Annotated in this window: 48 protein-coding genes and 1 tRNA gene (2 of these 49 running past the window's edge); 25 read left to right on the top strand and 24 right to left on the bottom strand. The window is 64.0% G+C overall.

The genetic code is table 11. The features are described from left to right. Positions 1-773, bottom strand: the 5' portion of a protein-coding gene (locus tag L9B60_RS28410; protein WP_249674392.1) for a fatty acid desaturase. 166 nt of this gene lie to the left of the window's left edge; 773 of the gene's 939 nt are visible here — the first part of the coding sequence; its start codon is at positions 771-773; the stop codon falls past the left edge of the window. Between the two features lie 195 nt (positions 774-968). Continuing rightward, the gene (locus L9B60_RS28405) at positions 969-1205 is read right to left on the bottom strand and encodes a hypothetical protein (protein ID WP_249674390.1); all 237 of its coding nucleotides are present in this window, start codon (positions 1203-1205) and stop codon (positions 969-971) included. A gap of 121 nt (positions 1206-1326) precedes the next feature. Between L9B60_RS28405 and L9B60_RS28400 the strand changes: the two genes are divergently transcribed. Beyond that, positions 1327-1821: a GNAT family N-acetyltransferase gene (locus L9B60_RS28400; protein WP_249674388.1), complete on the top strand. Its 495-nt coding sequence runs from the start codon at positions 1327-1329 to the stop codon at positions 1819-1821. A gap of 1 nt (position 1822) precedes the next feature. Here L9B60_RS28400 and L9B60_RS28395 read toward each other — a convergent pair whose 3' ends face one another. Together L9B60_RS28395 and L9B60_RS28390 are read right to left on the bottom strand one after the other, a co-directional pair. Next, on the bottom strand, positions 1823-2317 hold the full coding sequence (locus L9B60_RS28395; protein ID WP_249680197.1) for a DsbA family protein: 495 nt from the start codon (positions 2315-2317) through the stop codon (positions 1823-1825). A gap of 82 nt (positions 2318-2399) precedes the next feature. Beyond that, entirely contained in the window at positions 2400-2924 is a 525-nt protein-coding gene (locus tag L9B60_RS28390) for a GlcG/HbpS family heme-binding protein (protein ID WP_249674386.1), read from the bottom strand. Positions 2925-3026: 102 nt separating this feature from the next. Between L9B60_RS28390 and L9B60_RS28385 the strand changes: the two genes are divergently transcribed. Beyond that, positions 3027-3920: a LysR family transcriptional regulator gene (locus L9B60_RS28385; protein ID WP_249674385.1), complete on the top strand. Its 894-nt coding sequence runs from the start codon at positions 3027-3029 to the stop codon at positions 3918-3920. 17 nt (positions 3921-3937) lie between these two features. Here the strand turns inward: L9B60_RS28385 and L9B60_RS28380 are convergent, their stop codons facing one another. The 3 genes from L9B60_RS28380 to L9B60_RS28370 are packed head-to-tail and all read right to left on the bottom strand — an operon-like array spanning position 3938 to position 7096. Beyond that, positions 3938-5197 carry an NAD(P)/FAD-dependent oxidoreductase gene (locus L9B60_RS28380; RefSeq protein ID WP_249674383.1) on the bottom strand — a complete coding sequence of 420 codons (1260 nt, stop codon included), beginning with the start codon at positions 5195-5197 and terminating at the stop codon, positions 3938-3940. Then, positions 5191-6138 (bottom strand): dihydrodipicolinate synthase family protein, encoded by a 948-nt coding sequence (locus L9B60_RS28375; protein WP_249674381.1) that lies wholly within the window; start codon positions 6136-6138, stop codon positions 5191-5193. The genes L9B60_RS28380 and L9B60_RS28375 overlap by 7 nt, the downstream gene beginning before the upstream one ends. A gap of 31 nt (positions 6139-6169) precedes the next feature. Continuing rightward, a complete protein-coding gene (locus L9B60_RS28370) occupies positions 6170-7096 on the bottom strand; it encodes a 4-hydroxyproline epimerase (protein WP_249674379.1) in 927 nt (308 codons plus the stop codon). Between the two features lie 186 nt (positions 7097-7282). On the opposite strand from L9B60_RS28370, the gene L9B60_RS28365 reads away from it, so the two are divergent. From L9B60_RS28365 to L9B60_RS28340, 6 genes are all read left to right on the top strand, one after another. Further along, the gene (locus L9B60_RS28365; protein WP_249674378.1) at positions 7283-8056 is read left to right on the top strand and encodes an AraC family transcriptional regulator; all 774 of its coding nucleotides are present in this window, start codon (positions 7283-7285) and stop codon (positions 8054-8056) included. 175 nt (positions 8057-8231) lie between these two features. After that, positions 8232-9035 carry an HpcH/HpaI aldolase family protein gene (locus L9B60_RS28360; RefSeq protein WP_249674376.1) on the top strand — a complete coding sequence of 268 codons (804 nt, stop codon included), beginning with the start codon at positions 8232-8234 and terminating at the stop codon, positions 9033-9035. Further along, entirely contained in the window at positions 9035-9787 is a 753-nt protein-coding gene (locus tag L9B60_RS28355; RefSeq protein WP_249674374.1) for a hypothetical protein, read from the top strand. Before L9B60_RS28360 ends, L9B60_RS28355 begins: the two co-directional genes overlap by 1 nt. A 63-nt stretch (positions 9788-9850) precedes the next feature. Then, positions 9851-11590 carry a 6-deoxy-6-sulfo-D-gluconate dehydratase gene (locus L9B60_RS28350; RefSeq protein ID WP_249674372.1) on the top strand — a complete coding sequence of 580 codons (1740 nt, stop codon included), beginning with the start codon at positions 9851-9853 and terminating at the stop codon, positions 11588-11590. A gap of 42 nt (positions 11591-11632) precedes the next feature. After that, positions 11633-13096: a 3-sulfolactaldehyde dehydrogenase gene (locus L9B60_RS28345; RefSeq protein WP_249674370.1), complete on the top strand. Its 1464-nt coding sequence runs from the start codon at positions 11633-11635 to the stop codon at positions 13094-13096. Positions 13097-13272: 176 nt separating this feature from the next. Further along, the gene (locus L9B60_RS28340) at positions 13273-13638 is read left to right on the top strand and encodes a YciI family protein (RefSeq protein WP_249674369.1); all 366 of its coding nucleotides are present in this window, start codon (positions 13273-13275) and stop codon (positions 13636-13638) included. Between the two features lie 75 nt (positions 13639-13713). On the opposite strand, the gene L9B60_RS28335 is transcribed toward L9B60_RS28340, so the two are convergent. Continuing rightward, entirely contained in the window at positions 13714-14907 is a 1194-nt protein-coding gene (locus tag L9B60_RS28335; protein WP_249674367.1) for an MFS transporter, read from the bottom strand. Between the two features lie 113 nt (positions 14908-15020). On the opposite strand from L9B60_RS28335, the gene L9B60_RS28330 reads away from it, so the two are divergent. Then, on the top strand, positions 15021-15911 hold the full coding sequence (locus L9B60_RS28330) for a LysR family transcriptional regulator (protein ID WP_249674366.1): 891 nt from the start codon (positions 15021-15023) through the stop codon (positions 15909-15911). A 139-nt stretch (positions 15912-16050) separates the two neighbouring features. Next, on the top strand, positions 16051-16914 hold the full coding sequence (locus tag L9B60_RS28325; protein ID WP_249674364.1) for a DNA/RNA non-specific endonuclease: 864 nt from the start codon (positions 16051-16053) through the stop codon (positions 16912-16914). A gap of 24 nt (positions 16915-16938) precedes the next feature. Here L9B60_RS28325 and L9B60_RS28320 read toward each other — a convergent pair whose 3' ends face one another. Further along, positions 16939-17421: a MarR family winged helix-turn-helix transcriptional regulator gene (locus L9B60_RS28320; protein WP_249674362.1), complete on the bottom strand. Its 483-nt coding sequence runs from the start codon at positions 17419-17421 to the stop codon at positions 16939-16941. A 65-nt stretch (positions 17422-17486) separates the two neighbouring features. Here L9B60_RS28320 and L9B60_RS28315 point away from each other — a divergent pair, with 65 nt between their 5' ends. After that, entirely contained in the window at positions 17487-18977 is a 1491-nt protein-coding gene (locus tag L9B60_RS28315) for an FAD-dependent oxidoreductase (protein WP_249674361.1), read from the top strand. Here the strand turns inward: L9B60_RS28315 and L9B60_RS28310 are convergent. Then, positions 18950-19111: a DUF2256 domain-containing protein gene (locus L9B60_RS28310; protein WP_249674359.1), complete on the bottom strand. Its 162-nt coding sequence runs from the start codon at positions 19109-19111 to the stop codon at positions 18950-18952. The two genes, L9B60_RS28315 and L9B60_RS28310, sit on opposite strands and share 28 nt — an antisense overlap. Continuing rightward, entirely contained in the window at positions 19108-20646 is a 1539-nt protein-coding gene (locus L9B60_RS28305) for a cryptochrome/photolyase family protein (RefSeq protein WP_249674358.1), read from the bottom strand. The genes L9B60_RS28310 and L9B60_RS28305 overlap by 4 nt, the downstream gene beginning before the upstream one ends. A 263-nt stretch (positions 20647-20909) precedes the next feature. On the opposite strand from L9B60_RS28305, the gene L9B60_RS28300 reads away from it, so the two are divergent. Then, a tRNA-Phe gene (locus tag L9B60_RS28300) sits at positions 20910-20985 on the top strand. 139 nt (positions 20986-21124) lie between these two features. Here L9B60_RS28300 and L9B60_RS28295 read toward each other — a convergent pair. Further along, entirely contained in the window at positions 21125-23251 is a 2127-nt protein-coding gene (locus tag L9B60_RS28295; protein WP_249674356.1) for a TonB-dependent receptor family protein, read from the bottom strand. Between the two features lie 420 nt (positions 23252-23671). Here L9B60_RS28295 and L9B60_RS28290 point away from each other — a divergent pair, with 420 nt between their 5' ends. From L9B60_RS28290 to L9B60_RS28265, 6 genes are all read left to right on the top strand, one after another. Further along, complete coding sequence (locus tag L9B60_RS28290; protein ID WP_438866031.1) at positions 23672-24727, top strand: ABC transporter substrate-binding protein; 1056 nt, start codon at positions 23672-23674, stop codon at positions 24725-24727. 15 nt (positions 24728-24742) lie between these two features. Beyond that, positions 24743-25354, top strand: coding sequence for a glutathione S-transferase family protein (locus tag L9B60_RS28285; RefSeq protein ID WP_249674355.1), 612 nt, complete (start codon positions 24743-24745; stop codon positions 25352-25354). Between the two features lie 15 nt (positions 25355-25369). Next, positions 25370-26416, top strand: coding sequence for an AraC family transcriptional regulator (locus L9B60_RS28280; RefSeq protein ID WP_249674353.1), 1047 nt, complete (start codon positions 25370-25372; stop codon positions 26414-26416). Positions 26417-26545: 129 nt separating this feature from the next. Beyond that, a complete protein-coding gene (locus tag L9B60_RS28275) occupies positions 26546-28897 on the top strand; it encodes a TonB-dependent receptor (protein WP_249674352.1) in 2352 nt (783 codons plus the stop codon). 7 nt (positions 28898-28904) lie between these two features. Further along, positions 28905-30251, top strand: coding sequence for an LLM class flavin-dependent oxidoreductase (locus tag L9B60_RS28270; protein WP_249674350.1), 1347 nt, complete (start codon positions 28905-28907; stop codon positions 30249-30251). Positions 30252-30315: 64 nt separating this feature from the next. Beyond that, the gene (locus L9B60_RS28265) at positions 30316-31011 is read left to right on the top strand and encodes a GNAT family N-acetyltransferase (RefSeq protein WP_249674349.1); all 696 of its coding nucleotides are present in this window, start codon (positions 30316-30318) and stop codon (positions 31009-31011) included. On the opposite strand, the gene L9B60_RS28260 is transcribed toward L9B60_RS28265, so the two are convergent. From L9B60_RS28260 to L9B60_RS28245, 4 genes are all read right to left on the bottom strand, one after another. Beyond that, positions 31012-32364, bottom strand: a complete 1353-nt coding sequence (locus L9B60_RS28260) for a sensor histidine kinase (RefSeq protein WP_249674347.1) — start codon at positions 32362-32364, stop codon at positions 31012-31014. Next, positions 32340-33005, bottom strand: coding sequence for a response regulator (locus tag L9B60_RS28255; RefSeq protein WP_249674346.1), 666 nt, complete (start codon positions 33003-33005; stop codon positions 32340-32342). The genes L9B60_RS28260 and L9B60_RS28255 overlap by 25 nt, the downstream gene beginning before the upstream one ends. Positions 33006-33112: 107 nt before the next feature. Continuing rightward, complete coding sequence (locus tag L9B60_RS28250) at positions 33113-33538, bottom strand: hypothetical protein (protein WP_249674345.1); 426 nt, start codon at positions 33536-33538, stop codon at positions 33113-33115. A gap of 25 nt (positions 33539-33563) precedes the next feature. Further along, on the bottom strand, positions 33564-34331 hold the full coding sequence (locus tag L9B60_RS28245; protein WP_249674343.1) for a COG4705 family protein: 768 nt from the start codon (positions 34329-34331) through the stop codon (positions 33564-33566). A gap of 178 nt (positions 34332-34509) precedes the next feature. Between L9B60_RS28245 and L9B60_RS28240 the strand changes: the two genes are divergently transcribed. Then, a complete protein-coding gene (locus L9B60_RS28240) occupies positions 34510-36036 on the top strand; it encodes a DHA2 family efflux MFS transporter permease subunit (RefSeq protein ID WP_249674342.1) in 1527 nt (508 codons plus the stop codon). A gap of 1056 nt (positions 36037-37092) precedes the next feature. Here the strand turns inward: L9B60_RS28240 and L9B60_RS28235 are convergent. From L9B60_RS28235 to glcD, 4 genes are read right to left on the bottom strand one after another with little or no spacing between them, the layout of a single operon-like run. After that, complete coding sequence (locus L9B60_RS28235; protein ID WP_249674341.1) at positions 37093-37500, bottom strand: heme-binding protein; 408 nt, start codon at positions 37498-37500, stop codon at positions 37093-37095. Continuing rightward, positions 37487-38734, bottom strand: coding sequence for a glycolate oxidase subunit GlcF (gene glcF / locus L9B60_RS28230; protein WP_249674339.1), 1248 nt, complete (start codon positions 38732-38734; stop codon positions 37487-37489). The genes L9B60_RS28235 and glcF overlap by 14 nt, the downstream gene beginning before the upstream one ends. Positions 38735-38736: 2 nt before the next feature. Beyond that, entirely contained in the window at positions 38737-39780 is a 1044-nt protein-coding gene (gene glcE, locus L9B60_RS28225; protein ID WP_249674338.1) for a glycolate oxidase subunit GlcE, read from the bottom strand. Then, positions 39780-41279, bottom strand: coding sequence for a glycolate oxidase subunit GlcD (gene glcD, locus L9B60_RS28220; RefSeq protein ID WP_249674337.1), 1500 nt, complete (start codon positions 41277-41279; stop codon positions 39780-39782). The genes glcE and glcD overlap by 1 nt, the downstream gene beginning before the upstream one ends. Before the next feature lie 189 nt (positions 41280-41468). Here glcD and glcC point away from each other — a divergent pair, with 189 nt between their 5' ends. Continuing rightward, the gene (glcC, locus tag L9B60_RS28215) at positions 41469-42233 is read left to right on the top strand and encodes a transcriptional regulator GlcC (RefSeq protein ID WP_249674335.1); all 765 of its coding nucleotides are present in this window, start codon (positions 41469-41471) and stop codon (positions 42231-42233) included. 137 nt (positions 42234-42370) lie between these two features. Further along, entirely contained in the window at positions 42371-43597 is a 1227-nt protein-coding gene (locus L9B60_RS28210; RefSeq protein WP_249674334.1) for an MFS transporter, read from the top strand. Positions 43598-43718: 121 nt separating this feature from the next. On the opposite strand, the gene L9B60_RS28205 is transcribed toward L9B60_RS28210, so the two are convergent. The 4 genes from L9B60_RS28205 to L9B60_RS28190 all read right to left on the bottom strand — a co-directional run bounded on the left by L9B60_RS28205 (position 43719) and on the right by L9B60_RS28190 (position 48813). Continuing rightward, positions 43719-44570 (bottom strand): TauD/TfdA dioxygenase family protein, encoded by an 852-nt coding sequence (locus L9B60_RS28205; protein ID WP_249674333.1) that lies wholly within the window; start codon positions 44568-44570, stop codon positions 43719-43721. 15 nt (positions 44571-44585) lie between these two features. Continuing rightward, positions 44586-45272 carry a peroxiredoxin-like family protein gene (locus L9B60_RS28200; protein WP_249674331.1) on the bottom strand — a complete coding sequence of 229 codons (687 nt, stop codon included), beginning with the start codon at positions 45270-45272 and terminating at the stop codon, positions 44586-44588. An 18-nt stretch (positions 45273-45290) separates the two neighbouring features. Continuing rightward, complete coding sequence (locus tag L9B60_RS28195) at positions 45291-47744, bottom strand: TonB-dependent receptor plug domain-containing protein (protein ID WP_249674330.1); 2454 nt, start codon at positions 47742-47744, stop codon at positions 45291-45293. A 346-nt stretch (positions 47745-48090) separates the two neighbouring features. Further along, on the bottom strand, positions 48091-48813 hold the full coding sequence (locus L9B60_RS28190; RefSeq protein WP_249674329.1) for a pirin family protein: 723 nt from the start codon (positions 48811-48813) through the stop codon (positions 48091-48093). Positions 48814-49034: 221 nt separating this feature from the next. Here L9B60_RS28190 and L9B60_RS28185 point away from each other — a divergent pair, with 221 nt between their 5' ends. The 4 genes from L9B60_RS28185 to L9B60_RS28170 all read left to right on the top strand — a co-directional run. Beyond that, positions 49035-50126: a response regulator gene (locus L9B60_RS28185; protein WP_249674328.1), complete on the top strand. Its 1092-nt coding sequence runs from the start codon at positions 49035-49037 to the stop codon at positions 50124-50126. Beyond that, entirely contained in the window at positions 50126-50515 is a 390-nt protein-coding gene (locus L9B60_RS28180; RefSeq protein ID WP_249674326.1) for a response regulator, read from the top strand. Before L9B60_RS28185 ends, L9B60_RS28180 begins: the two co-directional genes overlap by 1 nt. Then, positions 50512-56034 (top strand): trifunctional serine/threonine-protein kinase/ATP-binding protein/sensor histidine kinase, encoded by a 5523-nt coding sequence (locus tag L9B60_RS28175; protein WP_249674324.1) that lies wholly within the window; start codon positions 50512-50514, stop codon positions 56032-56034. The genes L9B60_RS28180 and L9B60_RS28175 overlap by 4 nt, the downstream gene beginning before the upstream one ends. A 176-nt stretch (positions 56035-56210) precedes the next feature. After that, positions 56211-56511: the 5' portion of a helix-turn-helix domain-containing protein gene (locus tag L9B60_RS28170; protein WP_249674322.1), read on the top strand. 215 nt of this gene lie beyond the right edge of the window; 301 of the gene's 516 nt are visible here — the first part of the coding sequence; its start codon is at positions 56211-56213; its stop codon lies off the right edge, out of view.

Raw genomic sequence — 56511 nt, 5'->3', positions numbered from 1 at the left:
TGGATGAGGTGCAGGTTCAAATTCAGGAACAGCCAGCGCCACGGCCAGCCGGCCTCGTTGATCACCGAACGCTGCTCGGGCGAGGCGGCCGGGCGGTGCTCGTAGTAGGAGCGCACCATCGACAGCGCCAGGGCCAACACGCTGGCCAGCAGGTAAGCGGCCACCGACAAACCACCTTGGCCATGCACGAAATACAGCAGCGCCGCCACGCATGCAGCGTGGCATAGCCACATGGCCCACGCTTGTAATACACCGTGGCGCAAGCGGCTCAGCTCCCCGGCCAGCAGGTTGGCCAGCGCCAATGCCGGCCCCACTAGCAAACGCCCGAACAGGGTCTTGTTCACCCAGTGCAGGCCCCGCCCGGCCAGGCTGCTGCGGTCCCAGGCGTGGCGGTCAAAGTAGCGGCTTTCCGGGTCCAGGTGCGGGCAGGTCAACTCGGCGTCGCGATGGTGCAGCAGGTGGCTGTCGCGGTACAGCGTGTAGGGGTACCAGAGGGCAATGGGCGCATAACCCAATGCCTTGTTCAACCAGGCCAGGCGGGTAGGGTGGCCGTGCAGCAACTCATGCTGCAGCGACATCCAGAACGTTATCAGCGGCACCAGCAACAGCAACGTCAGCCCTTGGCCCAGGCGGGGGCTGTAATGGATCAAGCCGAACCAGGCGGCATAGGTGCCCAGCAACAGCAGCCAGGTTGGCCAGTCGGTGCGGGCGGTCAAGCTTGATTGCAACTGGTTGATGTGGGTTTGGTGGGCAGCGTCGAGGTAAGCAGGCATGTGTCAGAACCCAGGCAGTTTATGTTGCAGGGCCAGTGGTCTGGTGTGCGCACCTTAGCAATTTTGGTTATGCGTGAATAATCACATTGGGCTACTGTAATAGATCAATTGGGAATTAATACAAGGCGGCTGTCGGCGGGCCGTTGGGGGGACGTTAGTGATTGTGGATGATTGTCCGGACCTGTGTGTTCTGTTTTATCGCTGCGTGGTGGCAATACCTCGCTGCTGATTGTTTTTGCTCGCCCTGTTCGCCAGCCTGCTCCATTTGTTAAGCCCATAACCCATCACCGTCGCCACCATGATGAACGTCGCCAAGCTGTGCAACGGTGAAAACGGCAAGTAGGCCAACAGCACGCAGCCACCGGCGCCGACCAGGGCGATGAGCACAAAGCGTGCGGCCGCCTTTGCGGGCGGTTTTGTCGCGACATCCATGTTTTTTTCTCGAAGGTGGCCCCGTTGTCTTTGATAGCAATCACCATGCCCAATGGCGCCCTCAAGCGTCGATAAAGCAAAGTGGTAAACTGCGCGCCTTTCACCCGCACGTGAGCGCCCCTTGAACGACACCGCAATAGAATGTGTGCCCACCGGCCCCGAGCACCTGAGCCTGATCCGCAACCTCTACCAGTTTTATGCCTACGAGTCCTCGGACTGGGAGCAGGAAGACGTGGAGGTCGACGGGCGTTTCTACATCCACGACGAGCACCTGGCGCGCTACTGGCAAGACGCCGGGTGGAGCGCGCAGTTGCTGTTAGTGGACGGTTTTATCGCAGGCTTTTTGTTGATTGAAAAAAGTGAACTGGCGGGGATCGATGCGCTGGAATTGGCTGACTTGTTCATCCTGAAAAAGTACCGTCGGCAGGGCATTGGCCGGGCGTTGGCCCGCCAGGTATTGCTGGGCGGCCAGGGCGATTGGCTGGTGCGCTTCTATGCGCAGGATGAACCGGCCCGGTTGTTCTGGCGCGCGGTGCTGGATGACTTGCCACGGCCGGTTCAGGTGCTGGCGCTGGAGGATGATCCGCAGTTGCTGAGTTATTTCATCGGTCGGTAGATCAGAGGCCGAGCTGCGCCACCCATTCTTCAACCGAGTCTGCGCTGCTCATTTTCGGCTGCACCAAGCCGTCGACCATGAACGTTGGCGACACGTGAATGCCGTTCTGGCGCGCGTATTTGGCGTGCCATTTGATCTCCTGCTCCAAGGCCGGCGCGGCAAAGGCCTGGGCCAGTTTCACGCCGCTGTAGCCTTCCAGCCGGGCGATGATGTCATTGGGGGTGGCATTGAGGTTCGGGCCGCCGGCGTGCTTTTCGAACTCGAACTCCTCGCGATGGGCGCCAATGGCCGCCATCACGGCCTTGGCCGTATGCTTGCCGCCTTCCAGGGTAGACGCCGCCAGGATGCAGCGCACCAGCACGGGCGAGAACATGTGCCAGGGCTGGGATTGCAGGCGGACCTTGACGGTGATGTGCTCTTCACCGGCCTGCGCCAGCAGTTCGTCGAGTTTGTTGAAGGCCTTGACGGAAAACGGGCAGGTGGGCTCCAGGAACATTTCCAGGACGCGAGGGCCGTGGCCCCATGAAAGCGGGTCTGCTGGCTTTTCCAAGGTGTACTCCTGTGGGTTGAGTTGAACGCTACTGGAACGATGCCTGATAAGCCTTGACCGCGTCCAGCGCGCAGGCCTCATCCTTGTCGCCGCCCGGTGCACCGGAAACCCCCAGCCCACCGATGACCTGGTGGTCTGCCTTGCGCAGGGTCACCCCGCCGGCGATGAACAGCACTTCGGGCACCGTGTTCAATGCGCCGTTGGCAGGCCCGTCCAGGTGGGCGGCGATCAATTCGCTGGTGGTGTTCTTGTCAAACGCCTGGCCATAGGAAAACGCCGTGTAAGCCTTGCGGTAGGCCACCGACAGCGATTGCAACGGCACGCTGTCGCCCTTGATCACCACCTGTTCATGCCCACTGGGGTCGACCACCGCGGCCGTTACCGAATAGCCTTTGGCCGCGCACAGGGCCACGGCTTTGCTCGCCAATTGCTCGGCGGTCTGCCAAGGCAGCTTCTGGGTGGTGATCAACGGGGCAGGGGCCGCATCGGCAACGGCTGCGCCCAGTAGCCCGGCCAGGGTCAGGATCGATAAGGCAGTGCACTTCAATTCCATGGATGTTCAACCTCCTGTTCGACAAGGCCTTAGTATCACCAACAGCGTTATCGGGAAAACCGGATATTCTCGGAATATCTTTCCGATATACCGGCTAATCCGATGCATGATGTTTCCGATATGGTGGTGTTTGTGGAGGTCGTCCGCCAGGGCGGGTTCAGCGCTGCAAGCCGGCACCTGGGTCTGGCAAGCTCAGTGGTCAGCGACCGGGTCAAGGCGCTGGAACTGCGCTTGGGCATGAAACTGCTGCACCGCACCACCCGCAGCCAGGCGCTCACCGAAGGCGGCCAGGTGTACCTGGAGCACGCACGGTGCATCGTCGCCGACATCGAGGCGATGGAAGCCTTGGTGCTGGAAACCGCGACCGCGCCGCGCGGGCCTTTGCGCGTGACCGCGCCGGGGCCTTTGGGGCAGCGCCACATGGCGCCGTTGGTGGGGCAGTTCAGCCAGGCACACCCGCACATTCAGGTGCATCTGACACTGGATGATCGGTTCAGCGATATCGTCGGCGAAGGCTTCGATGTGGCCGTGCGCGGCGGGCCGTTGATCGACAGCCAATTCACCGGCCGCCGGCTGTTCGACACCCGCCGCGTGGTAGTCGCAAGCCCGGCGTATCTAAAGCGTGCCGGTGTGCCGGCCACGCCCCGGGATTTGCCGCAGCACCGCTGCCTGGTGTTCAACCATCAAGGGCATTTTCACGCTGATTGGCGTTTTGGTCGCGGGGCGCAGGCGCACACCCTGCGCCTGGACGGTGCGCTGGCAACCACCCACTCTGAACTCCCCATCAGTTGGGCCTTGCAAGGCCTGGGGCTGACCCAGAAGTCCTGGTGGGAGGTGGCCGAGCACGTGGCGCAGGGTAACTTGCGCACGGTGTTGGAGGTGTACGAGCCAGACCCGGTGTCGTTCTATGCGATCCACCCGGTGCGGGCGGCGCAGTCGCGCAAGGTGGGGTTGTTTGTCGAGGCGTTGGTGGCGTGGTTCGAGGCGTTCGAGTAAGGGGCGCGCCAACGCCCTCAAAACCGATTCAACCGATAGGCCTCAAGCGCCGCTAAACCCTGAAAATGCACCAGGGGCGCCGCCAGTTCGGCAACCCATTCAGCCGTCACCGCAGCCTGGGTCAGCCCCAAGTGCTGGTGCCCGAAGGCAAGCAGCACCTTGCCGTCGCAGACCTTGTCGATGATCGGCAGGGAGTCGGGCAACGACGGGCGAAAGCCCATCCAGGGCGTGGCGTCGCTGGCGTCCAGGTCCTGGCGAAACAACCCTTGGCTCAAGCGCTGCAACTGCCAGGCGCGGGCCAGGGTGGGCGGGCTTTCGAGGCCGGCGAATTCGACACTGCCGGCCAGCCGCAGGCCGCCTGCCATGGGCGTCATGATGAACTTGCGCTCCAGTGAGGTGACCGCAAACGGTAGCCGGTCGTGTTCATGGGGCAGCATCAGGTGATAGCCGCGTTCGGTGTCCAGGGGCACGTGTTTGCCGGTCAATTGCGCGGTCAGTTTTGCCGAATGGGCGCCGCAGGCGATCAGTACCTGGCGGGCGTCCAGGCGGCCCTGATCGGTGGCCAGCGACACGCCGCCCATATGCAGATGGCCGCCGCGCACGTGCTGGCGTTGAAACTGCACGCCACAGGCCTTGGCGACCTCCACCAGCTCGCAGACCACCCGGTAGGGGTCGATAAAATGCCCTGTTGCGGGAAAAAACAAGCCGCCCTGCAAATGCTCGCTCAACTGGGGCGCGGTTTCGCACAGGGCACTGGCAGGCCAAAAGTCGACTGGCACCTGTTGCTGGCCCAGGCGCGCTTGTAGCGCTTCAAGCAACGGGCGGGATTCGGGCCGCTCGAACACCAGCAACGAGCCTTCTTGCTTGAGCAGGTCGGGACGGCCCAGGCTGCGCAGCAGTCGTTGCCAGGCGCCCAGGCTGGCTTCGTTGAGCGTGCGCAGGCCGGCCACCGTGCGTTGGTAGGGCGCCGGGCGCAGGTTCAACAGCAAGCGGGCGAACCAGGGCAGCGCCTGTGGCAGGTACTTCCAATCCACGCGCAAGGGCCCCAAGGGGTCTGTCAGCATGGCCGGCAGGCGTTTGAGTATCGACAGGTCGGCGATCGGGAACACCTGCTCGGTGGCCAGGTGCCCCGCGTTGCCATACGAGGCGCCATGGCCTGGGGGTTGACCGTCGATGACCACCACCCGCATGCCCCGGCGCGCCAAGGCCAGTGCACAGGTGACGCCGATGATGCCGGCGCCCACCACCGCGATATCAACGGGCGGCTCCTTCAGCATGCCGCAAGCTCGGCCGCCCAATGGGCGTACCACTGGCGAAACAGGGTGTACTGGAGTTCTGCGTAGTGGCGCTGGGCATCGCTCAGCGCGTCAGTCTCGTTAAAGTGCAGGGTGTACCCCTGATCACCGTTGAGCACCATCAGGTGTTTGTAAAACAGCACCAGGTCGCAGCCTTCGTCGAAGGAGGAGAGCACCGCCAACGCCGATTCCAGTTCCCGGGCCAAGCGCCTGGCGCGGGCGTCTCCCTGGGCCGCTTGCTTGCTCAGGGCCACCAGGTGCAGCACCTCGCGGGGCAATGCATTGCCGATGCCGGTGATCGCGCCGGTGGCGTTGCAATTGACGAAGCCGTGCACCACCTGCGTGTCGACGCCCACCATGAGGGTCACGGCATCATCCTGTGAGGTGATGTTTTCGGCGGCGTAACGCAAGTCAGCCGCGCCACCAAACTCCTTGAAACCGACCAGGTTGGGGTGCTCGCGGCGCAACTCGAAGAACAGTTCGGCACGGGTCGCAAAACCGTAGTAAGGGCTGTTGTAGATCACCGCCGGCAACTGCGGCGCAGCGTTCAGGACGGCGCCAAAGTGAGCCTTTTGCGCCGCCGGCGAGGCGCCGCGGGACAGCACCCGAGGGATGACCATCAGGCCATGGGCCCCGACCTCGGCGGCATGAGCGGCGTGGGCCACCGCCTCGCGGGTGTTGACCGCACCGGTACCGACGACGGTCGGCACGCCAGCGGCCACCAGGCGTGCCACGCCCTCTTGGCGTTGACCTTGGGTGAGCAGCGGCCAATCGCCCATCGAGCCGCAATACACCACGGCGCTCATGCCGATATCGATCAGCTCGCGGCCCTTGGCGACCAGGGCGTCGAAGTCCGGTTGGCGCGCGGCGGTGCAGGGGGTCATCAGTGCTGGCATGCAGCCGTTGAACACGTTATCGCTCATGGTGGCTCCTTCAGGAATTAAAACGATTGGTCTAAATGCCCCAGGCGAAGGGGTCTTGTTCATCAATCAGCAGGGTGCTGTCGGCGGTCATGTAGGCACGGCCTGTGATGAAGGGGCGAATGCGCTCGCCCACCCATTGATAGCGGCCTTCGAACTGGCTGCCGGTGATGCTCGCCTGCACCCAGCGCTCGCCCTCGGCCAGCTTGCCATCGGCCGCCAGGCACGCCAGCTTGGCGCTGGTGCCGGTGCCGCAGGGGGAGCGGTCGTACGCCTTGCCTGGGCACATGACGAAGTTGCGGCTGTCGGCTTGCGCGTCGTCGGCAAACAGCTCGACGTGGTCGATCAGCGCGCCGTCTTCGCCGTACAGGCCCTGGTCTTCAAGCGCCTTGAGCAGGGCCCAGGTGAAATCGGTGAGCCGCGCCACGTTGTCCAGGTGCAAGCGCTCGCCGTGTTCGGCCACCAGGAAAAACCAATTGCCGCCCCAGGCGATGTCGCCATACACGCGGCCGTAGCCAGGCACCTCGACCGGCACCTGCCGTTGATACCGGTAAGCCGGGACGTTGCCCACGGTGACCGCGCCGTCTGTGTGCAGGGTGGCGCTGACCTGGCCCACGGGGGTATCGATCAGGTGTTCGCCAGGGCTGATCAAACCCAGGTGCTGCAAGGAGGCGACCAGGCCGATGGTGCCGTGGCCGCACATGCCCAGGTAACCGGCATTGTTGAAGAAGATCACCCCGCAGGTGGCATTTGGAGATACCGGTTCGCAGTACAGGGCCCCCACCAGCACGTCGTTGCCCCGCGGCTCCAGCAGGCAGGCGCGGCGCCAGCGGTCATGCTGGTCACGCAGGGCATCGCGCTTTTGGGCCATGGTGTCGCCGGCCAGTTGAGGAAAGCCTTGCATCACCAGGCGAGTGGGCTCGCCGCCAGTGTGGGAGTCGATGACCTTGACCTTGTGCATGGTTCAAATCCGTGTGAGAGCGGTGACACAAGAGTGGCCGCAGAGGGCCATCAGGCGCTTGATGGTTTTCGCCATGGGTGATGACGAAATCGGCACAGTTCAGCGACCTGCCGCAGGCCGCTGGACACCTGGCAGGGGCTGGGGCAAGCTGGCCGCACGGGCTGGCCCGTTCAGCGGGGGTGATTGATGTTGCAGAGTCCACTGACGATGCTGGGCCAGGGTAGCGCCCAGCAGCGCCCCGAAACCCTGGATGACATGCTCTGCAACGTGGCCCCCCTGTTGCCGATGCTGGACGTCATCCCTAACGCGGTGATCTTCATCAAAGACCTGCAAGCACGCTATGTGCTGGCCAACCGCACGTTGGTCCAGCGCTGCGGCTTCAAGCGCTTGCAGCCGCTGCTGGGCAAGACCAGCGCACAGGTGTTTCCCGCGCAGTTGGGGCCTGGGTACACCGAGCAAGACCGTCGTGTGCTTGAGCAAGGGCTGGTACTGGAAGACCAACTGGAACTGCACTTGTATGGCAGCCGTGAACCTGGCTGGTGCCTGACCCACAAGCGTGCGATCCACAACCGAGGCGACCAGATCATCGGCCTGGTGGGCATTTCCGTGGACCTGCAGTCGGCCAGCGACAGCCACCCGGCGTACCAGCGCCTGGCAGCGGTGGACGCGCACATCCGCGCCCATTTCAGCCGCCCGGTCAGCATGGCCGAACTGACCCGCATCGCCGGCATCTCCGTGGCCCAACTGGAGCGCTACTGCAAGCGGGTGTTCCACCTGACCCCTCGGCAGATGATCCACAAGGTGCGCCTGGAGCATGCGCACCGCCTGCTGCACAGCGCCATGCCCATCACCGAGGTGGCCATGCAGTGCGGTTACACCGACCACAGTGCGTTTACCCGTCAGTTCAAGACGCTGACGGGGTTTACGCCCCGGCAATATCGTCAGGCAACCCAGCAGTAAGCCACTGACAGAGCGCCCCTCAAGACGGCAAAGAAAAAATCAAACGTTAAAATCGTAGCGCTGCGATTATTTCTGGAATATGCTTTTGTTGAAATTGCAGCGCTGCGAATTTTGATCGTTTCAGCGCTGGGAACTCACTGAGCACTGCTCATTCCCTTTTGATAAGAGGTATTCCATGCCCGGCCAACACCCACTCCAGACCTTCGCAAGCTGCCTGAAAGCTCCCGGCGCGCCCATCGGCACCTGGCTGATGTCGGGCTCGGCCAGCACGGCCGAGGCGCTGGGCTATGCAGGTTTCGACTGGCTGCTGGTCGACATGGAGCACGTGCCGATCGAATACCGCGACCTGTGGCACATTTTGCAGGCCATTCAGTGCACCGGCGCGCAGCCCATCGTGCGGCTGGCCGGCAACGACCCGGTGCTGCTCAAGCGGGCCCTGGACCTGGGCGCATTCAACGTCATGGTGCCATTCGTGGAAAACGCCGAGCAGGCGCAGGCGGCGGTCAACGCGGTGAAATACCCGCCCTTGGGCACCCGTGGTTTTGCCGCCGTGCACCGTGCCAGCCGCTATGGCACCTGGGCCAACTATGGTCGCGAAGCCAACGACGCGGTGACGTGCATCCTGCAGATCGAAACGCCCAACGCGCTGAACAACCTTGAGGCGATTGCCGCCATACCCGGCGTCGATGCGCTGTTTTTGGGCCCTGGCGACCTTTCGGCCGCGTGCGGGCACATCGGCAACCCGGGGCACCGGGACGTTCAGGCGATGATCAGCGACGCCATCGTGCGGGCGAAAAAAATCGGCATGCCCATGGGCATCGTCGGTGGCACCCCGGAGCTGGTGCACAGCTACCTGGAGCAGGGCTATGCCTTCGCCGCCGTGGCCTCGGACATGGCCATGATGATGAAAAAAGCGAATGAATTTTTGACCGCGCTCAAGGCGAACCAGGCCCCGGCCGCCGTCGCGACCCCTTATTGATGGCGCTCTGGGCCCACGGTGGTTTTTTGCTATGCGTGGCCCTGGCCACGTTCGCCCAGAACACCACCGGTTTTGCCTTCGGGCTGTTGCTGCTGGGGCTTACCGGTTTGCTGCAACTGGCCCCGGTGGAAACCGTGGCCAACGTCAGTTCGGTATTGACCCTGATCAACGCCTTCGTGCTGCTGCGCAATCGCCCCCAGTTGGCGCCCCGGCTGATGGCACTGATTTTGGTGTGCAGCCTGGCGGGGGTAGGGGTGGGTGTGGAGTTGTTGGGCCTGCTGGGTACCCATGAGCGTGACCTGCTGCAACTGTTGCTGGGCGTCACCATCGTGGTGTGCAGCTTGCTGCTGGTGGTGCGTTCGCGCCCGCTGGCGCAGTTGTCGGGTGGCTTGGGGTTTTCCTGTTTTGCCGGGCTCTCCGGGGTCATGGGCGGGTTGTTTTCCAGCGCCGGGCCGCCGCTGGTCTACCAGCTGTACCGCCAACCGCTGGCGACCCAAGTGGTGCGCGACACCTTGATCGTGGTGTTCGCGGTGAACGCCTTGCTGCGCTTGACGCTGATGGCTTGCACCCAGCGCTTCGACCTGCAGGCCGGCTACCTGGCGCTCGAAGCGCTGCCCGTGGTGTTCGGGCTGACCTGGTACATGCGTCGCCACCCACCGGCCATCGCGCCCAAAGCCCTGCGCCTGGGGGTGTTTGCCCTGCTGCTGTTGGCGGGGGCAAGCCTGATGGTTCAGGCCATCAATAGCGTGTAGCGCTGCAGATGTGCTGTGCAGCCAACCTTTGAACAGTCTTTTGAATTGTGCGGAAACCATCATATGCCTGATCACCGAGTCAAACTTGAAGCCCTGCGCAGCCAGCGCTGGTTCGCCCCGGATACCATCCGCGCCTTCGCCCACCGCCAGCGCCTGCAACAGATCGGCCTGCGCCGTGAAGAGTTCATGGGTAAGCCGGTGATTGCCATCCTCAACACCTGGAGCGAAATGTCGCCCTGCCACTCGCACCTGCGCGAGCGCGCCGAGGCGGTCAAGCGCGGTGTGTGGGCGGCGGGCGGCTTTCCGGTAGAGCTGCCCGTGCAGTCGGTGGGCGAGGTGATGGTCAAGCCCACCACCATGCTTTACCGCAACCTGCTGGCCATGGAAACCGAGGAATTGCTGCGCTCGCTGCCCATCGACGGTGCGGTTCTGCTGGGCGGTTGCGACAAGTCCACCCCGGGGCTGCTGATGGGCGCGCTGAGCATGGACCTGCCGATCATCTACTGCCCGGCCGGGCCGATGTCCAACGGCCAGTGGCGCGGGGTCAAGACCGGTGCCGGCACGCACACCAAGAAGTACTGGGACGAGCGCCGCCTGGGGCTGATCGACACCGTGGCGTGGGAGGAACTGGAAGGGGCCATGACCCGTTCCATCGGCACCTGCAACACCGTGGGCACGGCGTCGACCATGACCAGTATCGCCGACGCCATTGGCTTCACCTTGCCCGGCGCCTCCAGCATCCCGGCCGCCGACGCTGCGCACCCGCGCATGGCCTCGCAGTGCGGCCAGACGATCGTGGACCTGGTGTGGCGCGACCGGCGCCCGTCCACCTGGCTGACCCCTGCGCACTTTGCCAATGGGGTGGCGGTGTACATGGCCATGGGCGGCTCCACCAACGCGGCCATCCACCTGATTGCCATTGCCCGCCGCGCCGGTGTCGACCTGACCTTGGACCAACTGGCGCTGACGGCGGCGAAGATTCCGGTGCTGCTCAATTTGTTCCCCTCGGGCAACGCCTTGATGGAGGACTATCACTTCGCGGGCGGCCTGCGGGCGTTGATGCGCGAGATCGCGCCGTTCCTGTCGTTAGAATGCGCTGGTGCCACCGGGCAGACCTGGGACGCGTTGTTGGCGGATGCGCCCTGTTACGACAGCGACATTATCCGCAGCCTGGACAACCCGGTCGTAGGCCTTGAACAGGGCGCCACCCTGGCCTTGCTGCGCGGCAACCTGTGCCCCGACGGCGCGGTGATGAAGAGTTCTGCCGCCAGCCCCAGCCTGCGCCAGCACTCGGGCCCGGCCCTGGTGTTCGATGACCACGAGACCTTGAGCCGGATGATCGACGACCCGTCGCTGGACATTACCGCCGACACCGTTCTGGTGTTGCGCAACGCCGGGCCGGTGGGCGCGCCGGGCATGCCGGAGTGGGGCAACCTGCCCATTCCCAAGAAATTGCTGGAGGCGGGTGTGCGCGACATGCTGCGCATCTCCGACTCACGCATGAGCGGTACCCACTACGGCAGTTGCGTGCTCCACGTGGCCCCTGAAGCGGCCGTCGGTGGGCCACTGTGCCTGGTGCGCACAGGCGACATCATCGACCTGGACATCGCGGCGGGCACCTTGAACATGCGCGTCAGTGACGCCGAGCTTGCGCGCCGGCGTGCCGAACACGTGCCCGTGCACCGCCGGTACGGCCGGTCGTTTGCCGCCCTGTACCAACAACACGTGACCCAGGCCAACGAAGGCTGCGATTTCGACTTTTTGCAGGCCGGCGAAGCCGTGCCCGAACCGCAGATCCACTGATACGCGCGCCTTTCTCGATCACCTTCACAGGAGTTGCAACCGATGCTCAGCCTCAAGGATCCATCGCTGTTCAAACAGTTGGCCTATATCGACGGCCAATGGGTGGGGGCCGACAGCGGGGCCACCTTCGACGTCACCAACCCGGCCACGGGCGAAGTCATCGCCCAGGTCCCGCAAATGGGCGAGGCCGAAGCCGAGCGCGCGGTGGTGGCCGCGCACAAGGCGTTCAAGCAATGGAAGCGCAAGACCGCCAAGCAACGCGCCGAGTTGTTGCAGGCCTGGTACGCATTGATGCAGGCCAACCTGGACGACCTGGCCCACATCCTGACCGCCGAACAGGGCAAGCCGCTGGCCGAAGCCTTGGGTGAGTTGGCCAATGGCACTTCGTTCGTGCAGTGGTTCGCCGAAGAGGCCAAGCGCATCTACGGCGACACCATCCCCCAGCCCTCGGCCGACAAACGCATCATCGTCACCAAGGAGCCGATCGGCGTGGCCGCAGCCATTACACCGTGGAACTTCCCCCACGCCATGATCACCCGCAAGGTGGCACCAGCGCTGGCGGCCGGTTGCGCCATGGTACTGCGCCCGGCCAGCCAAACGCCGCTGTCGGCCTTGGCGCTTGCGGTACTGGCCGAGCGCGCCGGCATCCCGGCCGGGGTGTTCAGCGTGGTCACCGGCAGCGCCACGCAGATCGGCGGCGTGCTGACCCGCCACGCCCTGGTGCGCAAGTTCAGTTTTACCGGCTCCACGCCGGTGGGGCGCCTATTGATCGGCCAGTGCGCCGACACGGTCAAGAAGGTCTCCATGGAACTGGGGGGCAACGCGCCGTTTATCGTCTTTGACGATGCCGACCTGGACCAGGCGGTGGAGGGCGCCATGCTGTCGAAGTTTCGCAATGCCGGGCAGACGTGCGTCTGTGCCAACCGTATCTATGTGCAAGACAACGTCTACGAGCAGTTCGCCAGCAAGCTTGCAGCCGCGGCGCAAAAGCTGGTGCTGGGTGACGGCACGCACCCTGGCGTGACCCAAGGGCCGATGATCGATGAGGCGGCGGTACGCAAGGTGCAGGAGCACATTGCCGATGCGTTGGAGAAGGGCGCCCGGTTGCTCACCGGTGGGCAGCGGCACGCCCTGGGCGGCAGCTTCTTCGAGCCGACGGTACTGACCGAGGTGACCGCCGACATGAAGGTCGCCCATGAGGAAACCTTCGGGCCACTGGCGCCCTTGTTTCGCTTCAGCACTGAGCAAGAAGTGGTCGAGCAGGCCAATGCCACCGAGTTCGGCCTGGCCAGTTACTTCTATTCCCGTGATGTGGGCCGGGTACTGCGAGTGAGCGAGGATTTGGAATACGGCATGGTCGGCGTCAACACCGCCGCGATCGCCAACGAAATGGCGCCGTTTGGCGGGGTCAAGCAATCCGGATTGGGCCGTGAAGGTTCCCACTATGGCATCGATGATTACCTGGAGATCAAATACGTGTGCCTGGGGGGCGTGGACCGCGTGTAGGCGCGAACTCACCGTGGTGGTCTTTTCGCGGATAAATCCGCTGCTACGGGTGTGTACTTCCGTAGGAGCGGACTCATCCGCGAAGAGCGCACTGCGGTGTGTCTGATGCACCGCGTTGTGCTCTATAGTTAACCGTGCAATCGCCACACCCACCCAGTGCCAACGGGAGACAGACAATGCGCGTCATGGTGTTTGTTAAAGCAACCCAGGACAGTGAAAAGGGCACGCTGCCCAGCGCTCAATTGCTCGAGCAAATGGGCCGGTTCAACGAGGAGTTGCTCGGCGCCGGCATCCTGCGTAACGCCGACGGCCTCAAACCCTCCTCGCAGGGCAAGCGCGTGGCGTTCGATGGCCCCGGCCGCACGGTCGTCGACGGGCCTTTCGCGGCCACCGGCGAACTGGTGGCCGGCTTTTGGCTGTGGGAGGTCAAGGACATGGACGAGGCCGTGGCCTGGGTAAAACGTTGCCCCAACCCCATGCCAGGCCCGAGCGAGATCGAAATCCGGCCGCTGTACGAGATGTCGGATTTCGACGGCGTGTAAACGGATAGAGCCGCGAACGCCCAGCACGGTAATTTCTGGCAGACCGCAGCGTGCGTTCCGCTGATCGATCCGCGCCTACTCTGTCGCCTGGGCAAAGCCATTTCGCTTGGCCGACCACACTACCGCCAGTGTTGCCACCAGCAACAACAGCACGGCCGGCGAAAAGGCGCCCGTGCCGAATTGGCCCAGCAGTAACCCACCCACGATCCCCCCACCGGCAATGGCCAGGTTCCAAGCGGTCACCAGCATGGACTGCGCCACGTCGATGGCGTTGCCAGCGGTGTTGGCCAGCGCCGTCTGGAACAGCGTCGCGGCCCCCCCGAACGCCAGGCCCCAGCAGCCAATGGCCGCGTACACGGCGATAGGTTCGCTGGCGGCCACGCCCATGACTAAGGCCGCACCGCCGAACAGCGCGGTACTGGCCAAGGTCAGCAGGCGCAGGTGGCGGTCGATCAACACGCCGGTTATCCAGATGCTCAGCAACGACGTCAGGCCGAACACCAACAGCACCAGGTCGGTGCGTGATTCCAGCCGGGCGCTGGCCAGGTAGGGGGCGATGTAGGTGTAGAGGATGTTGTGCGCGAGCACGAACGCCAGCACCACCAACAGCACCGGGCGCACGCCGGGTATCAGCAGTACTTGCCTGGCAGACACGCGTTTGCCCGCCGGGCTGCCGGCAAAATCAGGCACGCGCCAACGCACCCAGGCAATCAGTAACAGTGTTAGCAGGCTGATCAGGCCAAAGCACAGGCGCCAGCCCACCAGGTTGCCGAGCAGGGTGCCGGCGGGCACCCCCAGCGACAGGGCCAGCGGGGTGCCGACCATGGCCACCGCGATCGCACGGCCTTTTTGCGCCTCGGGCACCATGCGTGCGGCGTAGCCTGCCAGCAACGCCCAGAGCAACCCCGCCGACACGCCTGCCAAAAAGCGCGCGAGCAAGGTCAGGCTGAAGTGGGTCGACAGCGCCGTGAGGGTGTTGGCCACGGCGAAGCCTGCGATGGCGCTGAGCAGCAAGGTCCTGCGCCGCACGCCTTGGGTCGCGGCCATCAAGGGGATCGCCGCCAACAGCGAGCCGATGGCGTACACCGTCACCATCTGCCCGATCCAGGCTTGCGGTACCTGCATGCCTGCGGCGATCTGTGGCAGCAGGCCTGCCGGTAGTGCTTCGGTCAGGATCGTGATGAACCCCGCCATGGCCAGCGCCAGCAGGGCGGCCAGCGGCAGGCGCTGGGCACTGTCCGTAGGCGGGGTAAGAGTAACAGCGGGCATCGCAACGTTCCTTGTATTCGGTTTGCGAGTACCTTAGAAACTCTGCGACTGTGGAAAAAGTAGGGTAATGTTCCTCGCTCTACGGACAATCAGTTCCGCAATGGGTGGGTGCAATGGACAGCCTCAACGGCTTTGTGGTGTTTGTTCAGGTGGCCGAAGCCCGCAGCTTCGTCGCGGCAGGGCGCTTGCTGGGGGTGTCCGCGTCGGCGGTGGGCAAGAGCGTGGTGCGCCTGGAAGAAAAGTTGGGAGTACGGCTTTTTCATCGCAGCACCCGCAGCGTCACGCTCACGGCCGAGGGCGCGATGTTTTTGGCGCGCAGCCGGCGCATCCTCGCAGAGATCGAAGCAGCCCAGCAGGAACTCACGCAAGCGGCCGGTGTGCCCCGTGGCCGCCTGCGTATCAGCCTGCCCTTGGTGAGCCCGTTGATGCTGCCGGTGCTGGGCCAGTTCATGGCCGACTACCCGCAGATCGAACTGGACCTGGATTTTACCGATCGCCTGGTCGACGTCATCGAGGATGGGTTTGATGCGGTCATCCGTACCGGCGAGCCAAAAGACTCCAGGCTCTCGGCGCGCAAGCTGGGCACCTTCCGCCTGTTGCCGGTCGCAGCGCCGGCCTACCTGCAGCGGCATGGAACGCCCCAGGTGCCGGCCGACCTGCTGCACCACCGCTGCTTGCATTACCGCAACCCCAGTACCGGCAAGTTGGAGCGTTGGGCCTTGAACCTCGCGCCAGGGGAGCCGGAGCTGCAACTGCCTGTCGCGATGATTTGCAACAACATCGAAACGCGGGTGAGCTTCGCGCTGCGAGGGTTGGGGATCGCCTACCTGCCGGACTTCGCGATCAAGCAGCCGCTGGCCGACGGCCGCTTGCAACCGGTGTTGGCGGACTGGGTGGATGAGACCAACGTGTTCTATGTGCTGTGGCCGGCCAGCAAGCACCCTTCGCCGAAGATTCGGGTGTTGGTGGACTACCTGAGCGAGCATGTATTTGCGCGAGGGTAGGGGCAGGCCAGGCGCCACCGGGCTGGCGATTAAAAAATCAACGCGGGCAGGCACTTATGTGACTTTTGAGGGTCAATCACCGCGCACCGGCGGCACTCGCCGCTTGTTCACATCCTTTTCCAATTGAAGTTGCCAACGCATGCACCTACGCAAAATTGCAGTTGGGCTTTCGGCCCTTGTTTTGCTCTCGACCGGCGCGCAAGCCCGCGGTCTGCTGGACCTCATCAATGTACCCGGGCCACACGCCAGCCATGCCGGCTCGGCCAGCGCCAGCTCGGCCCTGCAACTGTATTCCAGCCAACAGCAACAGCCCTCGTTCGACAGTTGTGCGCAACTGTTCCCAGGCGCCAAACCCATCAACACGGCCACCGTGCCGGCCACCATGAAACCCCTGGCGCTGTGCTCCGACAACTTCGCGGTGCTGTACTCGCAAACCAGCAAAACCCCGCTGGTGGTGGTGGAGCGCCTGAACGCGGCGCAACTCAAGGACGCCAAAGGAGAGGAGCGCACCAACCAGTTCTACCCCGACCCGCGCATCCCCAAGGGGGGGCGGGCAGAGTTGAGCGACTACCGTGGCCAGCACCCGGCGGTGGACCGTGGCCATCAATCCCCGGCTGCCGACGCACCCAACCCCAACGCGATGGCCCAGACCTTCGCGCTGTCGAACATGGTGCCGCAAGACCCCACCAACAACCGTAAGATCTGGAGCAAGGTCGAGTCGGACGTGCGCAAGTTCGCCAAGCGTGCCGACGGCAACGTGTTCGTGTTTACCGGGCCGATCTTTGACTCAGGCCACTCCACCATCGGCGACAACAAGGTCTGGGTGCCTACTCGCCTGTTCAAGCTGGTGTACGACGCCGCGTCCAAGCGCGCCTGGGCCTATGTGTTGCCCAACGCCGAGACCGCGATCCAGCGCCCGATGGACTATCAGACCTTCGTCAAGACGACTGGTCTGAACTTGTTGGGTAACCTGCCGGTAAGCGGTTCGGTGGGCCGCACGTAATACTGATCGGCGCCCGGCGGCGGCTCACTCCGCAGTTGCCGCCGGGGGCAGGGGCTCTTGCTTGATGCCCTCGGCAAACTTGCGCATCAACCGCACCAGGTGCTCCACATCCTCTGGCTCCCAGCTTTCAAAAATCTGCAGCCCGATTCGTGCGCGCGCCTCGTCGATGCGGTCGGTCATGGCTTTGCCCTGGGGCGTGATGACTGACTCTCGCACGCGCTTATCGCGGGGGCTGCCCTGGCGCACAATCAACCCCAGGCTTTCCAGCTTCGCTACCTGGCGGCTGACAGTGGTGTAGTCGCGCCCCACGCGGTCGGCCAACTCCACCACGCCGATGGGGCCCAGGCGCTCCACCAATACCAGTAGCGGGAACAGCGCTCGGTCCAGGGCGATGCCGGCTTCGCGGACCATCACTTCGTCGCGTTGGGGCTGGTTCATCACCCCGACGATTTCCAGCAGCGAGCCGTGCAGATCGCGAAGCTGTGCGTATATATGTGTATTTTGCACATTAATTCTTGACACGGATTTGCCCTCATTCCAATATGTGTATATTGCACATATAGGTGGCCGGGATGAAAGAGCAATTTGCAGTCGACGTGTTGATTTGCGGGGCCGGTGCGGCCGGTTTGACTCTGGCCATCGAGTTGGCGCGACGGGGCGTGTCCTTTCGCCTGATCGAGAAAGCGCCACAACCGTTCCAAGGGTCGCGCGGCAAGGGTATCCAGCCCCGAACCCAGGAAGTCTTCGAAGACCTGGGCATTCTCGACCGAGTGGTCGCCGCAGGGGGCACCTACCCGTTGGAGCGCCACTACCGCGACGACGGCAGCTTCACCGATGCCGCGATCATCGAGCAAACCACCCCGACACCTGCAGAGCCCCATCACTTGCCGCTGATGGTGCCGCAATACCTGACCGAACAGGTGATGCGCGAACGCCTGTTGGAGCTTGGCCACCGGCCGGCGTTTGCCTGCGCTTTGCTCGATTTCGAGCAGGACCCGCAGGGCATTACCGCTCGCATCGCCACCGCCGATGGCGAACAATCACTGCGCGTGCGTTGGCTGGTAGGGGCCGATGGTGGCCGCAGCGCCGTGCGCCATGTGCTGGGCGTCGGTTTCCCTGGCAAGACCCTGGGGGTGCGCGCGGTGGTGGCCGATGTGCAACTGACGGGGTTGGCGCGCGACCGCTGGCACCGCTTCGGCGCAGGGGACATGACGCGGCAGATTTCGCTGTGCCCGCTGGCCGGCACCGAGTTGTTCCAGATACAGGGGCCGATCCCGTTGGAGGGCGAAGTCGACCTGGGCGCCGCAGGGCTGACACGCTGGGTGGCGCAACGCACGGGCCGTGACGATATTCAGGTACAGGCCGTTCACTGGTCCTCGGCCTACACGATGAATGCGCGGCTGGCCGACCAGTATCGGGTGGGCCGGGTGTTCCTGGTAGGCGATGCGGCGCACATCCATCCCCCCACTGGCGGCCAGGGCCTCAACACCAGCGTACAGGACGCCTACAACCTGGGCTGGAAGCTGGCGGCGGTGCTGCAAGGCGCCCCCGATGCCTTGCTCGACAGTTATGAACTGGAACGCCGGCCCGTGGCGGCCTCGATGCTGGGCCTGGCCACCCGTTTGCTGGAGGCGCAAAAACGCGGCGAGATGCGTCGCGGCCGCGAGGTGCATCAACTCGACATCGGCTACCCCGGCTCTCCGCTGGCGCTTGAGTCGCCCGAGCGCAGTGGGCTGTGCGCGGGTGATCGCGCACCCGACGCACCGATCCGCGGCGCGGCCGGACAGGCATCGCGTCTGTTCAGCCTTTACCGCGGCACGCACTGGACACTGCTCGGCCAGGGCGGAGAGCGGGGCAGCCTGCCGCCGCGGCCTGGGCTGCACATCCACCGCTTCGGGCCGCAGGGTGATTGGCTGGACGATCACGGGCACTTGGCTGCAGCGTACGCACCGCAGTTGGGCGAGTGGGTGCTGGTACGGCCCGATGGCTATATCGGCGCGATTGTCGGGGCCGACGAGGGCTGGCGCCTGGAAGACTATTTCTTGCAGGTGGGGCTGGCCTGATTGCCGCCTTTGTGCCGGCGGCAGCGCTCGGAGCAATAACGCACCTGCTCCCAGCACCGCGCCCACTTCTTGCGCCAGCTGAAGGGTAGTCCGCAGGTCAGGCAGGTCTTGACCGCCAGCGCGTTTTTTTTCAAAGCGATTCCCCGGCGTCCAGCTTGGCCAGCAGTGCCTGGCCGCGCTGCCACAGCGCCTGCTGTTTGGCCGCTGGCATGCGCTCAAGGTTCTTGTAGATCATGCCCATGCGTTGATTGCCGCGCAGCAGGTCGCCGTGGCGCATCACGAAATGCCAATACAGCGCGTTGAAGGGGCAGGCATCCTCGGTGGTGCTTTCGCTCACCTTGTAGGCACAGCCGCGGCAGTAGTCAGACATGCGCTTGATGTACTGGCCGCTGGCGCAGTAGGGTTTGGACCCCAGGTAGCCGCCATCGGCATGCATCACCATGCCCAGGGTATTGGGCAGTTCGACCCAGTCGAAGGCGTCCATGTAGATGGCCAGGTACCAGTCGCAGATCTGGCTTGGCGCGATGCCAGCCAGCAGGGCGAAGTTGCCCGTCACCATCAGCCGCTGGATGTGATGGGCATAGGCGTGCTTGAGGCTTTGACCGATCGCCTGGCGCATGCAGTTCATCCGGGTGCGTGCGGTCCAGTAGAACTCGGGCAGCGGCCGGCTGTTGGCGAATACATTGCCATCGGCGTAGCCGGGCATTTTCAGCCAATACACACCGCGCACGTATTCGCGCCAGCCCAGCAATTGCCGGATAAAACCCTCGGCGGCGTTGATTGGGATCCGGCCAGCCCAATATGCCGACTCGACGTCGCTGCACAGCGTGCGCACATCCAGCAGGCCAATATTGAGCGCCGCGCTGATGCGCGCATGGAACAGGTACGGCTCGTCGCTGGCCATGGCGTCCTGGTAGTCGCCGAACGCGGGCAGCCCGAAGTCCAGGAAATACTCCCATAACGCCTGGGCGTCGCCATGGGTCACCGGGTAATCGAAGGTGTCCAGCGCGCCATAGTGGGTGCTGAAGCGTTCGGCGACCAGCGTGAGCACCTCGCGGGTGATCACGTCGGTTGAAAAGCCCTTTGGGTAAGGGGCCGCGGTGCCTTTGGGCAGGGCCTTGCGGTTTTCTTCATCAAAGTTCCAGGCACCGCCCACCGGGCTGCCATCGCCGTTGAGCAGTACCGAATGCGTGCGGCGCATTTCGCGGTAAAAGAACTCCATGCGCAGCTGTTGCTTGCCGTCGGCCCAACGGGCGAACTGGGCACGGCTGCAGAAAAATCGCCCGTCGGCATGCCACTGGATAGGCAGCCCGCTGTCTTTGAGCGACTGTTCCAGGCGCCAGTCCCCGCACTCTGTGAGGTGCAACTCATCGGGCTTGAGCAACGCCTGCCAGCGCAGCAATTCGCCCGGCAGCGAACCGCTGTTGTCTGGATCATCCAGCGTGACGTACTGCACGGCAAAACCGCGTTGGCGCAACGCCTCGGCAAAATGGCGCATGGCGCTGAAAATCAAGGTGATTTTTTGCGGGTGATGGGGCACGTGGCTGGCTTCCTCCATGACCTCGGCCAGCAGCACCGTGTCCTGCTCAGGCTCAAGGCCTGCGAGCGAGGCCAGGTCCAAGGACAGCTGGTCGCCCAGTACCAGGCACAGCCTGCGAACGTGGCGCATCAGGCACGGTCCGGTGTTGTGGGCGGAAGGCAGTGGTGTTTGGTCTTCACGGGAGGGGGGCCTAATGAGCATCTGGAGGGACGCCGCCGATTGGCCTTGGGCGCCTCGTGCATTCTCGGCGCTGGCGCTGCGGTTGTCGAGCAGGCGGGCGTGCGGCATGGGCCGGCGAGGGGCCGCAGGGGCTACGTAAGCGGCGGTATTAATTGCACTTTTTTGATTTTGCGCTTGACGCCAAGGCGCCAAGAACGTTTAATTGCGCCGCGGCCCAGATAGCTCAGTCGGTAGAGCAGGGGATTGAAAATCCCCGTGTCGGCGGTTCGATTCCGTCTCTGGGCACCATTGATTTATTTCAAGTGGCGCCAACACCATTTGAAAGCCCAAAAAACCGGCCATTGTGCCGGTTTTTTGTTGTCTGCGATTTCATCACCATCGATGAAAGGCGCAATGATCGCAATCCCGTATCCCGTGATGCCTCAACCTAGCGCAAGCTCCAGGAAACGCCCCAATACACCCCCAACCCTTCACCCGGCGTCGAACGCGCCGCGTCCAACCCCTTGTCGTCATACCCAGGGGTGACCGTGGCGGCGTAATGGGTGTTGGTCAGGTTGCGCACATCCACCCAGGTCTGCCAGTCGTTTTTGGCGGCGTTGTAGCCCAGGGTCGCGCCCAGCAACGCATAGGGATCGGCGTAGTAGCTGTTGGCGTAGTCCACGGCCACCTTCGAGGCCAGTTGCAGGTTCGCGCCGGCGAAGAAACCCTGTGGCCAGTCGTAGCGCAACTCCCCCTGGTAGTAGTGCATCGGCAGGCCAGGCAGGCGGTTGTCGCCAAAGCGCTCGTCGTCACGGTAGTGGAAGTCGCTGAAGGTGTAAGCCTGGCGCAGGCTCAGCGCGCCCACTCCTGGTTGCGACCACAAGGTGCTGTTCAAGCTGGCTTCCACCCCTTGATGCACGGTGGGGCTGGCATTGAGTTCGTAGGGTGTGACGGCGTTGGCGTTTGGCAGCACCGAGAGCAGTTCGTGGCGCACTTGGGCGTAGTACCAGGCAAGGGTCCACTCACCCAGGGCGCTGTCGCCGCGCCCGCCGAGTTCCAGGGTGGTGGCGGTCTGGTTTTGCAGTTTGATCGGGTCGCGCTGGGCGCCGGTGGCCACGCCGCTGCCGGCGGGGAACAGCTGGTTGGAGCTATAGATCAGCGACCAGGGGTGCGGCCCCTCGACCGAGCGGCTGAGGTTGCCGAACAGTTGCACGGCGGGGCTCAACTGATAGCGCAGGCCCAGGCGCGGGGCGTAATCCCAATCATGCAGGCTGGTCTTGCCACCGCTTTCGGGGTAGGTGACGGCGCTTTCGCGGCGGGTGTAGATGGCCGCGATGCCAGTGGTCAGCCACAGGTCATCGGCGATTTCCAGGTCGTTGCCCAGGTGCAGCACCGTGTCTGAACCCTGGTAGGTGAAATCGCGGATGCGCGTGCCCGGCGCGTAGCCTGCGGTGTTGCCGGTGGGGATGCGCACGAACTCGCTGGCGCCATCGTTGGGCAGGTGCTTGGTCACGCGCAGGCCAGCGGTGCTATGGCTTTCCAGGCCCCACAGGGTGTCGCGGCGCTTGTAGTCGAAGGTGCCGCTGACGTCGCTGTAGGCTACCTTCAGGCGGTTGGGGCCTTCGCGCAGGTCCATGGGGTAGTCGTGGTACACCAGGCCCGTCTGGATGCTCGAGTCGTCGTCGATGTAATAGGTGGTCTTGTTGCCGAAAAAGGTGCTGCCTGGCTCGTCGCGGCGATAATCGCGGGCCTGGTAGGTGGGGTTGGCCGCCCGCGGATCGTGCTCGATGGATTGTTTGGTCACGCGCCCGGCCAGGTCGTTGTCGGTCTCGCGGTAGCGCAGGTAAAAGCGCGTTTGCAGGTTGGGATTGAAGCGGTAGCCGACGTTAGCAATCACGCCCTGGCTGGTGCTGGCGGTGTGGTCCTGGTAACCGTCGGATTTTGCATCGGTCAGCGCCACGTAATAATCCAGGTCGCCCAGCACCTGGCCGGAGCTGACCTGGCGCTGGCGGTAACCATGGCTGCCCATGGCGTAGCGCACTTGCAACAGCGGCGCATCGAACCCGGTGTGGCTGACGTAGTCGATGGCGCCGCCCAAGGCCAAGGCGCCACGGTCAAAACCGTTGGCGCCGCGCAGCACCTCCACGTGGTCGAGCCACAGCGGCTCCAGCAATTCATAAGGCGTGCCGCCGGGGCCGGTCAGGGGCAAGCCGTCGAGCATCGCGTACAGGCCCGAGGCATGGGCGCCGGGTGCACGGTTGATGCCCGAGCCGCGAATGGAAATCTTCACCCCTTCGTTGCCCGCCGACTGCGCATACACCCCTGGCTGATAGGCCAGCACGTCCTGGTTGCTGGCCACCCGGCCTTGCAACGGCTGGCGCATGTCCACCACGTTGCTGCCACCGGGCACTTCGGCCAGCCGCGCCTTGGCCTCTTGCACGGTGGGGTCGTCGCTGCCCTGCTGTTCGTCACGAATCAGCACCTGCCCAAGCTCCACGTCCTGGGCCTCGGCCACCGCAGGGCAAACGAGGGCCAGGCCCAGCAGGGCAGTGGAAAGGTTTTTGGGCGAGCGCATCGAGAAAACTCCAGACGTACGGAACAGGAAGTGAACACTGCGACGTACGAAAGGACGAACGGAGCACATGGGAATTTGCAGGGTTTACGGTTCGCGTGTCGTGTGGGCTGGTGCGCCAGGGAACACAGGATCGCGCCGTGTAGGAGCGGATTTATCCGCGAAGAACACCGCGCGGTGCATCAGGCACACCGCGGTGTCCTTTTCGCGGATAAATCCGCTCCTACAGTCTGAATTGCGCCGAGGCTTTCAACGGTGCATATATTTTATGCCGCCAAAGCATGAAGCGGCGACGGCTTATGCGGCGTGGTTTATGCCCTAACGAACTAAGCACTCTATTTTTTAGTATTTTATTTTTGATCACGCTCGATTCTATGGTGCCGTCACTTTTAGCATTTCGCTAGCACTTGCAGGAGCTTCCCCATGGCCCGAGCGGCATTGTTGTCCCGTTTCTACCGTCCGTTGTTCGCGTTGTCCCTGGCCGCGATGCTGGTGTCCGAGCCAGCCTGGGCGGGTGCGGTGAAGGAGATCCGCATTGCCGTGCCGGACATCGGCGCTGGCACCACCCCCAGCGGCGCCGGGGTGATGGACGTGTTGCACGAGCAGAAGCTATTCGAGAAAGAGTTCGAAAAGGACGGTATCAAAATCCGTTGGGACTATTTCAAGGGCGCCGGGCCGGCCATCAATGAAGCCTTGGCCAACGGCCAGGAAGATTTCGCCTACCTGGGCGACCTGGCGGCCATCGTCGGCAAGGCCAATGGCCTGGACACCCGCCTGCTCAGTGCCACGCAACGCGACATCAAGCTGTACCTGGCGGTGCAGCCGGGCAGTGGCATCACCTCGCTGGAAACCCTGAAGGGCAAGCGCGTGGCGATCTTCCGTGGTACCGCCACGCAGTTGTCGTTTGTCTCGGCGCTGGCCAGCAAAGGCTTCAAGGAGAGCGACTTCAAGGTCATCAACCTGGATTACAACGCTGCCAATGCTGCCCTGGCCGCCAAGCAGATCGATGCCACCTGGTCCGGCGCCGGGGTGTTCGCCTTGAAAGCCCGCGGCTTGGCAGACGTGCCGGTGAGCACAGCCGACCTGGGCGGTGCCGGCAGTGTGCAAACCGTGCTGGTGGGCAGCGGCGCGTTCGTCGACCAACACCCGGAGCTGGTGGCGCGCCTGCTCAAGGCGCAACAACCGGCAGTCACCTGGTTGCGCAACGAGGCCAACAAGCAGGCCTATATCGACCTGGTGTCGCGCCTGGCCGGCTATCCTTCGGTGATCTTCGCCTCTGACGCGGCGGACCAGTCCTTTGCCAGTGGTTTTGACCCAAGGCTCGACGCCAGCTTCGTCAGCAACTTGCAGCGCAGCGCTGACCAGGCCCTGCAGGCCAAGTTGATCCGCAAGGCCGTCGATGTGAAGACCTGGGCTGAACCGCGCTTCCTGGATGCCGCCTTGCAGTCCACCGACAACGCCCCCCAAGCCAGCCGCTGATAACAAGGAAACGCCATGACCACCCTGTTCATTTTTCCGAATGCCTGCTCGTTTGCCGCCCACGTCGTGATCAACGAACTGCAACTGCCGATCGACGTCGAAAAAGTGCAATTCGCCGCGGATTCGCCCTATCGCCAGATCAACCCCACCGGGCGCATTCCGGCCTTGCGCCTGGATGACCAGACGCTGCTGACGGAAAACACCGCGATCCTGCCGTACCTGGCCGACCTCAAGCCCGGTACGCCGCTGTTCGCCCCGGTAGGCTCGGTGGAGCGCGCGCAGATCCAGGGGTGGCTGGGCCACCTGGCCACCGAAGTGCACGTGGGGGCGTTTCGCAGCATCAACCGCCCCGAGCGCTTCAGCCCGGACGAATCGGCGTTTGTCGGCATTCGCAGCAAGGGCGTGCAACGATTGGCCGATGCGCTGAAACCACTGGAGGCGCGGCTGGCGTCGCAGGACTACCTGGTGGGCAACCGCTTTACCTTGGCCGACGCCTACCTGGGTGTGTTCGTCGGCTGGAGCGCCCGGGTCGGGACCTTGCTGGAGGACTTTGCGGCGTTGCAGGCGTTTTTAGCCCGATACCGCGCGCGCGAGTCGGTGGTCCGCACGCTGGCGGTGGAAGCTTAGAGCCTAGGAGATGCCATGCCGACCATCGACACCATCGCCACCTGGGCCCAGGTCATCGCCCGCACGCTGGAGGGGCAGGGCATTGCCAGTGGCCCACTGCTGCACGAAGCGGGCATCGCCCCCTGCAACCTGCACGACCCCGACCAGCGCATCGAGCTTGCGGCCATGAGTGCGTTCTGGCGGGCCGCGCGGCGCGTCAGCGACGATGAATGTTTCGGCCTGCACGTGGCGAAATGGGCGTACCCCACCGACTTTCACGGGCTGTATTTTGCCGTGCAAAGCAGCGCGACCTTCCTCCAAGCCTTGGAGCGCGGGGTGCGCTATGCGCCGGTCATTACCACGGCGGCCAAGATGCAACTGGTGCGTGGGCCCCATGTGGCACGCCTGATCTATGGCGTGGCGCCGGGGGCGCATGTCGAGCAGGTAGCCACCGAGGCATCGATCGCCTGCGCCGTGCGTTTTGCCCGGCAAACCTGGGGCCACCTGGCGATCGTGCAAGGCGTGCGCTTCGCCCGGCCGACGCCCAGCGATCCGCAGCGTTGGGCCCGCCTGCTGGGTTGCCCGGTGCAGTTCGATGCCGCGGAAAACGCCATCGACTACGCCAATCGCTGGCTGGAAACGCCCTTGGGCACCGCCAACCAGGCGGTCGCGCAGGGGTTGGACAGCGTGCTCAATGACTACCTGCAACGCCAGCGCCGGCTTGACCTGCCGCAACGGGTGCGGGGCGCCATCGTGCGCTATTTGCCGCTGGGCGACGTGCAGCAAAGCCGGGTGGCCGACGACTTGGGGATGAGCGTGCGCAACCTGCATCGGCACCTGCTCAAGCACGCCACCAGTTTCAAGGCCTTGCTCGACGACTGTCGCCGGCAACAGGCCTTTGGTTACCTGCGCCAAACCGATTGTTCGATCAACGAAATCTGCTACCGGTTGGGGTTCAACGAGCCGAGCAGTTTCAACCGCGCGTTCCGCCGCTGGACCGGTGTCAGCCCCGGCCAGTGGCGCCGCGTTGATCAGGGCGAACCTTGCAGCGCCCCGGAGCAGGCCTTCAGCATCGCGGTGTAGGCAAGGTGTCCGCGGCGGACCACATGTTGTCCGCCCAGGCCCCTTTTCAGCCCGCTGCATTCCCTAGCATGGCAACCCTGATCGTGCATTGGCCTATGTCGCCGCACGCAAAACCAGGAGCCATTGCCCATGCTGTTACGTTACTCGGCCACCACGGCCCACCGCCTCAAACCGCTGAGCTTGTCCCTTGCGCTGGCAATGCCCGGGGTGCTGTTGGCCACCCCAGGGCACGCTGCCGACGAGACCGCCGCCGCTCACGTCGAGCCTGCGGCCGACTCGACAGGCCCGCGGCTGGAACCAGTGACGGTCACCGCCCGGCGCCGCGCCGAAGCGTCCCAGGAAGTGCCCACGCCGATCACCACGTTGAGCGGTGCCAACCTTGAAACCCAGCGCATCTACAAGATCCAGGACTTGCAGCAAGCGCTGCCCAGCGTCAACGTGGCGTACGTGCATGCCCGGGTGTCGAGTTTCGCGGTGCGTGGCATTGGCAACAATCCGGCCAGCGATGGCCTGGAAGGCAGCGCCGGCATTTACCTGGACAACGTCTACCTGGGCCGCCCTGGCATGGCTGCCTTCGACATGCTTGACGTCGATCAGATCGAACTGCTGCGCGGGCCGCAAGGCACGCTGTTTGGCAAGAACACCACCGCCGGCGTGCTGAACATCACCACCCGCGGGCCCACCTTCACCCCGGAGCGCAGCCTGGAAGTGTCGGGCGGGCAGGACGGTTACTTCCAGGGCAAGGGCACCGTGTCGGGCCCGTTGACCGAGACCCTGGCCGGGCGCCTGTCGTTCTACCGCACCCGCGACGATGGCTACCTGGACAACAAGCACGACAACCGCACCCTGCTTGGCGGTGAGCGCGAGGGCTTGCGTGGGCAGTTGCTGTTCAAGCCCAACGATGACTTCAGCCTGCGCTGGATCAACGAATACAACACCGAGAACTCCAGCAGCGGCAGCAGCGTGGTCTATGGCGCAGGGCCGCTGTTTTGGCAGCGCGCGAGCCTGGTGGGCGCCAACCCGAGCATCGGCCATAGCAACATCGACGGCCGGCAGAATGTCAGCGTGCACCAGAACGCCAGTTCCGTGGAAGCCAACTGGAACCTGGCAGGCGGCTACACGCTGACCTCCATCAGCGCCTACCGCTACTGGCACTTCAACCCGGCCAACGACGCCGATCAGTTGGACGTGCCGGTGATCAGCGACTACGGCTACGAGGTGCACGACCGCCAGTTTTCCCAGGAAATACGCCTGGCTTCGCCCAAGGGTGAGTTCTTCGACTACGTGGTGGGCGCCTACGCCTTCAAGCAAAACCTGGGTAACCGCATCTTCACCGACTTCGGCCCCCTGGCGGATTTGAACCTGATCGGCGCCAACCTCAATGTGCTGAACAACATCAACAGCAAGGTCAACGGCAAGGTCGATACCGAAAGCTATGCACTGTTCGCCCAGGGCACCTGGCACCTGACCGATCGCCTGGACTTCAGCGCGGGCATGCGCGGCACCTACGAAGAAAAAGACGCCAACGTGCAACGCTTCGCCCCCACCGGCGGCGGCACGGCAGTGGTGATCCCCGGCGTGGTGGATGGCAACGCCATACGCGCAGGCCAAGTGGGCGCCTACGACACTGGCGATTTGCACCTGCACAACGCCGCGCCGTCGTTCCTGGCAAGCTTGAGCTATCAATTTACCGATGACGTGTTGGGCTATACCTCGCTGTCCCACGGCGAGAAATCCGGCGGGGTGAATTTGGCGGTAGGGTCTGCACCCAGTGCCGGGGCCGAGTCCTTGCTGGTGGGGCCGGAGCGGGCCAATGATGCGGAACTGGGGGTCAAGAGCCAGTTGTTCGACCATCGCCTACAGCTTAACGCCAACGTGTTCTGGACCGGCGTGAACGGCTACCAGGCCACCACCTACTACCAGCCGCCGGGCATGCTGACCGGCTACCAGTTGCTGACCAACGCCGGCACCGTGCGTTCGCGCGGCGTCGAGTTCGAGGCTACCGCCGTGCCGGTGCGCGGGCTGACGCTGAACGTCAACGGCTCGTTCAACGACGTGACCTACCTGTCGTTCAAGGACGCGCCATGCCCGGCCGAATCCACCGGCGCGGCCACCTGCGACCTGAGTGGCCAGCGGGTGGCCGGGTCGTCGCGCTGGATCGGCAACGTCAACGGCGAATACAAGTGGCCGCGCAGCAACGGCATCGAGCCTTACGCCACGGCCAGCTACGCCTACCGCTCGGGCAGCGAAGGCACGCTGGACAACTCCGAGCTTGCGAAAATCGACGGCTACGGCCTGGCGAACTTCTCGGTGGGTGCGCGGATGGGCTATGGCGACGGCTTGGTCGACGCCTCGCTGTGGGTCAAGAACGCCTTCGACCGCGAGTATTACCTGGCCGTGGGCACTGGCTCCAACGGGCTGTACACCGCCTCCCCAGGCCAGCCGCGTACCGCAGGCATCACCCTTCGCTATGACTTCTGAGGTGGACATGAACAACAAGCAGATGAACCTTGGGGCATTCCTCATGGGCAGCGGCCACCACGTGGCCGCCTGGCGCCACCCACGGGCCTGGGCCGGCGGTGGGCTGGACTTCCAGCACTTCAAGCGACTGGCCCAGACCGCCGAGCGCGGCAAGTTCGACGCGATCTTTTTTGCCGACAACCTGGCCCTGATGGGCTCGCCGGAGTTAGGCCAGTACACCACGGCGGGCGACGTGTACGACCCCCTGGTGCTGCTGTCGGGGCTGGCGGCGGTGACCGAGCGCATTGGCCTGGTGTCCACGGTGTCCACCAGTTACAACGCGCCGTACCTGCTGGCGCGCAAGTTTGCCTCCCTGGACCACTTGAGCGGCGGGCGCAGTGGCTGGAACCTGGTGACGTCGGCCACTGACCTTGAGGCGCTGAATTTTGGTCGTGAGCAGCATTTCGAGCACGGCGACCGCTACCAGCTCGCCGAAGAATTCATCGACGTGGTCACGGGCCTGTGGGACAGCTTCGAAGATGATGCCTTCTTGCACGACAAGGCCAGCGGCGTGTACTTCCAGCCCGACAAGTTGCATGTGCTGGGCCACCAGGGCGAGCACTACCGGGTGCGCGGGCCGCTGAACATCCCGCGCACGCCTCAGGGCCATCCGGTGCTGATCCAGGCAGGCTCCTCGGAGCCTGGCAAGGCGTTGGCGGCGCGCACCGCCGAGGTGATTTTTACCGCGCAGCAAACCCTGGGCAATGCCCAGGCGTTTTACGCCGATGTGAAAGGGCGGCTGGCAGCCTACGGTCGCCAGCCACAGGACCTGAAAATCATGCCGGGGATCTCGCCGGTGATCGGCCGCACCCAGGCCGAAGCCGAGGACAAGTACGCGCAGTTGCAAGACCTGCTCGACCCGCGTGTGGGGCTGGGCCTGCTGGCGGGCATGGCCGGTGGTTTCGACCTGTCCGGTTACGACCTGGATGGGCCGCTGCCGGAGTTGCCGGTGAGCAACGCCATGCAAAGCCGCCAGGCCTTGTTCATTGACCTGGCGCGGCGGGAAAACCTCAGCATCCGCCAGCTGTACCTGAAGGTGGCCGGGGCCCGTGGGCACCATACGGTGATCGGCACCCCGCACACCGTGGCCGACACCCTGGAGCAATGGTTCGTGGGGCAGGGGGGTGATGGCTTCAATATCATGCCGCCGTTTTTGCCTGAAGGCCTGGATGACTTTGTCGACGGCGTGGTGCCGATCCTCCAGCAGCGCGGCCTGTTCCGCCGGGACTACCAGGGCAGCACCCTGCGCGAGCACCTGGGGCTGGCGCGGCCGATCAGTCGTTATGCACGCGAGCAGGACGCGAACTGCGCCTGACGGGTTATGATAGGGCGGCTCGGCACAATCCGAGCCTGCCTTGAACCCCGGAGCCTGTTTCGCGATGCCCAGTATCACCCGCCTGCCCACCACGCCCCCCGAATCGCTCAAGAGCCAGATCCTGCAAATGGTGGTCGACTACCTGACCGACATCAGCGCGGTGGCCCTGACCCCGAGCAACCCGCTGTACAACCTGTACCAGTACGCGGTGGGCTTTGAGGTGCACCTGTACCTGGAGGCCATGAAGGGCGGCCAGGGCGTGGAAGTGGAACTGATCGTGGCGTTGGACGACGAAGACCCAGCCATCGTCGCAGGCTTCCTGTTATACCTGCCCACCCAGGGTGATCCCGAGGCGTGCGCGGTGGCCTACCTGGCCGTTGCCAACGCCTACCGACGCCAAGGCGTGGCGCGGGCGATGCTCGCGCAGATGACCCAGCGTTACCCTCATGCCGAACTCGGTTGCGTGGTGGCCAGGGTGCCGTATTTCGAGGCACTGGGCTTTCAAGTGCTCGGCGCACGTGGGCCGCAGGTGTTGATGAACACCCGCGACCACGGCAGTGACGGCCTGACCGCCGTGCTGGATACCGCGCCCATCTACAGCTCGGTGGAGGTGCGGCAGATTCATGCCTACCTACTCAAGCAGCATGGCAAGCGCGCGATGACGGATGCCGAAAAACAGCGTGACCGGCAACTGGACCAACTGAGCCGCCAGGCGCAGGCGTTTGCGTGGGAGCGCTTGCAGTCGCCGCCCGCCCCCTGATCAGCCGCGCGCCAACCGAACACACACGCTCAGGCCCCGGTGGCTTTGCGGGTCGCCGTCGTCCAGGCTGAGGCTGGCGCCGTAGCGCTCGGCAATCGTCTTGACGATGGACAGCCCCAGGCCCGAGCCCACGTCGTCAGCGCCCAGGGTGCGATAAAAGGGGTCGAACACCCGCGCTTTGTCTGCGGCAGCGATGCCCGGCCCGGTGTCGATGACCTGCAGCACAACGCACTTAGGTTCGATCCGCACGCACAGGTCGACCCGGCCCCCGTGAGGGGTGTAGCGGATGGCGTTGTCGACCAGGTTGCGCAGCAGTGTGTACAGGTCGAGCTCGCTGAATGGCACCTGCACGTCCACTTGGCCATCCACGCCGATATCGATGGCCTTGGCCTCGGCCAGCGGCAACAGGTCTTCCAACACTCGACGAAACACCGCGTGAACGCACACGCCAGCGCCTGGCGCGGGTGCAGTGGCCTGCGCCCGCGCCAGGCTCAACAGTTGGTCGATCAGCTTGCGACCGCGCTCGATGCCCCGGCGCAAGGGCAACAGGCGTTCATGGGCCACGGGTGACATCGGCGCTGCAGCCAGGCGTTCGGCTTGCAGCGACAGCGCGGTCAGGGGCGAGCGCAACTCATGGGCGGCGTCGGCGACGAAACGCCGCTGGGTTTCCATGGCCTGCTCCACGCGCGCGAGCAGGCGATTGATGGCCACCACGAACGGGCGAATTTCACTGGGCAGGTGGCGCTCATCGATGGGGTGCAGGGCTTGCTCGTCACGCTGGTCGATTTCCGCTGCCCGTTCGGCGATGGGGCGCAACAGCTTGCGCACCAGGTCGCTCACCACCAACAACAGCACGGGGAACAGCACCAGGAAGGGCAGCAAGCTGCGCAGGGCGCTTTGCCGGGCCTGTTTGTCGCGCCCGCCGGTTTCCTGGGCCACGGCAATGCGCTTGCCGCCGGCGATGGTGCGCACCAGCACGCGAAACGGCTCGCCAGCCACCAACAGCGAGTGCAGGCCATCCCCCAAGGTGGTGGCCAGCGGCAGGGGCATCGCGTTATCGTCGCCGCCAATCGCCTGGTTGCCGTCTGCAAGGTACTGCACCACCACCCTGGATTCTTCATCATCGTTTGCAATGGGGGGGAGGTTGCGTGGGTAGGCCAGGGTCATCTGTTGGCGCTCGAACAGCACGGCGACCTGGCGCAGGGTGTTGTCCTGCAGTTCGTGTGCTTCATCGAGTGCCGAAACAAAGGCAAAGACGCCGGCGAGCACTGCGACCAGCACAATGGCCAGCGACAGCGATACGGACAACCTGACCTGAAGCGAGTCTTTCAAGTGCCTTTTGAAACCATCCATCCCAGCCCCCTGACATTCTTGATCACCTCGCTGCCCAGTTTGCGCCGCAGGGCATGGATCAGAAACTCCACCGCGTTGCTTTCCACTTCATTGCCCCAGCCATAAATGCGGTCTTCAAGGTCGCTGCGCGAAAGTATCGCCCCTGGCCTGATCAACAATGCCTGCAACAAGCTGAACTCCCGGTTGGACAACAGCACCGGCGCACCCGCTGGGGTGCTGGCCTCTTTGGTGATGGGGTCCAGCGACACGGCACCGTTGCTCAGCAACGGCAGGGCGCTGCCGCCCTTGCGCCGCAGCACGGCGCGCATGCGCGCCAGCAACTCGGCCAGCTCGAAGGGTTTGAGCAGGTAGTCGTCGGCGCCACCGTCCAGGCCACGCAGGCGGTCGTCCAGGCTGTCGCGGGCGGTGATGATCAGCAGCGGCACTGGGTTGTGGCTGGCGCGAATGCTGTCCAGTACCTGCAAGCCATCCTTGCCGGGCAGGCCAAGGTCGAGCAACAGCAGGTCGTAGTGCTGCGCCTGAAGGGTGGCCAGCGCACTCAGGCCGTCCCGGACCCAGTCGACGGCATAGCCGGCGTCATTCAGCGCGCCTTCGATCGCCTCACCGATCATGCTGTCGTCTTCGATCAACAGTACTCGCATGGCGCCCTCCGGCCGCAATCGATGCCCCAGGGACGATGTGATCCAAGGGCCTGGGGCATGTGCATTGAATCATTTGCCCGGGCGTTTACCAAAGGGTTTTGTGCAGGTCATGCCGTACCCAGGGTGTTGAAGTTTTTCAGCAGATCGGTCATGGCGGCCTGGCAATCACTCTGGCTTGGGGCACTGGCACGAAGGGCTGCCAAGGCACGGTCGATGGCGTTGTCCAGTCGATGCCAGTCACTGGCGGCGCGCGGTTTGAGGCCTGCCTCGGCCGAATCCCAGGCCAGCTCCAGGTCTTTAATCCGGCGTTTTGCGCCCGCCAGGTCGTTGTTGTCGACCAGGCCTGCGACCTCGACGGCGATGCCTTGGAAGGCCGACAGGTCGCCCAACTTGGAGGCTGCCTGTTGGTGGGTATCGGCCTGGGCGCCGGCCTTGGCTGGCTCGGCGGGTTTGGAGCAAGCCGTGGCCAAGCCCAACAGGGCGATGGCAGACAGAATGGCAGCTTTGCGAATCAGGGCGTGCACAGAAGTCATGAGAATTCCTTGGTTATCAGACAGGTTATAGAACGATGGTTTTGCGTTGGCCCACGCTGAACTGCGCGACGGCGACCAGCATCACGATGACGTTGAGGAACAGCGCGCTGGTCCATGCCGCGCCCATGCCCAGGCCACCGTAGGTCTTGGCCTGGGTCAACAGGTCACCCAGGGAGGCGCCGAAAGGGCGGGTCAGGATGTAGCCGACCCAGAAGGTCAGCACGGGGTTGGCCCCCAGGCGCCAGGCAGCAAATGCGAGGCCGATCAAGGCGCCGAAGATCACGGCCCCCAGGGTAAAGCCCAGGCCCAGCGCCTCGGTGGCAAGGTCGCCAGCGGCGGTGCCCAGGGCGAAGGTCAACAGCACGGTTAGCCAGTAGAAGGCTTCGCGGCGGGGGGTGACGATTTCCTCGATGGACAGGTTGCGTTCCACCGCATACCAAATCATGAAATTGATCGCCAGTAACGTGGCAAAGACCGCTGTGCTCACATACAGGCTGACGCCCAGCCCGTCAGTGAGCACGTCGGTGATCTGTGTGCCGACAATGCTCACCAGCACCACGGTCAGCCAGTAGATCCAAGGGCTATAGGCCTTCGTGCGCAATTGGCCGAACAGCGCCAGCCCCAGCAGCACGGCCATGCCGAGCGTGGTCACGCTCTGCCCGAGGCCGGCGTCGACGGCCAGGAAGTCCGCGCCGGTTTCGCCTACCGTCGTGGATAAAATCTTGATGATCCAGAACGCCAGTGTTACCTGCGGAACTTTGTTCAACCAGTGGTCGCGTGTCAGGGGTTTCATGTGGGGGGCTCTCCAGGGCCGTGCGCCAGTTTGCGCAAGGGGAGGCTACGCCGCGAAACTTAGCGGGAACTGAGGGCGTGTGATCGTCAGCGATGTACCCTTGTTGATACGCCTTGGGCATTGCCAGCCATGGCGCCCTGGGGTTGAATAAGCCCCCGCTTGGCAGCCTAGGATGCCCATGTCTAACTCCGCTACAGTCACGAGCCCGGCTGCGCCCACCGTGCTGTTCAAACATCCGCGCCAGCGCTTCTGGCTGATGGCGTCTTTGCTGGTGGCCATGGTGCTCGCCGCCTTGGACCAAAGCATCGTGGCCACGGCGTTGCCATCGATTGCCAGCGAGATGAAGGGCATCGAGGGCATGAGTTGGGTGGTCACCCTGTTCATGTTGACCTCCACCATCAGCGCGCCGCTGTACGGCAAGCTGTCGGACCTGTACGGGCAACGGCCGCTGTTTCTGCTGAGCATCGGCGTATTCGTCGCCGCTTCGTTGCTGTGCGGGCTGGCCACCAGCATGGGCCAGTTGATTGCCTTTCGCGGGCTGCAGGGGCTGGGGGCCGGTGGCCTGATGACCCTGTCGCAAACGGTGATCGGCGGCGTGGTGGAGCCTGCCAAGCGCGGCCGTTACCAAAGTCTGTTCTCGGGAGCGTTCGCGGTCAGCGCGGCGGCGGGGCCGTTGCTGGGGGGCTTCATCACCTCGCATTTCAGTTGGCGCTGGATCTTCCTGATCAATATTCCGCTGGGCATCCTGGCCACCACCGGGTTGCTGCTGACCCTGCCAAGCCTTGCGCGCAAGGCGAAGGTGGTCATCGATTACCGTGGCGCCCTGGTGTTGTGCGTGGCCACCTCGGCGCTGTTGCTGCTCACCCATTCGTTCTCGTTGGGGCAGGGCGCAGGGCTGTTGAGTAGCCTGTTGTTGGGGCTGGTCGCGTTTGTCGGCTTTGGGCTGTTGTACCGCATCGAACGCAAGGCACCGGAGCCGATCATCGACCTGGTGCTGTTTGCCAACCGGCGTTATGCGGTCGCCATCAGCGCGACCGCGGCCATGGCCTTTGCCATGATGGGTTCGCTGGTGTTCATGCCGTTGTACTTCCAGGCGGTGTTGCACCAAACCCCCACCGAGTCCGGGTTCATGACCTTGCCCCAGGTGGCGATGATGCTGGTCAGCTCGTTAGGGGGCGGCGCGATCTCGGCGCGCAAGCAGAACTTCGTGGGTTTGCTGTTGGTGGGCGTGGCGCTGGAGTGCCTGGGGTTGTTGCTGCTGTTGGTGTTCGCCCACTTGCAGATGCCGGCGCCGTACTTTTTCATGACCATGGCGTTGCTGGGGGCCGGCATGGGCATCGGCATGCCCAATGCCACAGTGATCGTGCAGAACGCCGTGCCCTTATCGGTGTTGGGCGCGGCAACGGCCAGCATGTCGTTCTGCCGGTCGCTGGGTGGCGCGCTGGGCGTGGCGGTGTCGGGTGGCATCATGAGCTACACCTTGGGCCACGAGCTTGAGCAGTTGCCTGAGGCGTTGCGGTCGCTGAACCTGATCGAAGGGTTGGCCACAGCCACGGTTTCGCCGGGTGATCTGGCGCGCTTGAGCGGGCTGTATCGCGTGGCGATTGGCAATAGTTTGTTTGCCGGGGCGTTGGTGATGGGGGTGGCATTGGTGTTGGTGTTTGTGTTGATGCGGGGGGAGCGCAGTGGGGTATCTGTGCCGTAAGGGCGGGACCCAAGGCGACAGATGAAGCGCACAGCCTCGTTATTTGGGTAACGGCGGCGGTCCGTCGCTTGTGAATTCAAACTGTCGCAGGAGATCACCTGGGTGGTTGCTCACCTTCGCCATCCATCGGTTGCTATGAAAACCTTGCGTTTCACACACTCTATTGGAGATTAGCATTTCTGCGTGCATTGCCGTCTCGGGGTGGTTTTATGGGAACAGTATGGAACCTGGATCTGTACGAATTCTTCAAACCAGTAGGCCCAGTTGTTCTGAATATCATGGCGGGAGTGACAGCGGGTCTGGTGTCCAGCCGCTTTGGATATGCTTGAGTCAGTTATCGGGGGTGATGATTTTCGTCAGCCATCCTGTGGTGTAGAGCTTCAGAAGCTCTGCGCGACGGATGCCGGTCTCCAAGAGCAGTTCAATCATTAGCCAATTACGCAGCTCTGCATTTCTGTGGGAGCTGGCTTGCCTGCGATGCAGGCAACTCGGTCTTCCAGGCACACCGAGGTGATGCCGTCGCAGGCAAGCCAGCTCCCACACTTGACCGTGCCCGCTGTAGATTCTGATCTTGATGTTGCCTTTGCTTCACCACACTCAAGCCGGCCTGTAGGCCGCTGTGCTTTTGCTTTTGATCTGTTTTGGTCTTGATCTTAGGCGCCCCGTTAAACCACGCTGGCCGAACGCAGGTGTGACCAAACAAATGGGTGGCAGCTATACGTGGGTTGGTCAACCGGGACACCAGGAACCCGGCGCATCCGAGGATGCCCCGCGCATAGCTGCCATAAAGCATCATGCAAGCTAAATGCGAGCACAAATATGGCGACGCAGATGCGCCTGGGTATCTCGGGTGACCAAACCCGGCCGCAGCTTTGTCAGCGGCGGAGGGAGATTAGACACTGATATTTTCAGACGCAAGAGCGAAAATGTAAGCTCGTTATTCAATTATCGCAGACGTTGTAGGATTTTTCCTAGGATATTTCTGGGGATTTTATTTCTGGGCGTGTTCAGCAGAGTGGGCATCATTACGAGATCCAACAGGCTCTACCCAGACCCTCACCCCGCAACCACCGCCCCAACCCCCGCCCGCGCCACCTGCGCATCCTGCTCGGCCTTGACCCCCGACACCCCCACCGCGCCAATCACTTCGCCCCCTACCACGATGGGCACGCCGCCTTCCAAGGAGGTCAACAGAGGCGCGCTCAAAAAAGCCGTGCGCCCGCCGTTGACCATGTCTTCATAGCCTTTGCTTTCACGCCGGCCCAAGGCCGCGGTACGGGCTTTCTCGCCGGCGATGTAGGCGCTGATGGGCGAGGCTCCGTCCAATCGGAGCAGGGCCAAAGGGTGGCCGCCTTCGTCGACCACGCTGATGGACACCGCCCAGCCCTGTTGCTCGGCCTGCGTACGGGTGGCCGCCAGGATGAGTTCGAGTTCGGCCAGGCCGAGAATATTACGACTGCGCATGGGGTTGCTCCTTGGCTGAGGCCAGGGCCTCGTCGATGATTTCGATCCAGTGGCGCACGGGCGTGCGCCCGGCGCCGTCCAGGTGGGTTTGGCAGCCGATGTTAGCGGTGACGATCACTTGCGGCTGGCCACTTTCCAGGGCGTTGAGCTTGTTGTCGCGCAGTTGCCGCGACAGCACAGGCTGGGTCAGTGAGTAGGTGCCGGCCGAGCCGCAGCACAAGTGACCGTCGGGCACGGCGGTCAGGTTCAAGCCCAGCGTTGTCAGCAGCGCTTCCACGGCGCCACCGAGTTTTTGCGCGTGTTGCAGGGTGCACGGGCAATGGAACGCCAGGCGCAGGTCGCTGTGCACGTGCAAATTCGCCAGTGGCTCGGCGCGCAGGACTTCCACCAGGTCCAGGGCCAAAGCGCTGATGCGCTGCGCCTTGGCTGCGTAGCGCGGGTCGTGCTTGAGCATCACCCCGTATTCTTTGACAAAGGCACCGCAGCCACTGGCGGTTTGCACAATGGCCTGGGCGCCGCCTTCGATGGCCGGCCACCAGGCGTCGATGTTGCGCCGCGCCCGGTCGAGGCCTCGGGCCTGGGCGTTCATGTGAAAGTCGACCGCGCCGCAACAGCCAGCTTGCGCCACCGGGATCAGGCTGATGCCCAGGCGGTCCAGCACGCGGGCGGTGGCGGCGTTCGTGTTGGGGGAAAAGCCCGGCTGCACGCAGCCTTCCAGGATCAGCATGCGCCGCGCATGTTTCGTGCTCGGGCGAATACCGGCTGGCCGCGCCTGGCGCGGCAGCTTGGCTTGCAGGCTGCCCGGCAGCAGCGGCCGGAACAACTGGCCGGTGCGGGTCAAGGCCTTGAACAGCGCCGGGTGTGGCACCACGGCGCGCAAGCCACTGCGCAGTAGGCGGTTGCCCAGGGTGCGCGGCACCTGTTGCTCGATGAAGTCGCGGCCGATGTCCAGCAGCGTGTGGTACTCGACCCCCGAGGGGCAGGTGCTTTCGCAATTGCGGCAACTCAGGCAGCGGTCCAGGTGGGTTTGCGTGGCGGCAGTGATGGGCGCGCCTTCGAGCATTTCCTTCATCAGGTAGATACGCCCGCGTGGGCCGTCCAGTTCATCGCCCAGCAGTTGGTAGGTGGGGCAGGTGGCGTTGCAGAAGCCGCAGTGCACGCAGGCGCGCAGCACCGTTTCGGCTTCGAGGGCACGGGGTAGTTGGCGGGCCTGTTCGCTGAGGTGGGTTTGCATGGTCAGAGCTCCGGGTACAGGCGGCCAGGGTTGAACAACCCGTGGGGGTCCAGTTGCGTTTTCAGCTGTCGGTGGTAGCGCAACAGCGCGGCGGGCAATGGCTGGAAGGGCAGGTCGCAGTGGCCTTGGGTGTAGCAGGTGGCGTGGCCACCGGCCTGCTGGGCGTGGCGGCGAATGTCGTCGGCATCGCTGTCACTTTTCAGCCAACGCTGGGCGCCGGCCCAGTCCAGCAGTTGCGTGCCGGGCACGTCCAGGGGGGCGATGTTGAAGGGCAGGGACAGGCGCCACAGCGGGCGTGGGTCGTTGAAAAATGCCAGGCGCTGTTCGCGCAGGTCTTCCCAGAATGTCGCGTCGGCCGCGCTGCAGCCCAGCCGGTCACGTGCCGCTGCCACCGAGCCTTCGCCGCCTTCCAGGCGCAGGTGCAGCACGTTGCCGTCATGGCAGGCGCCGCTGATGGGCAACGACTGTTGGCCCCATTCGGTGAGCTTGCGCAAGGCCTCGTCGCTGCTGATGGCCATGTTCAAACTGGCGCAACAGCGCGGCTTGGGCAGCACCTTGAGCGACACTTCGGTGATCAGCCCCAGGCTGCCGAAGCTTGCGGCCAGCAGCCGCGACAGGTCGTAGCCGGCGACGTTTTTCATCACTTGGCCGCCAAAGCGCAGGTGTTTGCCCAGGCCTGTGATGACGCGCGTGCCCAGCACGAAATCACGCACCGAACCGCTCCACGGCCGACGCGGCCCCGACAGCCCGGCGGCGACCATGCCGCCGACCGTGGCGCGGCCATCGAAGGTGGGCGGCTCGCACGCCAGCATCTGCCCGGCGGCGTCCAGCGCGGCATTGAGCTCGCTGAGCAAGGTGCCGGCGCGCACGCTGACTACAAGCTCCGTGGGGTCGTAGCTGACGATGCCGGCATGGTCGCGGGTGTCCAAAACAATGCCCGTGGTGGGGCGGCCGAGAAACGCCTTGCTGTTGCCCCCTTGAATCACCAGTGGGGTGCGCTGGGCGATGGCCTGGTTGACGCCGTCCAGCAGCGTATCGAGGCTCATCAAAAGCGCTCCAGTTCGGGAAAAGGAACCTGGCCGTGATGGATGTGCATGGCGCCGAATTCTGCGCAGCGGTGCAAGGTGGGGATGTTCTTGCCCGGGTTGAGCAGGCCGCTGGGGTCGAAGGCGGCCTTGATGGCATGAAACACCGTCAACTCGTCGCTGTTGAACTGCGCGCACATCTGGTTGATCTTCTCGCGGCCCACGCCGTGCTCGCCGGTGATGCTGCCGCCAACCGCCACGCACATCTCCAGGATCTTGCCGCCCAGGGCTTCGGCGCGTGCCAGCTCGCCTTCGGTGTTGGCATCGAAGAGGATCAGCGGGTGCATGTTGCCGTCACCGGCATGGAACACGTTGGCCACCCGCAACTGGTACTCGGCCGACAGTGCGGCGATGCCCTTGAGCACCCCCGGCAAGGCCCGGCGCGGGATGGTGCCGTCCATGCAGTAGTAGTCCGGCGAGATCCGCCCCACGGCCGGGAAGGCGTTTTTGCGCCCAGCCCAGAAGCGCACGCGTTCGGCTTCGTCCACCGCCTGGCGCACTTGGGTGGCACCGGCGGCCTCCAGCACCCGGCGCACGCGCAGGCAATCCTCATGCACGTCGGCTTCCACGCCATCGAGCTCGCACAGCAGGATCGCTTCGGCATCCACCGGGTAACCGGCGTGGATGAAGTCTTCGGCGGCGCGGATCGCCAGGTTGTCCATCATCTCAAGGCCGCCGGGGATGATGCCGGCGGCGATGATGTCGGCCACTGCGCGGCCGGCTTTTTGCACCGAGTCGAAGGCCGCCAGCAGCACCTTGGCGACGTGCGGTTTGGGCAGCAGTTTGACTGTAACCTCGGTCACCACGCCGAGCATGCCTTCGGAGCCCGTGAACAAGGCCATCAGGTCCAAGCCTGGGCTGTCCAAGGCGTCGCTGCCCAGGGTCAGCGGCTCGCCCTCGACCGTCAGAATGTCCAGTTTGACCAGGTTATGCACGGTCAGGCCGTACTTGAGGCAGTGCACGCCACCGGCGTTTTCGGCGACATTGCCGCCAATCGAACAGGCGATCTGCGAGGAGGGGTCGGGGGCGTAATACAGCCCATGGGGCGCCGCCGCCTGGGAGATTGCCAGGTTGCGCACGCCCGGTTGCACGCGCGCCACCCGGGCCTTGGGGTCGATTTGCAGGATCTGGTTGAAGCGCGCCAGCACCAGCAGCACGCCCTGGGCCAGGGGCAGGGCGCCGCCCGACAAACCGGTACCCGCACCACGGGGGATGACCGGCACCCGGCGTTCGTGGCAAATACGCAGCAGGGTGTGCACCTCTTCCAGGTGCCGCGGCAAGGCCACCAGCAACGGTGTGGTGCGGTACGCCGACAGGCCGTCGCATTCGTAGGGCTTGAGGTCTTCGCTGCGGTGCAGCAGGTCAAGGTCGGGCAGGGCGCTGCGCAGGGCCGCAAGCAGTCCGGCCTTGTCGACGTCGGGCAAAGCGCCGTCGAGTCGCTCGTCATGGAGGATGTTCATCGGCAAGGCTTCTTGTTTTTGTGATGCCTGGATAGTTATCCCGCCTGCGGCGCCCGTCCAGCGGCTTGAACACTGGTCCTACCAGTTTTTTCGCAGCCAGGCGCGCGCACCGCTACAAGGCCCGGCTAGACTGGGTTGGGTAAGGTCGAAAAGAAAAACAACAAGTGGTCCTACCAGTGAGGGATACCCGTGAAACCTACAGTCGTGCGCCAAGTGGCCGATGTGGTGGCCGAGCAGATCGAGCAGTTGGTGGTGGATGGGGTGCTCAAGGTCGGGCAAACCCTGCCGTCGGAGCGGCGCATGTGCGAAAAGCTCGGCGTCTCGCGCTCGGCCCTGCGCGAAGGCCTGCAACTGTTGCGCGCACGCGGCATCATCGACACCCGCCACGGCAGCGGCTCCACCGTGGCCAGCCTTACGCCTGCGGCAGACGCCAGCCCCCTGATGCACCTGTTCGCCGCGCAGCCGCGCACCCTGTATGACTTACTGGAGGTGCGCGCCCTGCTCGAAGGCGAAGCAGCGCGCCTGGCCGCCGAACGCGGCACCGAGGCCGATTTCGTGCTGCTGGGCCGGCGCTACCAGGACATGCTGGCCGCCCATGCGCAGATGGCCAGCGTGGGCCACCAGGACCACGCGCAACGCGACCATGCCTTTCACCTAGCGATCGTTGAAGCGTCGCATAACCCCGTGCTGGTGCACACCTTGCAGTCACTCAACGAACTGATGCTAAGCAGTGTGTATGCCTCGGTGAACAACCTCTACCACCGGCCAGAACAACTGAAGCTGATCCAGCGCCAGCATGCGCGGGTGTACCACGCGGTGATCCAGCGTTTGCCCGCGGTGGCCCAGCGCGCGGCGCGCGAGCATATCCAGTCGTTGCGCGATGGCTTTCGCGAGATCGAGTTGCAGGAGCAGCGGCTGGATCGGGCGACGTTGCGGTTGCAGGGGTGGGTGTAGGGTTTCAACCCTCACTCTGGTGCAGCAATCCGCCACTGCGTGGTGATGAGCGACATAATCTCAATGACCGTTCGGGATCGGCTTACTGATGTTTCTTGTGATCGCTACGCCACGTCGCTTACACAAAGGAGTTCCCAATGCGTAAGGATTACCTCGCCTTTTTTATCTCGCTCTTTTTATCGAGGCTGGCGGATCAGATTCTGTTGTTTCTTGTGCCGCTGGTGGTGTTCCAGACGACCAACAGCGCTTCATGGGCAGGGCTAGCGTTTTTCGTCGAATCGCTGCCACGATTTCTTGCGTTCCCGTTGTGCGGCGCTCTGTGCGACAAGTACTCGCCTATCAAGATCCTGCATATCAGTCAGGTCTACAGGGCATTGCTCTGTGTGCTGGCGATGGTGTTATACGAAATCTTCGGTGGCATCGGCTGGGTGGTGGTCCTGTCGGCATTGTGCGGGGTGCTGACCACGCAAGGCATCATGGCTCGCGAAGTGCTGCTGCCGCATATCTTTCAACACTACAGCTACACCAAAACCTTGTCCTACTCCCAGATCGCCGACCAGACCGGGCTGGTACTCGGGCCTCTGGTGGCGGCACTGATGCTCGAACTATGGGCTTGGCATTGGGTGGTGCTTTGGATCGCCGGATTGTTCCTGCTGGCAGACATGAGCATGGTGGCGTGGCAACGTTTTAGCCGTATTACGCTAGAGGTGTTCGAGCAACATCAAGACATCTGGCTGCAGCCCTTGAGGATCGCTTTTGGGCATATCCGTAGCCTGGCGCAATTGAAAAAAATCATCACGCTGGCGGTAGGGGTCAATCTGATCGTCGGTGTCACCTTGGCTACTTCGGCGGCCATGGTCATCGGCCAGTACAGCGCCGGCAAGGATAGCTATGCAGCGCTGCAAGCGGCGGGTGCGGTGACAACGATCGTGATCCTGTTTCTTCTCGCTCGGATTGTGCTGCCTCTGCGGGTCCTCGGGGGTGTCGGATATTCAATGATCGCAACGGGGGCATTCATCAGCGCCCTGAGTCCGAATCTGCTCGGCTATGTGCTGGGTTTCCTGTTGATCACAGGTTTTGACAAAATGTTCAACGTCTACATGCGCACTGTCCGGCAGCAGGTGATACCGCCTCAGGACTTCGGCAAGACGGTAGGCGTGATTACGCTGCTGAACAACATGTCCCAGCCTCTGGCAGGATTACTGGTGGCTGTGTTAGCCGCGCCCTTGGGCACCCAGAATGTAATCCTGATTTTGGCCGTGTTAACTACCATTCTTGGGGCATTTGCTCTGTGGTGGTTCGCTAAGGCTCGCAGCTCATTCCCGAGCTTGACGCTTGAGGCTGACCAAGAAGCCGGAAATTAAAAAATAGGGTTGTCAGATCGGCCTCTCGGTCTCTGGCGAGAACCTGTCACAACGAGGCGCCTCAGGCTGCCAAGTGAGTGACAGTGCCTACGATTGGCCGCTTTCACTGGGGAGAGGTGTTTCAACCCTCCCGCAGCCGATGCGGAATATCGTCATCGGCAATCAATACCCGCTCCATCACCCTTGGAAAATCCCCGTAGTTGTACACCGGGTAGTGCAGCAGCGCGCGGTTGTCCCAGAAGGCGACAGTGCCTTCGCTCCATTTGAAGCGGATCTGGTACTCGGCGTTGTTGTATTCCTTGAGCAGCAAGGCCACCAGTTCGCGGCTTTCTTCCAGCGACCAGCCGACGATCTGCGGGCTCATGGAAAAGTTGATGAACAGCGCGTTTTCACCGGTCTCCGGATGGGTGCGCACCAGCGGGTGGGCGAGGATGGGGTAGTCATAGCCCACCCGGTCCAGCGACGATTTGAAGTTGTGGGTGACGAAGGCGTTGTCGATGCGCTCGCGCACGGCCTGCGGCAGGCCGCGATAGACCAGGCCGCTGTCGGCCCACACGGTGTCGCCGCCCACGGGCGGCAGGTCGACCGCGCGCAGCACCGCGCCGAAGGTGGGCTTGAGCAGCCAACTGGTGTCGGTGTGCCAACGGCCTTTGCGCGCATCGCCATAGGCAACTTTCGCGTCTTCGGCCTGGATCAGGTGCGCTTCGGGGCGGGTGCGGTCTTTTTGCTCGGTGGTGGGGTGCACGTACAGTTCGCCGAACTGGCGGGCAAAAGCCACCTGTTGTTCGCTGGTGATGTGCTGGTCGCGGAAAAAAATCACTTTGTGTTTGAGCAGCAACTGGCGGACCTGGTCGCGCTGCGCGGGGCTCAGTGGCCGGTCCAGGCGGATGCCGCTGATCTCGGCGCCCAGGGTGGGCTCCAGGGGCGTGACCTGCAGTGTGTCGTTCAGGTAAGCGAGGTTGTCGGCAGTCATTAGCGGTGCTCCTGTTCAGGCGGTGGCGCGGTTAGGTAAAGGTTGGACGAGCAAGGCATCGACGGCGTCCAATATGGGTTGGGCCTCGGTGCGCACCAGCCAGTCGGGGCTGACGCTGGCAAAGTGCACGCGACGATCACGGCCGATCACCAGCACCGTGGGTTGCGGCAGCTCCCAGGTGCCGGTGCCCGTCGTTGCGCCTATGCTCGAGCCCTTGGCCTGTGCGGCCTGGCGCGAGGCTTCGTCGAATTGGTAAAGGATGCCCAGGCGCCGGCCCAGGTCGTTGTTCGGGTCGCTGGCCACGTACAGGGTCAGGCCATGCTTGTGCTTGATCTCGATCAAGCGCTCGGGCACTTGCGGGCTGACGGCCACCAGCGGTACGCCCCGGGCCAACAGTTGCGGTTGCAGGTTGCGTTCGTAATAGGGGATGGCGATGTTGCAGGCCGGGCAGCCGGCAAAACGGAAAAACACCAGCACGGCCGGGCCCTGGCTGACCAAGTGGTCCAGGTGCAGCTCGCCACCCTCGACGTCAAGCAGGGTAAAGGGGTTGAGCGTGTCGCCAGCCTGCACGAAGCGGCGGCGCGGCGCTTCATCCACCAGGCGTTGGCGTTGCTCGATGTTGACGTTCAAGGGGGCTGGGTCCCAGCTGCGCACGCGTTCGGCATGCAGGTCGGCCAGCAGTTGGTTCAGTGACTCACTCATGGCGTTGCTCCTTGCGGGTTAGAAGTTGTAGGCCAGGCGGGTGTAGTAATAGGCGCCGCCCAGGCCGAACGGTGAAAACGAGCCGTACTCATAGCCACCGGCCCAGTCCTTGATGCCGTTCTTGTCGGGGTACACGTTGAACAGGTTGTTGGCGCCCAGGGCCACGGTCAGGCTTTTGCTCAGGGCGTAGGCCACGTCCAGGTCGGTGATCCACTTGGCGCCGAATTTACGGTCGTTGATGGGGTTGTTGTCGGCCTCCACGTAGCTGCCGAAGCGGGTCAGGGTGGTGTTTACCTTGAACGCGGCGATGTCCCAGCTGTTGCCCAGGATCAGCTTCGTGCTGGGCGTGGCCACGGTCAGGTCTTTTTGCAGGCGGCGGTCGAACAACTGGTAGTTGGCACCCAGGCTTGCGAGCTTGGCGGGGGTGGCTTGCAGTTTTTCGATCTTGGTCTGGTTCCAGTTCCAGGCGGCGCTCCAGCGCACCTGGCCATAGCGGGCCAGGTCTTGGCGCCACTCATTGACCACGTCCACGCCACGGGTGCGGGTGTCCACCGCGTTGGTGTAGTACTGGGCGTACAACGAGGGCGACAGGCCGTTGGCGGCGAGGATCTGCGACACCGCCGGGCCGCCCAGCAGGCTGGTGGGCACGATGCGATCGCGGATGCTGATCTGGTAGAAGTCGGTGGTCAGGCGGTAGTTGGGCGAAGGCTCGAAGGTAAAGCCTGCGCTGTAGTTCAGCGACTTCTCGGGCTTGAGTTTTTCTGCGCCCAGGGCCTGGGCCTCGACGCTGTCCACCGGCAACACCTTGACCGGCACCGAGACTTGCTCGCCATTGACCACCCCGCCGGAAGTGAAGGTGGACGAGGCATAGATCGTTTGCGCCAGGGACGGCGCGCGAAAGCCGTTGTTGACCGTGCCACGCAAGGCCAGCCCCGGCAGGATCTCGTAGCGCGTGGAGAACTTGCCGCTCCAGGTGCTGCCGATGTCCTGGTCGTAGTGCTCGTAACGCGCGGCGGCGCCCACGTACCATTTGTCGGTGAGGTCCAGGCCCAGGTCCAGGTAGCTGGCGACGTTGTCGCGGGTCATGCTGCCGGCGTCGTCGGGGCTGGTGCCGTTGTACGAAGCCAGGCCCGGCAATGGAGTCTGCCCGGCGTAGGGCCCGGTGGGGATCACGTAGTCGCCGGGGGTGTAGCTGGCATAGTCGCCCGGCTCGATGCGATAGCGTTCGCGGCGCCATTCAAAGCCCACCGAGGTTTGCAGTGGGTGCGGCAGGCCGATCTCGATGTTGCGGTTGAAATCCAGGTTGTTGGTCCACTGGTCGAACACCTGGGTGGCCAGGTTGAACGAGGTGGGGCTGGTGGGCCCAAGGGAGGGGTTCAAGGTGTTGGCGGCGTTGAGCACCGAGTGGTCTTGGCCGTAGGTGGAGCTTAAGTCATAGGCCCAGGCGCCGGCGTCGCCCTTCACCCCCGCGGCCACTTGGTAGTCGGTGGTGCGGTTGCGGCGCTGCGCATGGATGCCGTCGGGGTAGGGCGTGTCGGCCACGCCCGACAGCGAGTAGATATCGTTGGGCCGGTAGTTGCCGGTGACCTTGGTGGTTTCCATGTAGCTGAAGGTGGAAAACGAGTAAAACTTGAGGTCCTCGTTCAGCGGCATCTCCAGGTTGTAGCTGGTGTTGGTGACCTTCTCGCGGCCCAGGCCATAGCTTGGGTTCCAGCCGTGGCGATTGACGGTCTGGTCGCGCGCATCGGGCCGGGCAGCGGTGCCGTAGAGGTTGCCAGTGGCGCTACCGGTGCGGTCGAAGGGTTCTTGCTCCTTGCTGTCCAGGGACAGGTTGGCGAAGCCGTCGTTGGGCAGGGCCAGGCCATAGTTGAAGGTTTGGTGCACGGTGTCGCCATCGCCGCTGCCGTAGCGCCCGAAGCTGGTTTCGGCCGAGCCGCCGCTGTCGTTTTCCTTGAGGATGATGTTGATGACGCCGGCGATCGCATCCGAGCCGTATTGCGCCGAAGCGCCGTCGCGCAGCACTTCGATGTGGTCGATGGCCGACACTGGGATCAGGTCCAGGTTGACCGGCACGGCGGCCGTGCCGATGCGCGCCAGGTTGTTGATCAGCGCGGTGTTGTGCCGACGCTTGCCGTTCACCAGCACCAGTACCTGATCGCCCGACAGACCGCGCATGGTCACCCCGCGCACCGACCATGAGGTGCCCCCGCCGTTGATCGCCGGCAGGTTGAAGGAGGGCAGCAGGCGGCTGAGCACTTCCTTGAGGCCCACCTTGCCGGTGGCCTGCAATTGCGCGGCGCTGATCACATCGATGGGCGAGGGGCTGTCGGCCACGGTGCGGGCCTGGCCACGGTTGCCGGTGACCACCACGGTGTCCAGGGCGGTTTCGGTGCTTGCGGCGAGCACCGGCGTGCTGCCGGCCATCAGGCCCAGGGTGGTGGTGCAGAGCAATGCATTGCGGCGAGAAAGCATGGACGGACCTCAAGGCTGAACGGGGCAGGGTGGGCGCCTCCGCAGAGTAGGGTCGGTCCTTGGGTGAGAAATTAAGGGCATATGAACGGGTTGTGAAAGGCTATTTTTGCATAAGCTAATTATGATAATTATGCATGTCTTGTTTTTATAAGATTAGGTTTGAGTATTTTTGTTGGGTTTTTTGGGGGGGCTTTGATAGGTGTGCCGGTCGTACGATTCGCGACCAAGGTCGCTCCCACCTGTTTTCGCGGCAGTTGATCAGGTAGGCAAAGCGGTCCGCTTTGCCTCACTGGCACAACTACGGCGAAAACAGGTGGGAGCGACCTTGGTCGCGAACGGTCACCTATCACGGCATCTCAGGCAACTCGTTGGGCCGCAGGTCGAACACCAGCACCTCGGCATCAATCCCTCGCGCCAGGTGGATGGCCGCCTCTTCACGCACGCGCACCCCGTCGCCTTCGTTCAAGCGTTGGCCATTGAGTTCCACGGTGCCGCAGGCCACGTGAACGTAGGCGTAGCGCCCTTGGCCGACGGCCAGCGTCGCTTCCTCGCCCTCATCGAACAGCCCGGCGTATACCCGTGCGTCCTGGCGTACGGTCAAGGAGCCTTTGGCGCCATCGGGCGAGATGATCAACTGCAGGCGCCCGCGTTTCTGTGCCGGGGTGAAATGCTCCTGCTGGTAGCGCGGCTTGGCCCCGGCCACGTCCGGCACGATCCAGATTTGCAGGAAGTGCACCGGCTCTTTGGCGCTGTGGTTGTACTCGCTGTGGGCCACACCACTGCCGGCGCTCATCAACTGCACATCGCCAGGGCGGATCACTGAGCCTGTGCCCAGGGTGTCCTTGTGTTCCAGCGCGCCTTCCAGCACGTAGGAAAATATCTCCATGTCGCGGTGCGGATGCTGGCCGAAACCCTTGCCGGCGCTGACGCGGTCGTCGTTGATCACCAGCAGGTCAGAAAAGCCCTGCTCGCGAGGGTTGCGATAGTGGCCGAACGAGAAGGTGTGGTGCGACTTCAACCAACCGTGGTTGGCCAGGCCGCGTTCGGATGCTTTGCGAATAGTCAGCATGTGCTTCTCCAGATCAGGGGGGCAGGCCGTTTGGCGCTGCGATGGGGAGAAGATTAAAGGTAACTGTATGGAGCAAAAAGTAGCTGAAAGGCGGAATACTGTCTCATCTGGATTGACAATAAAGCAGCCAAACTATCTATGTGGATAATTGTGCCCCCCGCTAAAGCGCTTTACCCTCTAGCCGATAACCTTGACCTTCACCCACCTAAGGCACGACGCCCATGATCCGGATTGGAAAGGTAGCGGTCTCGCTGGCGCGGCGCGAGGTGCTGGACGGTGACCAGGTCGTAAAGCTGGGCAGCCGCGCGTTCGACATTCTTGAAGTGCTGCTCGCTGCCAACGGCCAGATGGTCAGCAAGGACGAATTGTTGACGCGGGTGTGGCCCAACGCGGTGGTGGAGGAGAACAACCTGCAGGTGCACGTATCGACCCTGCGCAAGGTGCTGGGGGCCGATCGCGATATCATTCGCACGGTGCCTGGGCGCGGCTACCGGTTGATCCGCGAAGCGCCAAGCGCGGCCCCTCAGGCGCTGGAGCGTGATAGCCTGCTGATCGAGCTGCTTGAGCGCCTTGAGCTGCACGACAGGCAGCGCGTCGATGGCCCTGCCAAGCGCGTTGCGCCGCTGCCAACCCGTTCCTTTGCCGAGACGAGTGAGCCCTTGAACTTGCCGCAGTGCCCATTGGACCCGATCGTTTATATCGTCGACGACGAGCCTTCGGTGCGCACGGCATTGTCGCGGCTGCTGCGCTCGGCCGGCATCGCCACGCAGACCTTCGCGTGCGCCGAGGACTTCCTGCGCGAACCGTTTGCCGAGCGCCTGGCCTGCCTGGTGCTGGACGTGAACCTGCAGGCCGGCAGCGGTTTCGATTTGCAGCAGACGTTGCAGCAGATGGGCTGCCCGCTGCCGATTATTTTCATGACCGGCTACGGCACCATCCCCCTGTCGGTCAAGGCGATCAAGGCCGGTGCACAGGAGTTCCTGACCAAGCCGTTCGACGAAGGGCAGTTGCTGGCGGCCATCGACAGTGCGCTGGCTCACGCGCGCCGTACCTGGGCCAGCCGTTCGCTGGCGCGCGATGTGCGCGGGCGTTTCGACAGCCTGACCGCGCGTGAGCGTGAAGTGTTGATGCTGCTGATCGACGGCAAGGTCAACAAACAGGTCGCCGCCGCCTTGGGCACACGGGAAATTACCGCCAAGGTGCACAAAAAACACGTCATGAGCAAAATGAAGGCCGGCAGCCTGATCGAGTTGGTGCGCCTGTGCGAGTCGATCGGCGTGGGGCCGTTGCTGGCTCGGCCGTCGTTCAGTTGATGCGCGCCAGCCAGAAAGAGGCCGCGGCCCAGGTGTGCATCGTCGACGACGACGCCTCGGTGCGCAAAAGCCTGGCCAACCTGCTCAAGTCTGCCGGCTACCAGACCTGGGCGTTTGCCAGTGGCGAGGCGTTCCTGGCCTCCAGTGCCCTGGACCAGGCGGCCTGCGTGTTGCTGGACATGCGCATGGAGGGCCTGCAGGGGCTCGAAGTGCAACGCCTGTTGACGGCGGCCGGCAAACCGATCGCGGTGATCGGCATGTCGGCGCATGACGATGAGGCGGCAGTCGCCAAGGTCTTGCAGGCCGGCGCCCGTGGCTTTCTGCGCAAACCCTTCACCGAGGATGCCCTGCTGGCGGCCATCGCGTCCCTGGCAGGCCCGCGCGCATGACCCTCACGCCAGCGGTGCCCGAACCCGTGGCTGGGGAATTGGCCGCACCGCGCCGCGAGGTGGCAGGCTTCAACGACCAATGGCTGCAGCAACTGGCATGGGACCTGTTGCAGGTGGACGGCGAGGTGGCCCGATACCGGGTCAAGTCCGTGCATTCGCAACGTGACTGGCTGATCGTGCGGCCCGCGGCGTTACCGTCCGAACACGTGTTCCGGCGCATCCATCATGAGTATGAGTTTCGCCAGTTCCTGGACCCGGCCTGGGCGGTGGTGCCGGTGGCCTTGATCAGCACCGTGGACGGGCCGTTTCTGGTGCTGGATGAAACGGGCGGGCGCTGCGCCCACGAAGTGCTCGGCCAGGCCTTGTCGATCGCGCGCTTCCTGCGCCTGGCCATGGGCGCCGCACAGGCGTTGGCGCAGGCCCATGCGGCAGGCGTGCTGCACCGCGACATCAAGCCTGGGAACCTGATCGAGGGCCGGGATGGCCAGGTGCGGCTCACCGCGTTTTCCCTGAGCAGCCACCCGGCACTGGCGCCGGGCACTGACACCGCGGCCATCAGCGGCAGCCTGGCGTACCTGGCGCCTGAACAGGCCCACGGCAGCCAGCGGGCCGATGAGCGCAGCGACCTGTACGCCCTGGGCGTGTGCCTGTACGAAATGCTCACCGGCCGACTGCCCTTCGAGGGCAATGACCCGGTGGAGTGGTTGCACCAGCACCTGGCGCAAGCACCGATGCCCATCGAGCAACTGCGCGCGCAGGTGCCGGCGCCGTTGCGGGCCCTGGTGCTCAAGTTGTTGGCCAAAGAGCCGGCAGGCCGCTACGCCAGCGCCGCAGCGTTGCACGCCGACCTGCGCTCGTGCCTGGTGCAGTGGAACGAATTTCAGCACATTCGCGGGTTTGAACCCGGCGCCACGCATGCGCGTGGGCAGAACCTGTCGACATCGGTGCTGGTTGGCCGTGAGCTGGAGTTGGCGCTGCTGCATGAGCGTGTCGCGTGCTGCACGGCCAGCGGCGAAGGCGAAATCATCCTGCTGCAGGGCCCGGCCGGCATTGGCAAGAGCGCGCTGGTGCGCCAGTTGCATCAAGACCTGGTCAGTGGCCGCACGTTGTTTGCCTTGGGCAAGTTTGACGCCTCGAACAAGACGCTGCCCTATGCCGCGCTGGTGTTGGCGCTGCGCTCGTTGCTGCGCCGCGCACTGGGCGAACACCCGCGCGTGCTGGCGCAGTGGCGCGAGCGGCTGACGGCGGCGGTGGGTGCCGAGGGGGCATTAGTATTGCCCTTGTTGCCGGAGTTGGCCCTGATCACCGGGCCCTTGCCCGAGGTTCGCGACGTGGCGCCCTTGGGTTCGCGCAAGGGGCTGGACGAGGCACTTGGTAACCTGGTCTGCGCGTTCGCTCAGCCGGGCACGCCACTCATCCTGTTTTTCGATGACGTGCAAGGGTTGGGCAGCGACACCCTGGGCATCCTGCAAGCCTTGGTGCAGTCGCGCCAGGCCCACCTGGTGCTGATGGGGGCGGCGCGTGGGGCGACGCAAGATGCCGCGCCGGCGTTCCAGGCCTTTGTTCGCGCGGCGCGCGAACACCCTGGCCACCTCACTGAAATAACCCTGGCACCGCTCGATCAAGCAGGCGTGCACCAGGCCGTCTCGGCGTTGCTGGGCTGGGAAGATGCCGCGTTGTGGCCGCTGAGCCGGGCGATTTACGAGAAGAGCGACGGTAATCCGTTTTTCGTCCAGCAAATCATGCGCACGCTGCTCGAAGAGCGGCTGCTGGTGCGCGGCGATTACGGCTGGACCTGGGATCGCGAACGCATGGACACGCTGCCGATGGCCGACAACGTGGTCGAGTTGATGGTGGCCCGGATCGCCCGACTGCCCCGGCGCAGCCAATACTTGTTGGGCTTGCTGGCCTTGCTGGGGCACCGCGCCGACTGCGAGGAAATCGCCCGTTTCAGCGAGTGGCGGGCGCACAGCATCCGGCGCTTTCTAGAACCTGCGGTGCAGGCCGGGCTGCTGCTGGAGGATCGCACCGGCTTATCGTTCAGCCACGATCGGGTCCGCGAAGCCGCCTATCACCTGATCCCCGCGCAACGCCGGGCCCGCGAGCATACACGCCTGGCGCGGGCGCTGATCAAGGGGCTGGACCCGCAGCAAGGGCACACCCAACTGTTTCGCATTGCCCTGCATATCCAGCAGGCCGACCACACACGGTTGCACGCCCAGGACAGGTGCTCGTTCATCGATGCGTTGCTGGGCGCCGCTCGCCGTGCCCGGGAAACCTCGGCCTTGCCGTTTGCCCTGCAATACCTGCAGCTGGCCCAGGCCCTGGGGGGCGAGCAGCGCTGGGCGCTGGCACCCGCGCAAAGCCATGCCGTGGACTACTTGTACGCGCAATGTCTGGTGCACACCGGCGACTATGAGCGCGCCTACGCCTGCATCGACCCGCTGCTGGCGCGGGTGACCTCGTTATCGCAGTTGTCGGCGCTGTATGTGCTCAAGGTCGAGTCCCTGTCGCTGGCAGGCGACTACGCTGGTGCGGTGAGTAGCGGGCTTACCGGCCTGCTGATGTTCGGCATCGAGTTTGCCGCAGGCGAGGATGACGCCCACCTGCATACGGCCTATGGGGCCTTGCAGCAAGCGTTGGGCGAGCGCTCGATTTTCTCCCTGTTGCGCCACGCGGACCTGGACAACACGTTCATGGCGGCGGCGCTCAACCTGATGGCGGCGATGATGGTGCCGGTGCTGTTCACCCAGCGCAACCTGTCGTTCCTGCTGTTGTGTCGAATGACCGAATTGACCGTGCGCCATGGCGTCAGCCCCGCCTCGGTGCGCGGCCTGGCCTGGTTTGGCGTGGTGCTGGCCGATCGGTTCGAGGCGTTCGAGGACGGCCTGCGCTACACCGACCTTGCCATTCGCCTGGCGGCGGCCAAGGGCCTGGCAGACACCGATGCCTCCACCCTGCTGGCGCTGGGCCGTGTCAGCGTGTGGATTCGCTCGCTGGGGTTTTCCCTGGAGTGCGGTGAAAAAGCCTTTGCCGCCGGGCGCCACGAAGGCCGGCCCAGTGTCAGTTGCTACGCCAGCCATCACATCGTCAACAGCCTGTTGGTAATGGGCGCGCCGCTAGCGCAGGTTCAGGACTGCATCGAGGAGGGCAGGGCGCTGGCCGGGCAGATCGACTTTCGTGACTGCCAATTGATCCTCGACGCGCAAAAATGGTTCGTGTGTACCCTGCGGGGCGAACTCATCGACCCGCAAGCGTTGTTGCACTTGCAGCGCCAGGCGCAGAACAGTGTCATGGCGCCGGCGCGCTTCTGTTTCTGGCTGCTCAAGGGCATCGTCGCCTTCCTGCACGAGGATCATGGCCAGGCGCATGAGTGCCTGGGCCAGGCGCAAGCGTTGAAGTGGAGCATGCCATCGCACATTCACCTGATGGAGCTGGCGATGTTCAGCGCCCTCAACCAGGCCGCTCTCGGCGATGCAGCGCAAACGCTGGCGGCCATCGCGCCGCAGTTGCGGCAACTGCGCCGCTGGGCTGACCTGAACCCGCAGGTGTTTCTCGACAAACTGTTGATCGTGGAGGCTCGCGTGGCGCAGTTGGAGGGCGACAGTTTGCGCGCACTGGGGTTGTACGAGTCGGCGATCGGCCAGGCCGCCGCCGGTGGGTTTGTCCAGGTACAGGCCTTGGCCCATGAGTTGGCGGCCGGTTGCAACCAGTCGCTGGGGCTGCTGACCGCTGCCCGCAGCCATCGCTACCATGCCCGCGAGAACTATCAGCGCTGGGGTGCCCTGAGCAAGGTCAGGCATTTGGAGGCGGGCCACCGCTACCTGAACAACACGTTGCTGGATTCGCGTTCCTCCATCGACCTGCTGGAAGGGCAGCAGTACCTGGACCTGATTTCGGTGACCAAGGCCTCCCAGGCGTTATCCCGGGAGATAATATTCGAACGGCTGATCGACCTGTTGCTGGCCAACACCCTGGTGCATGCCGGCGCCCAGCGCGGGCTGATGGTGCTGATCCGCGCTGGCGAGCCACAGTTGGTGGCCACCGGGCAGACAGGCGATCACGGCATCAAGGTGACCCTGGACGCGACCCCACTCAACCCCGGGCTGTTGCCACTGTCGATCCTCTACACGGTGATGCGCACCGGCCAGACCGTGGCGCTGGAGCGTGCCGAGCTTGACGAGCAGTTCAGCAGTGACGTGTTCTTCAAAAGCCACCCCGGCGGTTCGGTGTTGTGTTTGCCGCTGCTCAAGCAAGGCGAGGTGATCGGCGTGCTGTACCTGGAGAACGCCCTGGCCGGTGGCGTGTTCAGCCACGGCCGCGTCGCCATGATCGAACTGTTGGCGGCGCAGGCGGCGATTTCCCTGGAAACCTCCCGGCTGTACGCCGAACTGCTCGAGGAAAACCAGCGCCGGCGCGAGACCGAGTCGCAGTTGCGCACCAGCCAGGCGCTGCTGGCGATCGGGCAGAAGATCATTCACTCGGGGGCCTTCCGTTGGGATTCGGCCACCGACCAGGCGTTCTGGTCCGACGAACTGTTTGCCGTGTGGGGCGTGGCGCGTACCGAGCAGCCACCCAGCCTGGAAACATTGGTGGCGTTGCTGCACCCGGATGACCGCCAGCGTTTCGAGGCCGAACTGGACCGTGCCCGGCGCACGCGCCTGGGTTTTCGTCACGCGTTCAGGGTGGGCGCCACCGACGGTGCCATCAAGCACTTGGAAATGCTCGCCGAACCTGCCGAGGACGGCGTGTTCATGGGCGTGATCTCCGACATCAGCGAGCGGCGCACCACCGAAGTCGCGCTGCGCAATGCCCGCGCGGAACTGGCGCGGGTCAGCCATACCACGGTGCTGGGCGAACTGGCGGCGTCGATCGCCCACGAGATCAACCAGCCGCTGGTGTCGATCGTGTCCAATGCCAGCGCCAGCGTGCGCTGGCTGCAACGGCAGGTACCGGACGTTCAGGAAGCCCTGGAGGGCTTGCGTGACATCGCCCATGACGGCAAGCGCGCCGCCGATATCATTCATGCACTGCAGTCCCTGGCCAAGCAAAAGGCCGCCAACCGTCGGTGGGTGTTCCTGGACGATGTGATCCGCCAGGTGCTGTTGCTCGCCGCGGTGGAAATCGAGCACAAGCAGGTGACGGTGCGCACCCACCTGGACACCGCCAGCCACCGGGTGAACGTGGACTGCATCCAGATGCAGCAGGTGGTGCTCAACCTGATCGTCAACGGGCTGGACGCGATGCTGGCCCAGCCCCCGGCAGAGCGGGTGTTGAACATCAGCTCCAGCGCGCCGTGCGCCGATCAGGTGGTGGTGATGATCGAAGACACCGGGCCCGGGGTGAGCGAGGCCGACAGCGAGAAGATCTTCAACGCCTTCTACACCACCAAGCCCAGCGGCATGGGCATGGGCCTGGCGATCTGCCGATCGATCATGAACGCCCAGGGCGGCACCTTGAACGTGCTCAGGGGGCGTTCGGGCGAGACGCTGTTTGTCTTCACCTTACCCTGCGCGTAGGCGCGGGTTTATCGGTGGCGAATGTGCGGTGGCCCGCAGGTAAACCGAGCTTCTTTCGCGGATAAATCCGCTCCTGTGCGGTCTTTTTCAGAACATTTAATATTTTGCAAAGTACGTGCGCCATGGCGCTGTCGCAGACTTGAGGGGTTATCTGGTTTCCACAAGGAGCGTCAGCCATGAACGCCTTGACCCATCCCGCCACGCTAACGCTGGACACCGCCGCCTTTGAGTTGGTGCGGGCCTTGAGCTGCGCCTTGGCCAATGCCGAAACCTGCGGCCAGCAGGCCCTGTACCATGCCTCTCAAGCCCTGTGCGTGCACTTGCTGGCACACGTGGGCGAGCCACCGATGGCAACGCCGCAGCGCGTCGCCTTGTCACCCTGGCAAGAGCGCCTGGCCAAGCAGACCATGCTTGAGCACCTGGGCAACGGCCTGTCGATCGCCCAGGTGGCCCGTACCTGTTCACTGTCGCGCAGCC

Source organism: Pseudomonas abieticivorans, assembly GCF_023509015.1.
Lineage (GTDB): Bacteria > Pseudomonadota > Gammaproteobacteria > Pseudomonadales > Pseudomonadaceae > Aquipseudomonas > Aquipseudomonas abieticivorans.
This window is presented reverse-complemented; position numbering and strand designations above follow the sequence as displayed.

Coding starts and splice junctions, on each gene's coding strand:
- glcE (WP_249674338.1), bottom strand. CDS start 39,780: ATGAGCCTCGATACGCTGCTGGACGGCGTCAACCAGGCCATCGCCCAG.
- L9B60_RS28325 (WP_249674364.1), top strand. CDS start 16,051: ATGCACCTACGCAAAATTGCAGTTGGGCTTTCGGCCCTTGTTTTGCTC.
- L9B60_RS28180 (WP_249674326.1), top strand. CDS start 50,126: ATGCGCGCCAGCCAGAAAGAGGCCGCGGCCCAGGTGTGCATCGTCGAC.
- L9B60_RS28315 (WP_249674361.1), top strand. CDS start 17,487: ATGAAAGAGCAATTTGCAGTCGACGTGTTGATTTGCGGGGCCGGTGCG.
- L9B60_RS28305 (WP_249674358.1), bottom strand. CDS start 20,646: ATGCGCCACGTTCGCAGGCTGTGCCTGGTACTGGGCGACCAGCTGTCC.
- L9B60_RS28240 (WP_249674342.1), top strand. CDS start 34,510: ATGTCTAACTCCGCTACAGTCACGAGCCCGGCTGCGCCCACCGTGCTG.
- L9B60_RS28285 (WP_249674355.1), top strand. CDS start 24,743: ATGACCACCCTGTTCATTTTTCCGAATGCCTGCTCGTTTGCCGCCCAC.
- L9B60_RS28330 (WP_249674366.1), top strand. CDS start 15,021: ATGGACAGCCTCAACGGCTTTGTGGTGTTTGTTCAGGTGGCCGAAGCC.
- L9B60_RS28255 (WP_249674346.1), bottom strand. CDS start 33,005: ATGCGAGTACTGTTGATCGAAGACGACAGCATGATCGGTGAGGCGATC.
- L9B60_RS28350 (WP_249674372.1), top strand. CDS start 9,851: ATGCCTGATCACCGAGTCAAACTTGAAGCCCTGCGCAGCCAGCGCTGG.
- L9B60_RS28245 (WP_249674343.1), bottom strand. CDS start 34,331: ATGAAACCCCTGACACGCGACCACTGGTTGAACAAAGTTCCGCAGGTA.
- L9B60_RS28200 (WP_249674331.1), bottom strand. CDS start 45,272: ATGAGTGAGTCACTGAACCAACTGCTGGCCGACCTGCATGCCGAACGC.
- L9B60_RS28380 (WP_249674383.1), bottom strand. CDS start 5,197: ATGCTGAAGGAGCCGCCCGTTGATATCGCGGTGGTGGGCGCCGGCATC.
- L9B60_RS28405 (WP_249674390.1), bottom strand. CDS start 1,205: ATGGATGTCGCGACAAAACCGCCCGCAAAGGCGGCCGCACGCTTTGTG.
- L9B60_RS28235 (WP_249674341.1), bottom strand. CDS start 37,500: ATGCGCAGTCGTAATATTCTCGGCCTGGCCGAACTCGAACTCATCCTG.
- L9B60_RS28395 (WP_249680197.1), bottom strand. CDS start 2,317: ATGTTCCTGGAGCCCACCTGCCCGTTTTCCGTCAAGGCCTTCAACAAA.
- L9B60_RS28250 (WP_249674345.1), bottom strand. CDS start 33,538: ATGACTTCTGTGCACGCCCTGATTCGCAAAGCTGCCATTCTGTCTGCC.
- L9B60_RS28370 (WP_249674379.1), bottom strand. CDS start 7,096: ATGCACAAGGTCAAGGTCATCGACTCCCACACTGGCGGCGAGCCCACT.
- L9B60_RS28190 (WP_249674329.1), bottom strand. CDS start 48,813: ATGCTGACTATTCGCAAAGCATCCGAACGCGGCCTGGCCAACCACGGT.
- L9B60_RS28360 (WP_249674376.1), top strand. CDS start 8,232: ATGCCCGGCCAACACCCACTCCAGACCTTCGCAAGCTGCCTGAAAGCT.
- L9B60_RS28270 (WP_249674350.1), top strand. CDS start 28,905: ATGAACAACAAGCAGATGAACCTTGGGGCATTCCTCATGGGCAGCGGC.
- L9B60_RS28365 (WP_249674378.1), top strand. CDS start 7,283: ATGTTGCAGAGTCCACTGACGATGCTGGGCCAGGGTAGCGCCCAGCAG.
- L9B60_RS28210 (WP_249674334.1), top strand. CDS start 42,371: ATGCGTAAGGATTACCTCGCCTTTTTTATCTCGCTCTTTTTATCGAGG.
- L9B60_RS28340 (WP_249674369.1), top strand. CDS start 13,273: ATGCGCGTCATGGTGTTTGTTAAAGCAACCCAGGACAGTGAAAAGGGC.
- L9B60_RS28345 (WP_249674370.1), top strand. CDS start 11,633: ATGCTCAGCCTCAAGGATCCATCGCTGTTCAAACAGTTGGCCTATATC.
- L9B60_RS28390 (WP_249674386.1), bottom strand. CDS start 2,924: ATGGAATTGAAGTGCACTGCCTTATCGATCCTGACCCTGGCCGGGCTA.
- L9B60_RS28205 (WP_249674333.1), bottom strand. CDS start 44,570: ATGACTGCCGACAACCTCGCTTACCTGAACGACACACTGCAGGTCACG.
- L9B60_RS28355 (WP_249674374.1), top strand. CDS start 9,035: ATGGCGCTCTGGGCCCACGGTGGTTTTTTGCTATGCGTGGCCCTGGCC.
- L9B60_RS28335 (WP_249674367.1), bottom strand. CDS start 14,907: ATGCCCGCTGTTACTCTTACCCCGCCTACGGACAGTGCCCAGCGCCTG.
- L9B60_RS28280 (WP_249674353.1), top strand. CDS start 25,370: ATGCCGACCATCGACACCATCGCCACCTGGGCCCAGGTCATCGCCCGC.
- L9B60_RS28195 (WP_249674330.1), bottom strand. CDS start 47,744: ATGCTTTCTCGCCGCAATGCATTGCTCTGCACCACCACCCTGGGCCTG.
- glcF (WP_249674339.1), bottom strand. CDS start 38,734: ATGCAAACCCACCTCAGCGAACAGGCCCGCCAACTACCCCGTGCCCTC.
- L9B60_RS28260 (WP_249674347.1), bottom strand. CDS start 32,364: ATGGATGGTTTCAAAAGGCACTTGAAAGACTCGCTTCAGGTCAGGTTG.
- L9B60_RS28265 (WP_249674349.1), top strand. CDS start 30,316: ATGCCCAGTATCACCCGCCTGCCCACCACGCCCCCCGAATCGCTCAAG.
- glcD (WP_249674337.1), bottom strand. CDS start 41,279: ATGAACATCCTCCATGACGAGCGACTCGACGGCGCTTTGCCCGACGTC.
- L9B60_RS28290 (WP_438866031.1), top strand. CDS start 23,672: ATGGCCCGAGCGGCATTGTTGTCCCGTTTCTACCGTCCGTTGTTCGCG.
- L9B60_RS28295 (WP_249674356.1), bottom strand. CDS start 23,251: ATGCGCTCGCCCAAAAACCTTTCCACTGCCCTGCTGGGCCTGGCCCTC.
- L9B60_RS28375 (WP_249674381.1), bottom strand. CDS start 6,138: ATGAGCGATAACGTGTTCAACGGCTGCATGCCAGCACTGATGACCCCC.
- L9B60_RS28385 (WP_249674385.1), top strand. CDS start 3,027: ATGCATGATGTTTCCGATATGGTGGTGTTTGTGGAGGTCGTCCGCCAG.
- L9B60_RS28275 (WP_249674352.1), top strand. CDS start 26,546: ATGCTGTTACGTTACTCGGCCACCACGGCCCACCGCCTCAAACCGCTG.
- L9B60_RS28175 (WP_249674324.1), top strand. CDS start 50,512: ATGACCCTCACGCCAGCGGTGCCCGAACCCGTGGCTGGGGAATTGGCC.
- L9B60_RS28185 (WP_249674328.1), top strand. CDS start 49,035: ATGATCCGGATTGGAAAGGTAGCGGTCTCGCTGGCGCGGCGCGAGGTG.